Here is a 55,861-nt window from a genome sequence, read left to right as displayed (position 1 = left end):
TTACCAGATCGCGCAATAACAGCAAATTCGGCAGCGCCACGTCGATATGACGCCAGAACGCCTCGTTCGGGTTGGTGTCGTTGACGAAGCACATCATGCCGGCTTCCTGATTCGGGCCATGAATCGGCAACGTTACGCCGGCGCGTAGCCCGTGCGAGCGCGCTTCCTCAAACATGGCCTGCTGCGCGTCGGTCTCGAAGATATCCGGCGACCAGATCAGCGGTGTGGAGCGCGTCATGGAATGCGCGACCGTCGGGTCGATATGAACCATGCCCTGTTCGTCATAGGTGCGGCGCCAGGCCGGCGCGTACGTGCTGCGGATGTACGCGTCTTCAAGCCGGATAGTCGGACGCGGCAGCATGGCGATCAAAAGCTTGTCGAAGCCCCACGTCTCGGCAAGGCCCGTGATTGCACCGAACCATTCCGCTTCGTCGGCGGCGTTCAGTAGCGGTGCCATCTGCTCGATAAAATGTAGCGACAATTTTGGCTCTCTCAGACTCGCAAGCAGCCCGCTGCAGTTAATTGCAGTAGGGCATGGCCTGCGGTTGTTGTTATCTTCACAATCTATCACCAAAAATTATTTTGCAAAGCCGGGTGAGATTCTCGAAGGAAACATCATTTCCGTGATTCTGCGAAGCGGCGAATGAACGGCTCTGTCTATCTGAATCTCTGGCCCAATCGGCATTCATGGATCATTTGAGCGGGAGATTCTCGCGTTAGTCGCCATTTTGATGCATGGCATTGGCAGCATAACTGCGAATGCCGTTCTAATCGGCCATTTTTTGCCGAAATTTAAGGCAAAAGCACGCTAAATGCCAAATACATCCCATTTTTAAGGACCCGTGCGTGCCGCGATGCCCCGGTGTTTTGCGCGCCAGTCGCTATTGTCATACAAAATAGGTGGATTGCTGCTCCTAATCTTCTTCGTCGTTTCCCTGGTGTTCGGCGCGGCGCCGCGAGTATCAGGTTGTTTGACAACATTGCGAGCCCGGTGCTACCTTGAATCTGCCAATTCGCGCGCACGCGCAATTTCCGCCTTTGGGCCCGACTACGGAAAAATGCAGGGCCCGGCGCGGGCTCTTAGATTCACTCGTTACACCGCCGCATTACACCGTCGCATCAAGCGCTCAAACCGCCCTCACTCACACCCCCATCCACGCACCAGCATGACCGACATCAGCCGACGCTATCCCGATCCCTCCATTCGCGTGCTCGATCCGCGCTTCAAGGCGCTGACGCTGGCGTCCGCTTCCGTCGAGTGTCTGTATCAGGGCGCGCGCTGGTCGGAGGGACCGGTCTGGTTCGGCGACGGCCGCTATCTGCTGTGGAGCGACATTCCGAACGACCGCATTCTGCGCTGGGATGAAACGAGCGGCGCGGTCAGCACGTTCCGGCAGTCGTCGAACAACGCGAACGGCCATACGCGCGACCGCCAGGGGCGCCTCGTCAGTTGCGAGCATCTGACGCGCCGGGTCACGCGCACCGAATACGACGGTTCGATTACCGTGCTCGCGGACCGTTATCGCGGCAAGCGCTTCAATTCGCCGAACGATGTGGTCGTGAAATCGGACGGCTCGATCTGGTTCAGCGACCCGACCTTCGGTATCGACGGTTTTTATGAGGGTGAGCGTCAGGAGTCGGAGTTGCCGGCGTGTGTGTATCGCATCGACGGTCAATCGGGCGAGGTGAGCGTGGTCGCGGACGACGTGCTAGGCCCCAATGGCCTCGCGTTTTCGCCGGACGAGTCGGTGCTGTACATCGTCGAGTCGCGTGGCGAGCCGCGCAAGATTCGCGCATTCGACGTCGCCGCCCATGGCGCGTCGCTGTCGAATAACCGTGTGCTGATCGACGCCGGTCCCGGCACGCCGGACGGCTTTCGCGTCGACGTTCACGGCAATCTGTGGTGCGGCTGGGGGATGGGCAGTGACGAACTCGACGGCGTGCGCATCTTCACGCCGCAAGGCGAAGCGATCGGCCACATTGCGTTGCCGGAGCGTTGCGCGAACGTGTGCTTCGGCGGACGGCATCGCAACCGGCTGTTCATGGCGGCGAGCCACGGCTTGTATTCGGTCTACGTGAATACGCAGGGCGTGCCGGGCGGTTGAAAATCTCACGCGGCCAACCGCCGCAAAGCAACGCTGCGTTTCGCTAACGTGCCGCGTCGCGATGCGGCGTGACCGCATCGCCGCTGTCTCAGCTTTCTCCGCCGATCAGGATCAGTAACCGACGCGATACACGCGGCCCGTCTCCGCGCCTTCCACACTGCGCACATAAGCGAGCGCCGCGCGCTGTGCGGTCACCGGCTCGAAGCCGCGGAAGAAGGGCGCGTAAGCGTCGAGCGCTTCGGTCAGCACCGTCGGACTCACCACGTTGATACGGATGCCGCGCGGCAACTCGATCGCCGCGCCGCGCACGAAACCTTCGAGCGCCAGGTTGACGGTCGTCGCGCTCGCCCCGAGACGAATCGGTTCGTCGGCGAGGATGCCGCTCGTCAGCGTGAACGAACCGCCGTCGTTCATGTAATGCTGTGCGGCCAGCACCACGTTGACCTGGCCCATCAGCTTGTCCCGCAGGCCGACCCAGAACTGTTCGACGCTCATATCCGGCAGCGGCCCGAAATGCACCTTGCCGGTTGCGGTGACCACGCCGTCCACTTTGCCGATCTCGCGGAATAGCTGCTCGACGCTCGCTGGGTCGGTAATGTCGGCACGATACTGGCCGCGTGTTGCGCCGACTTCGATCACTTCATTGCGCGCCTTCAGTTCCGCGCTGACTGCCTGGCCGAGCGTACCGGTGGCGCCGATCACGACGATCTTTTTCATCTGCTGTTCCGTTGAGTGTTGATGTGCGCTTGATTGTGCCGAGGTTCGGCAAGGCGAAAAAGGCGCCACGGCGCGCAGGTCCTGCAACCTGGAGTTTCTAATCGCTGCGGTGCAATAGGCGCCGAGCGCAAGGCAAGGTCTAGAGCAAAACGCACACCGTTATTCAAACGGTGCGCGGGTTAACACATACGGTTTAATCGGGCCGCGCGCGCCGATTCAAACAGACGTAAAACATGCGCGAAATGCGAATGCTTATTTCACCCGATGTAATTCGATCACGCGCGCAGGCCGCAGATGATTGAGCGCGTAGTGAATGCGGCCGCGATCCTGGCGGCTGCCGATGGGGCGCGGATCGTCGAACTGATGATCGGCGGAATAGCCCTCTTGCGGCGCGACCATGCCGCGATCGATCACGGTGTAACCGGGTTCGAGCGCCAGCAGCAGATGATTGCCGCCGACCCGGCTGTCGAAACCGGCCATGCCGTCGAGCGCTTCCGGCACGCTGTTGACGAGCGTCGCGTTGGAGGTGGTGATCTCGTCGGGCGCGATCGGGCTGTGGCCCGCGATACGCGCGGCTTCGAGGTTCTTGCCGTCGGTGTCGACGGTGCTGTCGTGCGTGCGGTCGTTGTGCAATTCGGTCGTGACCGGACCGCTCGTACGCGGTTGCGCGCTGGTGTCTGCTGGCTTGTTGATATCGCTGTTCATCATGCATTCTCCTTGGAAGAGGACATGGGTGAAGTGCAGCAAAACCCGTTCCGCCTGGCACAAAACGTTGACGCGCGTGACTTGCACGGCGCTTGCGCCGCCTTACATACGGCGCGCATTTCGCCTGGCGATTACGTCCAGAATTCTTTTCATTTTTTTAATGGACGCGTATTTTCTACAGAGTATGATCTTACTCCGACGAGCGCAGCGCGGTTAAATCGACGACATTCGTCCTGCCATTTCATCGTGGCCGGTAACACGCCGCTAACAGGCAACCGTGCGCTACTGAAAACATTTATGGGGCCGTCAGGGCGGGTGACACATGCACTTCGATGCTGCATTCACACATCGCGGCTATTTGCTAAATTGCGCGCCTGCGCGCGCGGGCGATGGCTCCTGGCAACCCTATGTGGTCATCTCACGCTCGAGCGACGGCGAACTGGTCGCCAACCGTTTTTTCCCCACCGACTTGCGCTTTCCCGATGAAGGCGCCGCCATCGCGCATGCACGCGACTGGGCTGTGCGCTGGATCGACGCGAGCAGCGTGACCATCTGAATCCGACACGTCGCGCACCACGCACTACTCACCGCCACGCGTGCGAGCCGCATCCAGCAGAGCATCCAGCAGAGAAGAGCCCGAGCCGGCGCTGCGCGAGCCGCGGCAAAACGCGGTAATCTCTCACGACAATCACTCTGAACCGCGCCCGCGCGCGGCGCTGTCTTTATGCCTAATGTGCCTGCCCATAGCTGGGGTCTCGAACAGATCGTCGCGGACCTGCGCGCGTCGCGCGAAGAATTGCATCGCACACGGCATCCGCTCGGTATTCGCGAACTGCCGTCGCGCGACGCCGTGATCAACATCGTTGCCGGCCTGCGCGCGGCGTTGTTTCCCACGCACTACGGCGCGCCCGATCTGACGGATGAAACCGTCGACTACTACGTCGGCCACACGCTCGAAAGTACGCTGCGCCTGCTCGCGGAACAGATCCGCCGCGCGCTGCGTTTTCTGCCCGAGTTCGGCGCGACGCCGGACGCCGAACTGAAGGCGCGCGCGTTCAACGTGGCGCGCGAATTCGGCACGCAGTTGCCGGCCATTCGCGCGCTGCTGGTCAGCGACATTCAGGCGGCCTTTACCGGCGACCCGGCCGCGCAGCACATTACCGAAATTCTGCTCTGCTATCCCGGCGTGTGGGCCATGACGCATCATCGGCTCGCGCATGCGCTGCATCGGCTCGGCGTGCCGTTGCTGGCACGCTTTATCAACGAGATCGCGCATTCGGCAACCGGGATCGACATTCACCCTGGCGCGACCATCGGGCCGAGTTTCTTTATCGACCACGGCACGGGTGTCGTGATCGGCGAGACCGCGATCATCGGCGAACGCGTGCGGGTGTATCAGGCGGTCACGCTCGGCGCGAAGAGCTTCGCGGCGGATCTCGACGGCACGCTGATCAAGGGCAATGCGCGTCATCCGATCGTCGAGGACGACGTGGTGATCTACGCCGGCGCGACGATACTCGGGCGCGTCACGATCGGACGCGGCTCGGTGATCGGCGGCAATGTGTGGCTCACGCATAGCGTGCCGCCGGGCAGCAGCGTGTCGCAAGGCAAGATCCGCGAAGGCGAGCGCGGCGACGAGGGGCGCGGGTAATGCGCGGGTCTTGCAGTGAACGTGAGCTTCAGCTTCAGCGCCAGCGTCGGCTCCAGCTTCATCAGCTTCAGCTTCGGCGCCTGTCGTTGCCGAGCTGCTGCTGAGGCCGCCGATCATGTCACGCGGTCGCGTCCACATGCCTCGTTGTGCGCTGGCCGGCGTCGAAGCGACGGTGGCCGAAACCGCGCACGCGTTTCCGCGTCACTCGCATGATCGCTTTGGCGTCGGCGTGATTGTCAGCGGCGGGCATCGGTCGGCGAGCGGACGCGGCGTCGTCGAGGCGCGCGCGAACGACGCGATCATGGTCAATCCCGGCGAAGTCCACGACGGCAGTCCGCTCGACGAACGCGGCCGCGCGTGGCGCATGCTGTATTTCGAACCGTCGATGCTGACCGGCGTCGCCCGTGAACTCAACGGCATGGCGGCGCGCGAGATCGAGCTGACCCAGCCGGTCGCGCGCGATCCTCTGCTGAAGCGTCGGTTCGACAGGCTGTTCGCGGTCTCGGTAGAGACGCACGTCGTGCTCGACGATCTGATACGAGAGGAGGCGTTGCTCGACCTGCTCGGACATCTGGTCCGCGCTCATGCGACGCAACCGGCGCGCGTGTCGTTGGCGAACGCGTTGGGACCGATTGCGCGCGCGAAAGCACGCATCGACGACGATCCTTCCGCGTCGGTCACGCTAGCCGATCTCGCTGCCGATACCGGCCTGAGCCGCTTCCAGTTACTGCGTGGTTTCGCGCACGAAATGGGGCTGCCGCCGCACGCTTACCGGATGCAGCGGCGCGTGGCACTCGCGAGACAGTGGATCGCGCGAGGCGCGACGCTCGCGGATGCGGCGGCCGCCGCGGGCTTCGCCGATCAGAGTCACATGACGCGGGCGTTCGTGCGCTTGCTGGGCGTGACGCCCGCGAGCTACGCCGCCGCGATCCGCTGATCCGCTGATCCGCCGGGCTTCACCCAGTCATTACCCCGCTCGCAAATATCGCAGCATCGTCAACCCATGCACGCCATGCAGCCAGACATGCTGGCCGACGAACCACGCTGCGCCCCACGAAGCCGCTACCACGATCAGATCGCAATGTCCGCTGTTCCACAGATTCAACGAATGCCGCCTGGCGATCCACGGCACGCCGAGCGGATTCGGCCAATCGGCGAGCAGGTGCATCAGACCGCCGCACGCGAAGCCGAACGCCGGCGCGGCATAGACCGAATGGCCGAGCCAGTGATACGACGCCGCGAGCAACGCGAGCCAGCCCACGCCCCAATGCGTCAGCGTGCGATGCGTAATCCACAGACGACGCGCGCGCGACCACCACGCCACTTCGAGCCAGTCCGGCGCGGTACTGCCTGCCACGCCCGCGATAAAGCTCAGCAACACGCCGAGATGAAATGAACCGCCGCCGCCGACACGCGCGACCACCGCCGCCGCGATGACGCCGGCCGCAAACCCGGTTGCGTGATGTGCTTTGCTGGATGCCATCGAAACTCGCGCCGTCTGGAAGAACAAAGGGCGGCTATGTTCGCAGAAGCGCGGATAAAAAAATAGCCGATCCGCGAGTTAAAAAAATCGCGGTTCGGCGTGGCCTTCAATCTGCAAACAGGCGACGCGAATCTCAGGTCGCGCAGCGTGCGATGTCGAAGCGCATTTCGGGTTCAGGCGGATCGTCCGGCGCGTTCGCCGGATGCATCACCTTGATGACCGAGCCGGCGTTGTACGGCGTCAACGTTACGAAATACGAGTTGTTCGAATCGGAGCCGACGGCGATCTCGGTCGCACCGCCAACATTCGACATGCGCACGCGCGACAAGTGGCTTTCGAGGCAATCGGCGATGTAGGCGGGAGCGCGTTGCGACGACACGTACATCATTGGCTGGGAGGCGTCGCGGAGGGGACCGCTGGAGGAACCGCAGGCAGTGAGGCAAGCCGTCACGACAATAACGGGGACAACGGGGACAAGCAGGAAAAGTCTTTTCATGATCCGGTCGTCGGCGTCCCCGGTCAGGCACGGGAACTTGGGGCGCGGGCGAAGCGCGACGCAATGCAACGCGTGCGTCATGCTTCGCGACGAAGCCGCCGTTCAACCGCAACGACGTTGCGGCAGGCAAGGCAGCCGGGCTCAGTATACCCACCGCATGGCGACGCCGTCACTATCTGCCTGCGTCATACGCCGATCCGTAAGACCTATGAAAAAACCCGCGCGCGATCGTGTCGCGCGCGGGTTCGGCTGCAAAGCGGATCGATGCATCCGCTCCACAAAGTACCGCTGAAGAAACTTAGAAGCGGTGACGCAGACCGACGGCCGCGGCCACCTGGTTGCCGGTCGACGACGGCGCCAGCGTGTTGATCGACGCGACGTTCGCGCCGAAGTTGCCGAGCTCGCCCGACGCATGCTGGTACACGCCTTCGACGTACACGTCGGTGCGCTTGCTCAGCGAGTAGTCGCCTTGCAGCGAGACCGTGTGCCACTTCGGATCGCCGGAGCCGTTCGAGCCCGACATCTTGCCGTCGGTGAACGTGTACGACGCCGCGAGGCTCAAGGCCGGCGTCAGCGCGTATTTGCCGTTCAGCTCGTAGTTGTCGAGATGCAGGTTGGTGCCCGAGACGCCCGGCAACGTCACGCCGCCGACGTCCACACCGGTGATGCCGTCCAGTTGCGTGTGCGTGTACACGAAGCCGGCCGTTGCCGGGCCGTACGTGTAGTTGATGCCCGCGCCGAAGGTGCGCTGCAGGTTCGCCGCGACAGCGGCGGTGCCGTCGCCTTGCGACACGGCGCCGCCCAGGTTCGAGCTGCCCGACTGGTTCAGTTGCAGGTAAGCCGCCGCGACGCTCAACGGACCGTTGTCGTACGAAGCACCGGCGCTCCACGCGCGGTTGTTCGAGAACTGGCCGGCCGAGTTGCTGAAGCCATACAAGCCGCCGAACTTCAGGCCCGCGTAATTCGCGCTCGTGTACTTCACGGCGTTCTTGATCGAGAACGAGTTGTCCAGATTGTCGTTGTCGAACGGGTGAGCCGCGAGGTTGTTGCCGTAACCCGCGCCGGCTTCCGACAGCGGCCCGAGATAGTCGACCACGGAGTCGTATTGACGACCGAGCGTCAGCGCACCGTACTGATCGCTCTTCAAACCGACGAAGGCCTGACGATTGAACATCGTGCTGCTTTCCGTGTCCTGGCCGTTGTTCAGATTGAAGCCGTTTTCCAACGTGAAGATGGCGTGCAGACCGCCGCCGAGATCTTCGCTGCCGCGCAGGCCGAAGTACGTGTTCGACACCGAACCGCTGCCTTGCTGCCAGTTGTTGTGGCCGCCCTGGTTGTTCGAGTAGACGAGGCCGGCGTCCAGCGTGCCGTACAACGTGACGCTGCTTTGTGCGTGAGCGCTGATGGCGAACGCGCCCATGAGACCTGCTGCGATGAGGGTTTTTTTCATGTTTAGATAACTCCGGGACAGTGCATAGAGAATCGCATTCCAGTGCTGACCGCTGATTGCGCCGGCTGCCTGACGATCCGCAGCGAAGTGTATTCCTGCTATTCCGATCTTTAATCGCATATGACACAACAATGAATTTTCAAATTCGTAATGGCGGATTGAAATCAGGTAAGTGATGGTAAATAAAGAGGAATTGTTTAGCGCGGATAATTCGTGAATGCCTTGTCAATGCCGCGACGTTGCTCAATCGCGACGCCGCCCGCCATACGTTACGGGGAAAGGATCCGCAAGGGATTGACGCTAGCCCATGGATTCATTGCGTTTTCTGCAACGCACTCTTCCTGTTGAGATGATCTATCTTGTGGAATTACACCTCTACAATTGAGTCACCCTTTGACCAAGGGTGTCTTTTTCATCTTTTATACGCGGCCCACGGGCCGCGTTTTTTTATAAACTTTTTATAATAGATTTATAAGTTCCCGCGAATAAGGAAGCGGAATATTTCGAGTGACTCCAGGCTTATGCCGGCTTGTCCGTTCGTCAGAGGGCCACATTGGGCGCGAGCCGGGCAGGTAGAATCGTGTGCTTCAGATGTGTTTCCGCCCCGCGAACGTGAGTAAACCTGTAATGACCGATACACCCCTTCCATCGTCCGACAACGCTGCCGATATCACGACGGAAGGCTCGTCCGAACTGGACGAGACCGTGCACGAAGCACGTTTGTGGCGCGACGACGGCTGGACCGCGCGCGTCATCAAGAACGAAGACGACGAAGGCTGGGCCGTCGCCATGATCAAAGACGGCGAAGCGGAACCGGCGCTCGTCGGGCCGTGGACCATGGGCCGCAACAAGAAAGATCCGAAGCCGCTCGACACCTCGGCGTTCAATACGCTGGTGAAGACCGCGTCGGAAGTGCTGCGCCGCCACGAACAACAGCTGCGCGCGCAACTTCATAAAGAAGTGCGCGTGTCGAGCGCCGACGGCAACGACGAACTCGACATTACGCTAGACATCGTTCCCGACGAAATCGAGCCGTATGCGCTGCTGACCGCGCTCGACCCGTTCGGCGAACAGCTCGCGCAAGTTCAGGTTGCGCCGAACTTCAAGCTCAGCAAGGCGAGCGCGGTTGCGTGGGTCGAAAACGAGTTTCGTCGGCCAGGCTAACGGCAGGGCGGACGGCGCAAGGCGCAGGGTGGTGCGGGTTAGCTAACAGAAAGCTAAATTAAATATTACCAATAGCTGTCAATATACTTTCACATTCACTTCATAGAATCCTCGCGTCATAGCGGCGCGAGCGTGAGCCATGCGGTTTTGGGTCTGAGTGCGTGCCGACTGTGCATTCACCCACGCTACCTGAACCCTGGATCACAACAACATGGCAGAGCCGTTCGACCTTTCCCGCCGCAAGGCCCTGAAACTTCTGGCCGGCGCGCCGATGCTGCCGTTAGGCGGCCTCGCCACGGCGTCGATGCTGACCGCCTGCGGCGGCGGCAACGATCTGGCGGGCCCGGCGGCCACGCCCGTCGCGAATTTCACGTCGGCTTCGTTTGCCAGCATGCCGGCGCCGTCGCTGGCCAATCCGGCGCTGATGGCGACTACGACGGTCGGTTCCAGTCTGACCGTGTCGTATTCCGATGGCTCCAAACGGGCCTACAAGCTCGCCTATCAGCCGTTCTTCATGACCGGCGACATGGTGCCGGACGGCAAGGGCGGCACCGTGCTGGCGGGCGGTTACTTCGACATCAACAATCAGCCGATCTACGACAACACGGTGCCCGCGCAACGGCGCCAGTTTTTCTCGGATTCGCCGGACGGCACCTCGCTGCTGAAGATCGACGGCGCGAAGGTGGCCGGCGTCAAGGGCAACACGGTGTTCGCCGTGGTCCAGTTCGAATACACGACGCGCTCGCAGTCCGGTGCGGATATGTATGGCCGTCTGCCTTCGCCGATCGCCGTGCTCACGCTGGACCAGGATCCGGCTACCGGCAAGCTGACGCTCGTCAAGTACCACAACGTCGACACGTCGCCCGCGAATGGACTGTGGATCACGTGCGGCGCTAGCCTGTCGCCGTGGAATACGCATCTGTCCAGCGAGGAATACGAGCCGGACGCGTTCACGACCAGCACGAGCAATCTCGCGCAATACAAGGCGTACAACGAGAATCTGTACGGCAACACGAACATCGCCTTCAACCCGTACCTTTATGGGCATCTGCCGGAAATCACGGTCAAGGCGGACGGCACGGGCAGCGTCAGGAAACACTACTGTCTCGGGCGTATTTCGCATGAACTCGTGCAGGTCATGCCGGACAACCGCACGGTGCTGATGGGCGACGACGCGACCAACAGCGGCCTCTTCATGTTCGTGGCGGACGTCGAGAAGGATCTGTCGGCCGGCACGTTGTACGTCGCGAAAGTGGGCGCGGGCTTCTCGGTCGACCCGGCCGCGGCGGGCGCCGACCTGTCGTGGATCAAGCTGGGCCACGCGACGAGCGCGGAAGTCGAAGCCATGGCGAAATCGAACCGTCCGCAGGACGTAATCGACGTCAAATGGACCGATCCGGCCGACGCCAGCTACAAGAAGATTTTCGCCAGCGGCGCCGCGCAATGGGTTCGGGTCGTGCCGGGCAAGGAAAGGGTCGCGGCCTTCCTCGAAACCCATCGTTACGCGTTCCTGGCGGGCGGCAGCATGGGCTTCACCAAGATGGAAGGCACGACCGTCAACATTAAAGACAAGATCGCGTACTCGGCGTTGCAGAACATTGTCGATTCGATGGTGAAGGGCAACACGGCGAAGGGCTGGAATGCGGAGAGCAACATTTCCGTCGATGCCGCGATCAACGCCGGCGGTGTGCTTCAGCACAAGCTCGCGGGCGGCCAGAAGGACAACGGCGGCGCGGCGATCAACAGCGAGTGGGTGCCGGTGCACACCAGCGCGCTGCTGGTCGGCAAGGACATCACCGCCGACGCGCTCGGCAACAAGGCCGATCCGGAGCGGGTCGCGAATCCGGACAATCTGAAGTTCTCGGAGAAGCTGCGCACGCTGTTTATCGGCGAGGACAGCGGGTATCACGTGAACAATTTCCTGTGGGCGTACAACGTCGACACGAAACAGCTCACGCGTTTGCTGTCGACGCCGGCTGGCGCCGAATCGACCGGCTTGCACGCGGTCGACGAGCTCAACGGCTGGACTTACATCATGAGTAACTTCCAGCACGCCGGCGACTGGGGCAGCCAGCATACGCAGGCGTTGCGGGACACGCTCGAGCCGCTGGTGCGCGCGAACTATAAGGACCGGTTCGGCGCCTCGGTGGGGTATTTGACGGCGGATCCGGCGGCGGTGAAGCTTTAAGGGGAGTGGCTCGGCGTAGGGCCCGCTGCCTGCCCTAAGCCATCCGGCCGAGGAGTCAGCGAGGGGGATTCTCGCGATAATTTGCGGTTTCCCCCTTGGCCGGCCTATGAAGTGGATCTCGATTTTGCGACAAGGTTATATCGACGTGGCACGCGTTCGATATGACCTGTCGCATCTTGTCGCCAGCGCCTTCGCGCTGGATGTACCCGCTTCGGCGAAATTTCCCGCCGCCACGGCGAGGGTCCATGTCGAATATACGTCGCATTGCGTGTCGTTCGGCCCACGAGCGGAGGCGGCGCTCGATTTCGACGTGCTCGGCCGCGAGCGGAGGATAGTCGACCATCGGAATGTTGCGCGGGCATTCTGCGCGGACCGGCATCGCTGGTCGTGCCGGTTACCTGGAATCGTCGCCCAGCTTGGCGAGCGACGCTGCTATTTCACCGGGCACTCGAACTGGCTGGTCATCGAAGACATCACCGAACGCGGCGATCCCGTCGAATATGAGGTGTTCTTCCGCCTGCGGCGAGCCGGGGCGAGCGTATTGCGGCTTGTGATTGAAAGCGCCTACGTGCGCGACATCGCTAACCGAAAGCCGGGCGTTCCGCGCAATCGGCGAAGCATCGTGAGATTTCGTGTCATGGCGGCGAAAATTTTGAGGGGCGAACCCATTCGCGATCCGAGCCTCAATCGCCACTAGTGCGATTTCCGTGCGCCAAAAATAGGTGAGGCCCCACGTGGGGGCCTCATAACTTCGCGGGTGCGCTTGATCGGTGTGAACCGACGGTAACCAGCACGGCTGGACCCTGGCGAACCAGGAGGCAGATAGACGCCCTTGCGGGCCCCGAAAAATCCATCTGCAAAGATTATAACCCGTGAATCCCCGCGTATCTATCTACCTATTGTCCAACCCTGCTAGCGCCACACTGCCGGGCCGCCTCAGCTCCGTTTGCAGAAAATCGCCGTGATCAGCGGCGCCACGCGATGCACGATCGCCGTGCTGCCCGCGGCCGTAATCGCGCTCTGGACTTTGGATTGGCTACCGAATACCACCACGCCGTAGGCGGAGCGGGCGAGCGGCTCGCCGTCGCCGACGCGGAACATTGGGTCGTCTTTTTCGTAGCCGACCACCGCGAAAATACGGAACCCGTAAGCGGTCAGATCGGCGCCGGAGGTCGGCGAAAAGGCGTTGATCGAATTGCTCTCCACGCGTGTGGGCTTCGGATCGATCAACTGTTGTTGCGCGAGATCGGCAATGAACTGATGGCCGCTTTCATTGCACGCGAGCGGCGCGTCGAGGGCGACGGCATGGCTGGTAAGAGGTAGCGTGGCGGCCAGCGCAAGCCCTACGGAGGAAAAAAAGCGTTTCATAAAGGTGAACGGCAACCGGGGTTCGATGTAGTGTTGTTCGCAACGGGTGGCGTCGTCGCGTCAGGCACGAAAAGATGTTGCGCATCGAAGGGATCCCGCATGACCGGCGCAACTGGATTCGCACTTTATATCGATTCAGCAGATTCTGCTCATCCGCTAACCTATCGCGGTAATGAACCCACCTCAAAGAAACGGCCGGGAAGAAAGCAATCTTTCTCGATCCCGTATATATTTCCGGGTTATGAATTCGCGACCCCAAACTCCAATTAACGTTCCGCCGCCCAGAACATGGGACGCGCGGCTCGCCCGCCGACTCGTGACTCCGCTTGTGAACACCTGGGTCACGCCGAACCACCTCACCACGCTGCGCCTGCTGATCGGGCTGGCGGGCGCGCTGTGCCTCGCGCATGGCGGTTTCGCGTGGGCCAACGCCGGCGCCTTCCTGATCGTGCTGTCGAACTTCGTCGACCATACGGACGGCGAACTCGCGCGCATCGGCGGGAAGTCGAGCCGAATCGGTCATTTTTACGATCTCGCTTGCGACGCAGCCGTCACCGTCATGCTGTTCATCGGCATGGGAATGGGCGTGGGCGCCGCGCATATCGGCAGCCTGAAGGTCGAGCCGGGCTGGCTCGGCGCGCTGGCCGGCGTGGCCGTCGCGCTGATTTTCTTCCTGCGCATGCGGATCGAGGAAATGGCGGGCAAGGCGGGCACCAAGCAGGCCTCGGTCGGCGGTTTCGAAACTGAAGACGTGCTGTATCTGCTACCTATTGTCACGCTGACAAGCGTCGTCATGCCGTTCGTCGTGGTGGCGTCGATTGGCGCGCCGCTGTTCGCCGCGTGGGTGGTGGTCGACTACGGGCGCGCGTCGCGCCGAGCCGCTGTCGCTGTCGCGCCGGTCGTGACCGCCAGCGCTTCCGAAACCCGTCAGATGTGGGCCAGCGAATGAGTACGCAAGCCAACGACGACGTGATCGCCCCCGTTTCAGCCGAACGCTTGCCAGTTTCGGCGGCCGCGCCGAACGCGGACCGCGCGGTGTCGGGCCGCACGCGTACGTTCGACAACCCGCGTCTGCGCAAGGATTTCGCGGATCAGGGCGCGTTCCTCTATCTGGAGGATTTTCTCGCGCCGGAAGTCACCGCCCAGCTCGTCCACAGCGCGCGCTCGCTGCTCGACGAAGTCAATCGCAACTATCTGCCGGGTCACAAGCAGGGCGGCAGCGTGAGCCGTCATACGATCGACCGCCTCGCGCCGTTCGTCGCCGAGCTGTACCGCTCGAAGGAACTGATCGGCTGGCTCGAGCAACTGAGCGGCGACAAACTGCAGCTTTCGCCCGCCGACGATCCGCACGCGTACGCGTTGTACTACTACACGCGACCGGGCGACCACATCGGCTGGCACTACGATACTTCGTACTATGACGGCCGCCGCTACACCCTGTTGCTCGGCGTGATCGACGAATCGTCGTGCCGACTCGACTACGAGTTGCACACGCGCAATGCGGACGTGCCGGATCAACCGGGCTCGGTGCAGATTCCACCGGGCGGCCTCGTGTTTTTCGATGGCGACAAGCTGCGCCATCGCATCACGCCGGCCGGCGCGAACGAAATGCGCGTATCGCTGACGTTCGAATACGTGACCGACCCGAACATGCGGCCGTGGCGCCGCTTCATCTCGAACATGAAAGACGCGATCGCGTACTTCGGTTTCCGCCAGGTATTCCGTCAGATGACCGCGCGCGGCAAGGATCGGTCGTGAGTCGCGCGGCCCTGATTCTGCTGTCGATCGGGACGGCGCTGTTCGTTGGCTTGCTTGCGTGGCAGGGTTTCGGTTCGGTTGCGTCGACGTTGCTTGCCGCCGGTTGGGGGCTCGCGCTCGTCGCGCTGTTCCACGTCGTGCCGCTCGTGCTCGACGCCGGCGCGATCTCCGTGCTGTTCCGCCGCCGTCACGACGGCGTGCATCACGATCTGTCGCTGCGCGACGCGCTGTTCGGGCGCTGGATCGGCGAGTCGGTGAACAGTCTGCTGCCAGCCGGTCAGATCGGCGGTCCGGTCGTCATGGTCCGGCAACTGTCGCAGCGCGGCATGCGCATGCGCGACGCGGCCGCAGCGATCACCGTCAGCACCACGGCGCAGGCGCTCGCGCAAATCATCTTCGCGCTGGGCGGGCTGCTGCTGTTCGGCGCATACGCCGCGCACGGTGCGTTGCACGATCTGCAAACCGCCACGCTGATCGCTACCGGCGTGCTCGGCGCGATGATCGTCGGTTTCTACTATGCGCAGCGGCGCGGACTATTCGGCCGCCTGCTCGGCGTGGTGTCGAAAGTATTCGGCAAGCGCGACTGGTCTTCGTTGATGACCCGCGCCGAAGCCGTCGACGCCGCCGTGCAAGCCATGTACCGCGAACGCGGCCGGGTGGCGGCGAGCTTCGCGTTGAGCCTCGCCGGCTGGATCGTCGGTACGGTCGAAGTGTGGCTTGCGTTGCGCTTTCTCGGTCATCCGGTCGACTGGGTCGACGCGCTGCTGCTGGAGAGCCTGGGCCAGGCGATTCGCGGCGCAGCGTTTATGATTCCGGGTTCGCTCGGCGTGCAGGAAGGCGGTTATCTTCTGCTCGCGCCGCTGGTCGGTTTGCCGCCGGAAGCCGCGCTGGCGTTGTCGCTGGCCAAGCGCGCGCGCGAAATCCTGTTAGGCTTGCCGGGCTTGCTGGTTTTGCACTTCAGCGAACGAAGCTGGCAACGGCGGCGCGCCACAGGGCGCGTGTCGGTTGTCGATTAAACTCCGTATTTTTTCAAAGGACCGCGCATGCGTGCCATCATCCTCGCAGCGGGCCTCGGCCTGCGTCTCCAGCAACCGCCGCAAGCTCAGTTTCCGAAGTGCCTGTTGCAGTTCGACGGCATGAGCCTGCTCGAGCGGCATCTGCAAATGCTCGAAACCGCCGGCGTGACGGACGTCGTCCTGGCGCTCGGCTTCCAGCCGGAGTCGGTGCAGGGAGAACTGGAACGCATCAACTGGCCGCATAAGGTCGAAACCGTGCTGAACACGCGTTTCGATCTGGGCAGCGTGCTGACGGTGCACACGGTGGCCGATGCGTTGACGCGCGGCGGCGACGTGCTGCTGATGGACGCCGACGTGCTGTACGACGAGCGCATCCTGAACGCGCTGGTGGCGGGCGAGACGGTCAACCGCCTGTTGATCGACCGTGATTTCGAAGCTGGCGACGAACCCGTCAAGCTGTGTCTGAAAGACGGCGTCCCGGTCGAACTGCGCAAGCAGCTCGCCGTGAATCTCGACTACGACACGATCGGCGAGTCGGTCGGCTTCTTCCGCTTCCGCCAGGAAACCGCGCAGCGTTTCGCGGAGATCGTGGCCGGCTACGTCGAGAGCGGCCGCGCTAACCTGCCGCATGAAGAAGCCGTGCGCGATCTGCTGCTGGAACGCACGCAGGTGTTCGACACCGCGGACGTGACCGGCGCACCGTGGATCGAGATCGACTTCCCGAACGACGTTGCGCGCGCGAGCACCGAGATCCTGCCGCAACTGCAACCGCTGGTCAGCGCGTCGCGCTAAGTCTTCTCCCGCGTCTTCGCTGAGCGAAGACGCAACGATCAAAGAGCCGGTTCGATACCGGCTCTTTGCCGTTTACGGCTCGCACAACAACATGTGTTGCCGATGCGATGCCATAATCGACGCTTTACATCGACGGCCTTGCAACCCGTCGCCATGCCAATGCCTCTCGCTTTAGGCACTTTCATTGTTCCGCTGATCGTCGCGTGTGCGATGTTCATGGAAAACGTGGACGGCACGGTCATCGTGACGTCGCTGCCGGTTCTGGCGCGCGATCTCGGCCAGGACCCCATCACCCTCAAGCTGGCCGTCACGGCGTATGTGATCGGTCTCGGCGTGTTCATTCCCATCTGCGGCTGGGTGGCCGACCGCTTCGGTTCTCGCACGGTGTTTCGCACGGCCATCGGCATTTTCATGGCCGGCTCGCTGATGTGCGCGGCCTCCACGTCGCTCGGCATGTTCGTGATTGCGCGCTTCGTGCAAGGCATTGGCGGCGCGATGATGGTGCCGGTGGGACGCATCATCATCTTCCGTTCGGTGCCGAAGTCGGACTTCATCCGCGCGGTCAATTATCTAACGGTGCCGGCGTTGCTCGGACCGGTGGTCGGGCCGCCGCTCGGTGGTTTCATTACGACCTATCTGCATTGGCGTTTGATCTTCTTCGTCAATATTCCCATCGGGCTGCTGGGCATCTGGCTGGCCAACAAACACATCGCCAACGAGCGCGAAGCGCATCCTGGACGGCTCGACTGGACCGGCTTCATCTTGTCCGCGAGCGGCGCGTCGCTCTTCATGCTGGGCCTCTCGCTGGTGGGTGGCGAGTTGGTGTCGAACACGGTATCGGTCAGCATGTGCGTGACCGGCGTGGTGCTGCTGGTGCTGTATTGGCTGTACGCGAGCCGCGTCGAAATGCCCGTGCTCGACTTGCGCCTGCTGCGCATTCCGAGTTTTCACGCGAGCGTGGTGGGCGGCTCGCTCTTCCGGATCGGACTCGGGGCCGTGCCGTTTCTGTTGCCGCTTGCGTTGCAGGAAGGCCTCGGCATGACGGCGTTCAAGTCCGGGTCGATCACCTGCGCGTCCGCCTTCGGATCGATCTTCATGAAGGCGGCGGCGTCGCGCATTCTGGAGCGTTTCGGTTTCCGCACCGTGCTGATGTTCAACGCGGGTTGCGCGGGCCTGGCGATCGCGGTCTACGGCCTGTTCTTTCCGGGCACGCCGCATTGGTTGATCTGGTGTGTCGTGCTGTTCGGCGGCTTCTTTCCGTCGTTGCAATTCACCTCGTTGAACACGCTCGCGTATGCGGATATTCCGAGCCGCGACGTCGGCCGTGCAACGAGTGTTGCGAGTGTGATCCAGCAGATTTCGTTAGGGCTCGGCGTGACGATCGCGGGGATCGTGCTGCAAATTTCGCATAACGTGCAGGGCCATTCGAGCATCGTGTTCTCCGATTTCTGGCCGGCGTTTATCGTGGTCGGACTGTTTTCGTTCATGTCGATTCCGATCACCGCACGCCTGCCGCAAGGCGCCGGCGACGAGATCGCGCGCGGCAGTCGGGGCCGCGCGTAACACTGAATTTTGCGCGTCGCCGCATCCGTACTAAGGATTTTCGCGGCTTCGCAAAGAGGTGGCTTGCATGTTATAAGCCCAAGGCAGCTCTCGTTCTTGTCAGGTGAAAGAGTCGTTTTTGGGGGATAGTCAATGAGGTTGTTTCGCAACGCCAAATCGTCCGCCAGCGGATTCGCGCTGGTCGCACTCATTTCTGTTTCAACCGGGTTTCTCGAGGCCACGCCCGCTGTCGCGAAGACCGCGGCTAAGGGCCAGCCAGCCGTTCTCACGGCCTCCGCCATCGCGGTCGCGGACAAGTACAGCGCCGACGCCGCCGAACAGATCTTCAAGGAAGGCGGCAATGCCGTCGACGCGGCCGTTGCGATCGCCTTCACGCTTGCCGTGACGTATCCGGAAGCGGGCAACATCGGCGGCGGCGGGTTCATGACGCTGTATGTCGACGGCAAGCCGTACTTCCTCGACTATCGCGAACGCGCGCCGCTCGCCGCGACCAAAAACATGTATCTCGACGACAAGGGCGAGGTCATCAAAGGCATGAGCCTGTTCGGCTATCGCGCGGTGGGCGTGCCGGGTACCGTGGACGGCATGTGGCAGGCGCAGCGCCGGTTCGGCAAGCTCAAGTGGAAGCAGGTGCTCGCACCGGCCATTCACTATGCACACGACGGCTTCGAGGTCAGCCAGCAATTGCAGCAACGCCGCGACGATGCCGCGAAAGACTTCGCCGGCAAGACCAACTTCGACACGTACTTCGGCAATCTGAAGGAAGGCGTCAACTTCAAGCAACCGGATCTCGCCGCCGTGCTGCAGCGTATTTCGGATCAAGGCGCGAAAGATTTCTATCAGGGCAAGACGGCCGATCTGATCGCCGCGTCCATGCGCGGCCACGGTCTGATTACCAAGGCCGACCTGCAGCAGTACAAGGCCGTCTGGCGTACACCGATCCAGGCCGACTGGAACGGCTATCGCGTGTACACCGCGCCGCCGCCGAGCTCGGGCGGTATCGGCCTCGTGCAGTTGCTGAAGATGAAGGCCGACATCGCGCCTGATTTCAAGGACGTCACGCTCAATTCGGCGCAATACGTGCATCTGATCGCGGAAATCGAGAAGCGGGTCTTCGCGGACCGCGCGCAGTATCTCGGCGATCCGGACTTCTACAAGGTGCCGATCGCGCAATTGACCGACGACGCGTATCTCGCCAAGCGCGCGGCCGAAGTCAATCCAAACACCCCGTCGGACACGAAGAGCGTGCAACCGGGTCTCGGCACGACCATGCCGGAGAAAGCCGAAACCACGCACTTCTCGGTCATCGACAAGTGGGGTAACGCGGTGTCGAATACGTACACCATCAACGGCTATTTCGGTTCGGGCGTGGTGGCGGATCGCACCGGCATCGTGCTGAACGACGAAATGGACGACTTCTCCGCGAAGCCGGGCGTGGCGAATATGTTCGGCGTGGTGGGCAGCGACGCGAATTCGATCGAACCGAAGAAGCGTCCGCTGTCGTCGATGAGCCCGACCATTCTCACTAAAGACGGCAAGGTCTCACTGGTGATCGGCACGCCGGGCGGGTCGCGCATCTTCACGTCGATCTTCCAGGTGATCAACAACATTTACGACTTCAACATGCCGCTGCAGGACGCGGTGGCGGCGATGCGTTTCCATCATCAACTGTTGCCGCCGAACACGATCTTCTGGGAGCCCTACAAGCCGATCGAGGGTGAACTTGCCCAGCAGATCGAGGCGAAGGGTTATACGCTGAAGGGTCAGGATTTCAGCGGCGACATTCAGGCGATCAAGGTGAATGGCGATACGCCGGAAGCGGCAGCCGATCCGCGCGGCCGTGGTGTGACGCGGGTGATTCCGTAAGTGTCTGAGTGACGCCAGGCGGTGCGGTTTTGTTGATGCACCGCGGGTCGAAGATAGAAGGCCTCGCGCTTAATTGAGCGCGAGGCCTTTTTCGTGCACGCCCGAAACGTAAGCGCGTCGACACAAACTGCAAACCGCAAACTCAACTCGTCTGTTCGACCGGCGTCAACGTCAATTCAAGCCGCTGTGCGCCGCGCAATACCGTCACGTTCACCGGTTTATCGATCCGCGATGCGTCGAGCGCGCGCTGCAGACCATCCACGTCCTGCACGGCGAGTGCGTCGATGGCGACGATCGTGTCGTCGGTACGCAACCCGCCGAGCGAGGCCGGACTGCCTTTGACGATTTCCATCACGTATACGCCGCTTTCCGAGCTCAAGCCGAAATAGCGCTGCACGCGCCGCGCGAGCGGCGTCGTGGTGCCGGCCACGCCGATATACGCACGCCGTACCCGGCCATGCGTGAAGATCTGCATGATGACCCACTTGGCGGTATCGATTGCCGTGGCGAAACAGATGGCCTGCGCGCCGGGAATGATCGCGGTATTCACGCCGATCACCTGGCCGGCCGAATTGATCAGCGGACCGCCGGAATTGCCGGGATTCAGCGCGGCGTCGGTCTGGATCACGTCATAGATCATGCGGCCGGAGTTCGAGCGGAGCGAACGGCCGAGCGCCGACACGACGCCGGTGGTGACGGTTTGTGCGAGCCCGAGCGGATTACCCACCGCGATCGCAATCTGGCCGACGCGCAGCTTTGACGATTCGCCGAGTTCGACATGCGGCAACGGCTCCGGCGAGCCGATCCGCAACACGGCGAGATCGCTGCCTGGATCGTCGCCGACCAGATCGGCATCGAATTTCGCGCCGTCGGCCAGCGTGACCTTGATGTGCGTGGCGCCGTGCACGACGTGGCTATTGGTGAGCAGATAGCCGTCGGGCGTGAACAGAAAGCCTGAGCCGGTACCGCCGCGCGCGCCTCGCTCACGGCCTCGCCCGTGCGCTTGCCCGGATGCCTCGCCGGGCAGCCGGCGTTCGACGGAAATGAAGGCGACCGCCTGCTGCACGCGTTCCAGCGCGCCGATCACGGTGCGGGAATAGGCGTCGAGTAGCGTGTCGTCGGATAAGGGATTGAGTGGATTCGGCCCGGGGGCGTCGGATGCGGCGCGCGACAGGCCATCGATGAAGCGTGGGCGGCTTCCCATGGCGATGCTCCGGATAAACGGGTACGCAGATGCGGGGCATCGCCAAAGTTTTCAAGTCCATGCAGCAGGCGGCGCCGGGCGACGCCGCAAAAGTCGCTATCATGGTTGACGACAAGGTGAGCCAGCCCCGCCTGCCCCGCAATCGTGCGCCTACGTGCCCAAGCGTGCCCCTATGTGCCCACTCGCACCTGCAGGGAGCCGAAATGCGGCCGCGGCGGTAACACGGCTGACACCTCGCGCTTCGATAATCGAACGCGTTCGCGTCGGACTTCTCGCCGCGCGCTTAACCATTTCCGTTGCCAGGAGAGCCGCAATGAAAGAGCAGGATCCGAGACCTGAAGCTGAAATGCTCGCAGAGCGGCAACGCCGTTTCGAGGAAGACCTCATCGACGCTTACGACGAAGAGCTCGAAATGGAAGTCGACGACCGCATTATCGACGGCGCGGAGGGCTTCACGCCTGAGCATCGCGAAGCCCGCAAGATGTACTTCCGCGAGTTGTTCCGTTTGCAGGGCGAGCTCGTCAAACTGCAGGACTGGATCGTGCAGACCGGCCATCGCCTCGTGGTGATTTTCGAAGGACGCGACGCGGCCGGCAAGGGCGGTGCGATCAAACGCATCACGCAGCGCCTCAATCCGCGCGTGTGCCGCGTGGCCGCGTTGCCCGCGCCGAATAACCGCGAACGCACGCAGTGGTATTTCCAGCGTTACGTTTCGCATCTGCCGGCAGGCGGTGAAATGGTGCTGTTCGACCGTAGCTGGTACAACCGTGCGGGTGTCGAGCGCGTGATGAATTTTTGCAGCGACGAAGAATACGAAGAGTTCTTCCGCTCGGTGCCGGAATTCGAAAAGATGCTGGCGCGCAGTGGCGTGCAGATTCTCAAATACTGGTTTTCGATTACCGACGAAGAGCAGGAAATCCGCTTCCAGAACCGCATTCACGATCCGCTGAAGCAGTGGAAACTGAGCCCGATGGATCTGGAAAGCCGCCGTCGCTGGGAGGCGTACACGCAGGCGAAAGAAGTGATGCTGCAGCGCTCGCATATTCCCGAGGCGCCGTGGTGGGTCGTGCAGGCGGTCGACAAGAAGCGCGCGCGCCTGAACTGCATTCATCATTTGCTGAGCCAGATGCCGTATCACGAGGTTGAGCATCCCACGATCGAACTGCCGGCGCGGGTTCATAACGACGAATACAGCCGCCAGCCGGTGCCGACGTCGATGATCGTGCCCGAGCTTTACTAAGCACTAAGCGACCGAGCGCTTCCCGGCGCTCGGCACAACAAAAAAGCGCGGCCTGTGAGCCGCGCTTTTTTCATTCAGACTCGCCGATCCCGCGAACGTCACTGCGGACCGGCGGCTTCTCTTCAAAGACGTTCTTTAGAACACCATCCGGAACACCCAATACAAGCCTCCGGCGAGTGCGATCGACACCGGCAGCGTCAGCACCCACGCGAGGATCAGGCTGCGCACGGTGCCCCATTGCAAACCGGAGCCGTTAGCCGCCATCGTGCCCGCCACACCCGAGGACAACACGTGCGTTGTCGAAACCGGCAGACCGTACATATCGGCCGCACCGATCGTCAGCATCGCGACGACTTCAGCCGACGCCCCCTGTCCATACGTCAGATGCTGCTTGCCGATCTTCTCGCCGACCGTCACGACAATCCGCTTCCAGCCGACCATCGTGCCGAGGCCCAGTGCAATCGCCACCGCGACCTTCACCCACGTCGGAATGAACTTGGTGGCGTGATCGGTTTGCGACTTGAAGTTGTCGATGGCCTTGGCGTCTTCCGGCGCGAACGCCGGTTGTTTCGCCTTCTCCATCAGGCGGATGGCTTCGGAGGCCACATACATGTTGTTGCGCACGTTATCGACGATACCTTGCGGCACCGAGCCCATCGAGCCCGATTGCCCAACCTGTTGACCGATCTGCTCCGTGAGTTGCTGCAATGCCGGCAAGGTAGCCGGCGCCAACTGACGGGTGCGGACATAGGCTTCGACGTCGCCGCGCGGATTGGTGGACGGCGCGGCGCCTTGCGTGTATTTGCCGAGCGTGACCGACGCGTGTTGCGCGACCGCCAGGTACGTTTGCGTTTCCGCCGGCGTGACCGCCTTGTTCAGCGCATACGCGGTCGGCACCGTGCCGATCAGGATCAGCATGATGAGGCCCATGCCCTTCTGACCATCGTTCGAACCATGCGCGAACGACACGCCCGTGCAGGTCAGAATCAGCAGGCTGCGAATCCAGAACGGCGGCGGTTCTTTGCCCTTCGGTTCGGCATACAGCGCGGGAATCCGCACCACGGCTTTCAGAATCAGCAGCAGCAACGCCGACGCGAGAAAGCCCACCAGCGGCGAAAACAGCAGCGACTTGCCGACGCCGAGCGCCTGATTCCAGTCCACGCCGCTCGTGCCGTTCGCGCCGTGCATCAACTGATTCATCAGACCAACGCCGATGATCGAGCCGATTAGCGTGTGCGAGCTCGACGACGGCAGCCCGAAATACCACGTGCCGAGGTTCCAGATGATTGCGGCGATCAGCAGCGCGAAGACCATCGCGAAACCGGCGCTGCTGCCCACCTGCAAGATCAGTTCGACAGGCAGCAGTTGCAGCACGCCGAACGCGACCGCGCCGGTCGAGGTCAGCACGCCGAGGAAATTCCACGTACCCGACCACACCACCGCGAGGTTCGGTGCGAGCGAATGCGTGTAGATCACCGTGGCGACCGCGTTGGCGGTGTCATGGAAACCATTGACGAATTCGAAGCCGAGCGCGATCAGCAGCGCCACGCCGAGGAGCAGATACGGTAGAACCGAACTCTCGCGGACCGGTTGCAGATCGTCCACCAGATGCATGGCGCAGTAAGCAGCGCCGATAGCGATAACCGCGAAGAAGATGAGGAGGCTGAGATTGCGGCCTTTAGCAGCGGTGCCCGGTTGCGGATACGAAAGTTCCGGCATGACTTGTGCCCCAAGAATTGTTTGTCGCGGAACTACCGATCCTGCGGGGCACGTGTGTCGTAATGATGACAACGACATGACACCCCGGCGGGACCAGCGTCGCGCGGGAAGGCACGCGGGTAAAGGCTGCGGGCCGTTTCAATGAACGCTTGACTGAAAGCTGGCGGATATCGATCGTCAGATGTCCGAAAACAACTGCATGTTGTTTGCATGCATGTCACACGGGTGACGGGCGCGGATTTTGTGCATTCGCGCGAGCGGCGACTCGTATGTTGAAGATAGTCGGTGATACGGCGTCGCGCTATCGAACCCGGTAAAAATATCTTCCTGTCTGGAGTCAGGGTCGCGCACTTTCTCCCGAATAGTGCTGCGGCGAAGCCGCGCGCCGAGCCCCGCTGGGCGCTTTTTTTGCTACGCTCCAGAAGGGAACGGGAAAAAGGGGCGCCAATGAACCGCGAGCACCGGAAAATGGACAAGCACGTCGCCGAGAGCAAACCGGGCGGCGCGGAACCTTCGGCGCAGGCCGCGTTCACGGCCTACGCCGAGCCGCTCGTCGACGAAGCGATCGAAGAGGGCAAAGCGGTTCGCGAGGACGCCTCGCCCGAAGCGCTGCACAAGTTTCGCGTGTCGCTGCGGCGTCTGCGTTCTCTTTGGTGGGCCTTCCAGCCCTTGCTGGAGCAAGCCGAGAACACGCGGCAACGCGCGCTATATAAGTACCTGGCCACGGCCGCCGGCAAGACGCGCGACTGGGACATCCTGGGCGAGTTACTGAGCCGCAGGAAAAGCGCCGCGAGCGGCCTCGCGCCCGGGCTTCAGCAAGCACGTGACGACGCCCTGGCCACTAGCCGGGAAACGCTGTCGAATGCGGACGTCAAGCATTTGCTGCGCGAGGCGCTGAGCAGCGCCGCCAAGGAATTGAATACCGCGCCCGAGCGCGTGCCGCTGCAAGAGTTCGCCAATCAACGCGTGGCGGCTTCGGAGCGCGCCTTGAAAAAGCGCATGAAGCGCGCGCGCCGGGCGAAGCGTGCCAACTACACGGCCTTTCACGATGTCAGAAAGGAAGGCAAGAAACTGCGCTATTTGCTGGAGTTTTTCGCGCCGGTCTTGAGCGGCGGCCATAAGCGCACGCTCAAGCGTTTAAAACAGATTCAGAAACGCTTCGGGACGCTAAACGATATCGTCGCCAGCGAAATGCTGCTGCGTGACAACGCCGCATTGCTCGCCGACACGGGCGACACCGACGCGGCGCTTCACTGGCTGAAGAAAGAGCGCAAACGGCGCATGCGCTCGGCCGCCAGTCTGCTGCGCAATCACTGAGGCCAAGCCGCGCGGATCACGTGCTCTGACTGCGGCGCGGCGCGAAGCCGCGCAGCGTGATCGCGCCGCGGCTTTCGTCGTGAATGTCTTGAATGCCGCGAAAGTTGCCGCGCGTGCCGCTGGTTTCGTCGTCGGGCGGCTGCAGCGGTCGTCTGCCGCTGGTCGATTCGTCGGGCGGCCCGAGCGGCTCGACAGGAAAACCGCGCCGTTGCCATGCGTCCAGCCCACCTCTCAACGCGCGAATCCGCGTATAGCCGCCTAGTCGCATGCGCTGCGTGATCTCCACCGCGGTCGCGCTATCCGGGCAAATGCAGTAAATCACCATGTCGTACGCGCGAAGCGCAACGTCGATCTGCTCGGTCGAGTGCGGATCGAGCGCGAGCGCGCCGGGAATCGTGCGCTGCGCGTCGAGCGCGAGGGCTTGCGGACGCGCGTCGAGCACCTTGGGCGGCACGATCCGCCGCCAGCCGCGAGGCGCGTCTTGCGATGCCTCCGCCGATGCCGCCCGCGCGAATCGCCGCCGTTCCCGCCGCCGCTGTTGCATCCGGTAGAGCAGGTAGACGAGCGCGGCGCCCAGCAGAATATCGATCACCGTCCCGCCGCGCGCTTTCACCAGGTCGAGCAGCATGTGCAACTGCCGTTCCGCCGCAGCGCCGCCGAGCAGCCAGAAGTTGGCCCACGCGAGCACGCCCACCAGATCCCAGACGGCGTAAATACGCGTGTCGACGGCTGTCGTGCCCATTAGCGGCGGGGTGATCAGCGCGAGGCCGGGGACGAACTTCGAGATCGACACGAGCGGCACGCCGAAGCGCTCGAACAGCGAGCGCGCTTTGTCGACCTTGGAATCGATCGCGGGCGAGAGTCGGCCGAGCGCGGCCATCAGCTTGCGGCCGTAAAGGCGGCCGGCGGTGAACCACGCGGCGTCGCCGATCAGTGCGCCGAGCACCGCGGCGCACAGGATCGGCCAGAACGACAGCGTGCCGGCGGCGATCGCGGAACCGGCGAAAAGCAACACGGGCACTGCGGGAATCGGCACGCCGAGGCGCGTCAACAGGACGTTGATGAACACGAACGCGCCACCCCAGGTTGCCACCGCCGAAGACGGAAACTCTACCAATTGAGCAGCTCCTGTTATTGCGTTTGGGCCGGCTTGAAGCGGCCTTCGTTAGTGTGCCTGCAAAGTGCGTTCCCGACGGGTGTGATGGCCGACATGCGTGTTTTGCGCGCGCGGCCAACGCGTCCAACCTTGCTGAGCATACTCGATGAGTTCCGCGCCGGGGTTGGCGTCGATCCGCTCGCCAGCACGCTCATCAATCCGCTGCAATTTCGTTCAAGACCGCTCGTCGCCCGCGCGCCTATTCTGCCTGCTCGTTTCAATGCATCCACGAAGAGGACGGCACCATGAATTCGCGGCATCTCGGATACCTGTTTTGCGCACTGGCGATGCTCGGCGTCGGCAGCACGGTGGTAGTCAGCAAATCGATCGCGGCCGGCTTGCCGCCGTTCAGTGCGACCGCGCTGCGCTTCGCGATCGCGTTTCCGCTGTTCTTGCTGGTCATGCGCTGGCGCGGCGTACGCTGGCCGCGTCTGGATCGCCACGACACGTTGCTCGTGATCGCCCAGGCCGGCGCGGGCAGCGTCGGCTATACCGTGCTGCTGATCAGCGGCATGAAACTCGCGTCCGCTGCGGATGCCGGCGTGATTGCCGGCACCTTGCCCGCGGTGTCGGCGGCCGTGGCGATGCTCGCGCTCGGCGAGCGTCCGGCGCCGGCCTTGATCGGCGCGATCCTGCTGGCCACGGCGGGTGTGCTGGTGTGTACCGTCCATCCCGGCGATTTCACCGCGCCGCATGTGGCGAGTTCGCTGATGGGTAATGCGCTGGTGTTCGCGGCGATTGTCTGCGAGGCGCTTTTCATTCTGCTCAACCGCAAGCTGCACCAGCCGGTCGCGCCGCTGCCGCTGTCGGCGTTGATGTGCGGCATCGGTTTCGCGGTCGCGATCGTGCCCGCCTGCTTCGAGCAACCGTGGATGCTGCCGGTCGACGCGCACGCGCTGGCTGGCGTGCTGTACTACGCGCTGGTGCCGACGGTGGCGGGTTTCGTGCTCTGGTATGCGGGCGCCGCGCGGATCAGCGGTGCGGAGGCCGGATTGATGACCGCGCTGGTGCCGGTCAGCGCGGTGGCCCTGGCGGCGCTCGCGTTGCGCGAGCCGGTCAGTGCGGCGCAACTGACCGGCGTTGCGTGCGTGCTCGGCGCGGTGTTGCTTGCCACCCTGGGCCGGATGGGCGCCGCGCGAAGCACGGTGTGACGTACCGCATGAAGCACCGCATGAAGCACCGCATGAAGCACCGCATGAAGCACCGCATGACGTACCGCATGGAGCACGGCATGACCGCGGCCTGAAGCACGACGCGAACCACGGCATGACCGCAGCCGCCCGTTCCCGCTACGTATTACGTATTGGCCACGGCCACCACGCCCGGATTCCCCACGATCGACAGAAACTCGCGACGGGTCGACGGATCGGAGCGGAACGTGCCCAGCATGCGCGACGTGACCATCGTCACGCCGGCCTTGTGGACACCGCGCGTCGACATGCATTGGTGAGCCGCTTCGAGAATCACGCCGACGCCCGCCGGTTGCAGCACTTCGTTCAGCGTGTCGGCGATCTGCACCGTCATCTTTTCCTGAATCTGCAGGCGCTTGGCGAACGCATCGACGAGACGCGCCAGCTTCGAAATGCCGACCACCCGATGCTGGGGCAGATACGCCACATGCGCCCGCCCGATGATCGGCACCATGTGATGCTCGCAATAGCTTTCGAAGCGGATGTCTTTCAACACGATCATCTCGTCGTAGCCGTCCACTTCGGAGAAGGTGCGGGCGAGGATCTCGCGCGGATCGACCTGATAGCCCGCGTAGAACTCCTCATAGGAGCGCACCACGCGCGCCGGCGTGTCGATCAGGCCTTCACGCGCCGGATCGTCGCCGGCCCAACGCAGCAGCACGCGAACGGCCGCTTCGGCTTCTTCGCGGCTCGGGCGGTCCGCGTTCGCCGCGGGTTGGGTTTTTTCTGCCTTGCTGCTGGTCATGCGGTGTTCCTCCGGGAGCGCGCGTTGCCGCTGCTGCTGGCGCGCGGGGTCAATGAGTGCGGCCATTGTTCCATGTTTTATGCCGTTTCGTGCCGATCACCCTGATCGCTGTCGGGGCGCAGGCGATTACTTCGGCCACTCGTCCATGGCGTCATTGAAGAGTTCGGCGACCACGCCGCGCAGCCAGGTCAAGCGCGGATCGTTATGAAACTTGCGATGCCAGTGCTGCCGCAGATCGAAACGCGGCAACGGCAGCGGCGGTTCGACCAGCGTGATCGACGCATGCTCCGACACGTACGCGAAACCGATCGCGTGCGGCACGGTCGCCAGCAGATCGGTACGCGCGAGGATGAACGGCAGGCTCATGAAATGCGGCGTTTCGAGCACGGCGCGCCGCTTGATGCGCTTCTTCTCCAGGAATTGCTCCAGCACTTCCTGGCTGCGTCCTTCGGCACGTACCACGGCGTGGCCCGCCGCCACGAACTGCGCGAGCGTGAGCGGCGCCTTCGTGAGCGGATGGCCGGCGCGCATCAGGCAGATGAAGCGGTGGGTGAAGAGCCGTTGCTGGAAGAAGTTGTTGCCTGCCAGGTCCGGGAAATAGCCGACCGCCAGGTCGACATCGCCCGATTCGAGGCCGCGTTCCACATTCGACGGCGACAGCGTTACCGAGCGCAGATTCGCGAACGGCGCGCGCTCGGCGAAGAGTTGCAGCAGGCGCGGCAGGAAGACGATCTCGCCGACATCGGAAAGCGCGATCGAAAAGGTGTGCGTGCTGGTGTCGGGATCGAAATCCTGGACGTCGAGCATGCCTTTCTCGATTCGCAGCAACGCGTCGCGCGCGGCCGGCAGGATGGCGAGCGCGCGCGGCGTCGGCTCCATGCCTTTGGAGGTGCGCACGAACAGCGGATCGTCGAAGTATTCGCGCAGCCGTCCCAGCGCGGTGCTCACGCGCGGCTGGCTCACGCCGAGCTGCTCGGCCGCGCGGCTGACGTTGCGCGTGTCTTCCATTGCGACTAGAAAGGGGATCAGGTTCAGATCCAGGTTTGTCTCGGACATGCTCGATTGGGCCTGCAGAGGTGCGTGTGTTGGATTATTGGCTTATCGGCATAGAGGGTAGTCTAAAAATCTCGTCTGCGGATAGTGCGGTTGGGTTCGTTGAAGACCACGAACCGTGGGTCAGGGGGAATCCCCTGCCTTGACAATGCGGCCGAAGCGCAACCATAATTGCCATAACGTTCGCTAAACGAATCCATGTTCATATAACGAACAAATCGGCGGTGAATACACCGGCAAGGCGGCAGCCCAGCGGCACGCAGCGCTCCCAAAGGAAATTCGACATGATCAACAAGATTTTCGAGTCACTTGAATCGGCCGTCGCCGATGTCCACGACGGCGCGACCGTCATGATCGGCGGCTTCGGCACGGCCGGCATGCCGTCGGAGCTGATCGACGCGCTGATCGAACAGGGCGCGCGCGAGCTGACCATTGTCAACAACAACGCGGGCAATGGCGACATCGGCCTCGCCGCGTTGCTCAAAGCCAAACGCGTACGCAAGATCATCTGTTCGTTTCCGCGTCAGACCGATTCGTATGTGTTCGACGCGCTGTATCGCGCCGGTGAAATCGAACTCGAACTGGTGCCGCAAGGCAATCTCGCGGAACGGATTCGCGCGGCCGGTGCGGGTATTGGCGGCTTTTTCACGCCGACCGCTTACGGCACCCGGCTTGCCGAAGGCAAGGAAACCCGTCTGATCGACGGCAAGCATTACGTGCTGGAGTCGCCGCTGCATGCGGACTTCGCGCTCATCAAGGCGCACAAGGGCGACCGCTGGGGCAACCTCACCTATCGCAAGACGGCGCGCAATTTCGGCCCGATCATGGCCAGCGCGGCGAAAACCGCGATCGTGCAGGTGTCGCAAGTGGTGCCGCTCGGCGCACTCGATCCGGAAGTGATCGTCACGCCCGGCATCTTCGTGCAACGCGTCATTGAAGTGCCGCAGGCGGCGCATCAAACCGCTGCCGCCACCGCCGCCTGACCCGGAGACCGACATGAAAAAACTGACTCGCGATGAAATGGCCAAGCGCGTTGCGCTGGATATCCCCGAAGGCGCCTATGTGAATCTCGGTATCGGCGTGCCCACGCTGGTGGCCAACCACCTCGCCGCCGACAAGGAAATTTTCCTGCATAGCGAAAACGGCCTGCTCGGCATGGGCCCGGCGCCCGCCAAGGGCGACGAAGACGACGAACTGATCAACGCCGGCAAGCAGCACGTCACGCTGCTTACGGGCGGCGCGTACTTTCACCACGCCGATTCGTTCGCGATGATGCGCGGCGGCCACCTCGACTTCTGCGTGCTCGGCGCGTTCCAGGTGTCGGCCAAGGGCGATCTGGCGAACTGGCACACCGGCGCGCCGGACGCGATTCCGGCCGTGGGCGGCGCGATGGATCTGGCGATCGGCGCAAAGCAGGTGTACGTGATGATGGAGCACCTGACCAAGCAGGGCGAGAGCAAGATCGCCGCCGAATGCACGTACCCGGTTACGGGCATTGCGTGTGTGGACCGTATCTATACGGACCTCGCAATGATCGACGTGACGGATCAAGGCCTCGTGGTGCGCGAGATTTTCTCCGACATCGATTTCGACGCGCTGCACAAGCTGACCGGCGTGCCACTGATCGACGGGACGCAAGCGGCGCAGGCGGGTTAAGCTTCACTCCGATCTCCCTCCGAACCTCGACGCCATCATGCTCGACTCCAGCGCCCGTCTGACCGGCCTTCTCTGCGGCACCCAGCCGATGAACGACCTCTGGGCGCCGCGCGCCACGCTGCAACGCATGCTCGACGTCGAAGCGGCGCTGGCGCGTGCGTCGGCCGCGCATCAGGTGATTCCCGCTACGGCGGTCCCCGCGATCGAAGCCGCCTGCCAGGCCGATCAACTCGACGCCGAGGCCCTCGCGCGCGACGCCGCGCTCGGCGGCAACCTCGCGATTCCGCTCGTCAAGCAACTCACCGCGCGCGTCAAAGCCGCCGACGCCGAAGCGTCGAAATACGTGCATTGGGGCGCAACGAGCCAGGACATTATCGACACGGCGACGGTGCTGCAATTGCGCGACACCTTCGCTTTGCTCGACCAGGGTTTGCAGGCCACGTGCGACGCCGTGGCGACACTCGCGGCCACGCATCGCGCAACACCGATGATCGGCCGCACCTGGTTGCAGCAGGCGCTGCCCATCACGCTCGGCCTGAAATTCGCGCAATGGCTCGACGCGTTGCTGCGGCATCGCGAACGGCTCGATGCCTTGCGTGCTCGCGTGCTCGTGCTGCAATTCGGCGGCGCGGCCGGCACGTTGGCGAGTTTGCGCGACGCCGCGCCGCGCGTCACCCAATCGCTCGCGCAAGAACTCGGCCTCGCCGCGCCCACCTTGCCGTGGCATACGCAGCGCGACCGCATCGCCGAAACGGCGGCGTTCTTCGGCATGTTGATCGGCACGCTCGGCAAGATCGCGCGCGACGTTTCGCTGCAAATGCAAACCGAAATCGATGAACTGGCCGAGCCGGCCGCCGCGGGCAAGGGCGGTTCGTCGACCATGCCGCACAAGCGCAACCCGGTGGGCTGCGCCGCCGTGCTGACGGCCGCGACGCGCGCGCCGGGGCTGGTCGCCACCGTGTTCGCCGGCATGGTCCAGGAACACGAGCGCGCGCTCGGCGGCTGGCAAGCGGAGTGGGACGCGCTGCCGGACCTCGCGCGCCTTGCGGGAGGCGCGCTCGCTAACATCGAACAGATCGCCGCCGGACTGAACGTGAACGTGCCGCGCCTCGCCGCGAATCTCGGTGTCACGCGTGGTCTGATTCTCGGCGAAGCGGTGATGCTCGCGCTCGGCGACAGCATCGGCCGGCTCGACGCGCACCATCTGGTTGAGCGCGCATCGAAGGCCGCGATTCGCGACGGGCAAACGCTGTTCGACGTGCTCGCCGCCGATCCGGCTGTTACCGAACATCTGCCGATCGAGCGGCTGAAGCAGTTGCTCGATCCCGCACACTACGTCGGCCAGGCCCACGCTTATGTGGACGCCGTGCTGGCACTTCACACCACGCGCGCACAGCGCGCCCCATCCAGGGAGTAACGGGCATGCCTTACGCCGCAGTCAACGGCACCGAGCTTCACTATCGAATCGACGGCGACCGTCACGGCAACGCGCCGTGGATCGTGCTGTCGAATTCGCTCGGCAGCGATCTGTCCATGTGGACGCCGCAGGTTGCGGCGCTGTCCCGGCAGTTTCGCGTGCTGCGCTACGACACGCGCGGCCACGGACATTCCGAGGCGCCGAAGGGTCCCTACACGATCGACCAGTTGACCGGCGACGTGCTCGGCCTGATGGACACGCTGAAGATCGCTCGCGCGAATTTTTGCGGACTGTCGATGGGCGGCCTGACCGGCGTCGCGTTGGCCGCGCGTCACGCGGACCGGTTCGAGCGCGTCGTGCTGTGCAATACGGCGGCGCGCATCGGCTCGCCGGAAGTGTGGGTGCCGCGTGCCGCGAGAGCGCGCAGCGAAGGCATGCTCGCCCTCGCCGACGCGGTCTTGCCGCGCTGGTTCACGGCGGAGTACATCGAGCGCGAGCCGGTCGTGCTCGCCATGATCCGCGACGTCTTCGTGCACACCGACAAGGAAGGCTACGCCTCGAATTGCGATGCGATCGACGCCACCGATCTGCGCCCCGAAACCGCCGGCATCAAACTGCCTACGCTGGTGATCAGCGGCACGCACGATCTTGCCGCCACGCCGGCGCAAGGCCGCGAGTTGGCGGCGTCGATTCCGGGCGCGCGTTATGTCGAACTGGACGCCTCGCACATTTCCAACATCGAGCAAGCCGACGCGTTCACGAAGACCGTGCTCGACTTTCTGACGGAGGCGAAATGAACGACGAAGATCGCTACGAAGCGGGACTCGACGTGCGCCGCGCGGTGCTGGGTAGCGCGCACGTCGATCGTTCGCTGGCGAACCGCACGGAGTTGACGGAAGAATTCCAGAACCTGATCACGCGCTACGCGTGGGGCGAAATCTGGACGCGCGAGGGCTTGCCGCGTCACACGCGCAGCCTGCTGACCATCGCGATGATGGTCGCGCTCAATCGCAGCGAAGAGCTGGCGTTGCACCTGCGCGCCGCGAAGAACAATGGCGTGACGCGCGAGCAGATCAAGGAAGTGCTGTTGCAAACCGCGATTTATTGCGGCGTGCCGGCAGCGAACTCGGCGTTCCATCTCGCCGATAAACTGTTCCGCGAAGACGACGCGGCGGCGACTGCGCCTTAACGCGGCACGTTGCCACGCTGTGAAGAAACGAAACGCGCGCCGGTCAAACGGCGTGCGTTTTTTATGCGGCGCCGCGTTCGCGCTCATTCTCCGCAGCGGAAGTGGCCCCCGCTGACGTCGACACCGCTGCCGAAGTTGCCGCGCTCGCCGGCAATTCCAAACGCACCGCGCGCAACACCGTGTCTTTGATAACCTCGCGCCAATGCGCGAGCGCCGCCTTGTCCATGAGCGGTTCGCCGAGAAACGCGCCCAACGTGTACTGGTTGGCGTTATAAAAATAGCCGAGCGACGCGATCATCAGATACACGTCGCGCGCGGCGACGTCGGCGCGAAACACCTGTTGCACCTTACCCGCATCCAGTAACTGTTGCACGACAGAAATCGCATAGCCCGAAATCTCTTTCAGCTTGAGCGACTTCTTCGCATGCTTGCCTTGATGCAGATTCTCGCTCGACAGCAGCGTGACGAACTCGGGATGATCGAGGTAATACTGCCAGACGAATTCCACCATCTGTTCGAGACCATGCACGGGATCGTCCAGATCGAGATGGAGTTGGCTTTCCGCCTCGTTGAACTGCGTGTAGATCGTTTCCAACACTTCGACGAACAGCTGTTCCTTGCTGCCGAAGTAGTAGTAAATCATGCGGTCGTGCGAACGCGCGGCCTTCGAAATACTCTCGATCCGGCCGCTGGCATAGCCTTGCTTCGCGAAGACCTTGATGGCCGCTTTGAGGATCTTGGCGCGCGTATCTTGCGCCTGCTTCGCACGGATACCGGTAGCGCCCGGTTTGCGGGCGGCAGTGGGACTCATGGCAGTCTCGGCTCTCTTTGTTAGCGTCACGTTGAACGGCATGCTACGCCCCGATGTCGCGTTGCACCATTGAAGTGAACGCCGGGAAACACGTTGCGCAGACTAATTTGATCGAGTAGATTTCTAACGAGTTTGGTGTAGCGGATACTACACGAACGGTGAGTGATCGCAACATGGAAAGCGGCGAAGCACACGAAAACGCCTTGAAACAGGGGCTATTCGTCAGCCGGAGCAGGACCGATTGTAATGTCGTCGTATGGAAACCCCGCCATGACAGAACATACGAAGGTCGATTTCGGTGCCGAGCGCGTCGACGGTGAAACCGCGTCGACGCCCGGTCCCACCGTGCTCGAAAAAGCCGCGCCGCGCAGCGAGCGCATGGCGACGAACAAGATCGAGTGCAATGCCTGCCCGGTGCTTTGTCAGATATCCGAGGGCCGCACCGGCGCATGCGATCGGTATGCGAATGCGCAGGGAAGATTGATTCGCGTCGATCCGGTGGTGTTTCTGTCGCGTGCGGATGCCGCCAGTCTCAACGCCAGCGCCGCCAACGCCGCCGATACCACGGTCGAATTTGGTGCAACGTCTTCAACGCAAGATCCGGTGGCCGACCCGTCGTTGTTCGTCACCGGTATCGGCGCATCTTCCACGTATCCCGACTACAAGCCCGCGCCGTTTATCGTCGCGTCGAAACTCGACGACGTCGATATGATCACCGTCGTCACCGAAGGGATTTTCAGCTACTGCAGCTTCAAGGTGAAGATCGACACCGACCGCTTTCTCGGCCCTGAGCAATCGAATGTGCGTTGCCAGGGCGAGATTGTCGGCCACGTCACGACTGCGGAATACGGCTCGCAAATGCTGAGCCTCGGCGGGGTGCATCATCTGACCGGCGGCAGCAAGAAAGAAGGCCGCGTGACCTGCGACATGATGCTCGCGCTCGGCAACAAGCAAGCGGTGGAATTTACGATCGACGGCGGCGCGAGTCTGGTGATTCGCGCGGGCGCCGCGCCGATCGTGGACGGTGTCGAAGAGCAGCGCATGCGAGTGGGTTGCGGTTCGGCCACCATCGGTATTTTCGCGAAACAGTGGTTCGATCACGTCGATGAAGTCGTGGTGGTCGACGATCACATTACCGGCGTGTTGACGGAACATCAGGCGGGCCGCTGTCTCGGCATGGCGCGCTCGGGTCTGAAGATTCGCGGACGTAAATCGACGCCGGGCCGTTATTTTCAGGTGGCGAATCCCGGCACCGGTTGGGGCGGCACCGACATTCACGATCCGCTGGCGATTGTCGAAGGTTTCGACCCGGCTGTCGCGAAGCCGGGCATGCGCCTGCTGATGGTGTCGACGACCGGCGAACACGCGCAGTGGTACGAACTCGATCACGATCTCGTGCCGCGTATCGCAGCCATGCCGGAGGCAGTGCGCCGCACGGTCGAACGGATTGGCGAGAACTGCGAGCCGTCGCTCGCCAGCGTGCTGTTTATCGGCGGCGCGGGCGGCAGTCTGCGCGCGGGCGCGACCGAGAATCCGGTGCTGCTCACGCGCGCGATCAAACGGAAGCTCGTCAACGTGACCTGCGGCGGCGCGCCGGCTTATGTGTGGCCGGGTGGCGGCATCACCGTCATGGTGGATGTCTCGCGTATGCCCGACCATTCGTTCGGCACGGTGCCGACGCCCGCGCTCGTTGCGCCGATTGAGTTCACTATGACGTACGACGCGTATCGCGACCTCGGCGGTCATCTCGACGCGGTGCGTTCGCTGGAGAGTGTGCTGGCGAACGGGCCGGACCATACGGAAGGCGCGCCGCTCGCGCGCCGGACTCTGGCGCGTAATCCCGACAATCCGTGGCCGCCGTCCATGCCGCCGATGCTCGGCTAACCGGCTCACGTGACGAACGAAGAAAGCGACGAAAGCGACCCATGCGACCAGGACGGCGAACGCGATGACCCCCACCCGCACCCCACTCGATGTGACCCGCTGGCACTGGCAGCACGGGCCGATCGATCTGATCCTCGACGCCGACGGCGAACCCGCGGCGCTGCAAGCCGCTTATGACGCGTGTTGGGCGCGCTTTGTCGACGTATTGCCGGAACTGGTGGCTGAACTACCGCTGCTTCGGCAACCGGTGAAGCATCAAGCGTCGTTGAGTGACGATGGTCCGAAAGGCGCCGTTGCTCGCCGCATGTGGTCCGCCTGCCATCCACATCGCGCGCGCTACATCACGCCGATGGCGGCCGTGGCCGGCAGCGTCGCCGACGAATTGATCACCGCATTCGCACGTCAAGGTATCGCCCGCGCCTATATCAACAACGGCGGCGACATCGCGCTGTATTTGACCGACGGACAGCAATACCGCGTAGGCGTGTTCGCGGACATCGCGCAGTTGTCGGACGCAAGACTCTCGAACGATCAGGCACTCGACGCCAACCTGACGCTCGATGCCGCGCATCCGATTCGCGGCATCGCAACCAGCGGATGGCGCGGCCGCAGTTTCAGCCTGGGCATTGCCGACAGCGTGACCGTGCTCGCGCGCGAAGCGGCCACGGCCGACGCCGCCGCAACGATCATCGCCAACGCAGTGAATCTCGACCACGCAGGCATCGTGCGCCGTCCGGCGTCGTCGTTGAAAGACGATAGCGATCTCGGCGACCTGCTCGTTACCGTCGACGTCCCCGCGTTACCGCAACCGTTGATCGATTTCGCGATGGCGCGTGGCGTCGAAACCGCGCGACGTCTGCGCGAACAAGGCTTGATAGAAGGCGCCGCACTGTTCCTGCAAGGACGGGTGCGCGTCGCCGGTATTCACGAGGACACACGTACCGGCGCGTTGCTCACCCAGCGCGCCCAGATGAACCAGGAGGCTCCGTGTTCGAAATACGCCGCGTGCTGACGCACGTCGAAGATATCTTTCACGAATTCGGTCCCGCGCCTGCGCAGCCGCTCAGGCGCGGCGCGATTGCCGCGGTGATGACGAATCCATTCGCCGGCCGCTACGAAGCGACCATCGAGCACGCCATGGAAGCGCTGAAACCGATCGGCTTCGATATGGCGCAGCGGTTGCTGGCGGCGATGGCGGTGCCGCATGCGTCGATTGAAAGCTACGGCAAGGGCGCGATTGTCGGCGCGCGCGGCGAACTCGAGCATGGCGCGCTGTGGCATGTTCCAGGCGGCTATGCGATGCGCGAGCTGCTCGAAAAAAACGGCGTGCCGACTAACGCAATCGTGCCGTCCACCAAGAAAGTCGGCGCGCCGTCCACCGCGCTCGACGTGCCGCTCACGCACGTCAATGCGAGCTATGTGCGTAGTCACTTCGACGCGATCGAAGTGCGCGTGCCCGGCGCGCCCGCCGCCGACGAGCTGGTGTACATCCTCGCGATGAGCACCGGGCAGCGTGTGCATGCGCGCGTCGGCGGTCTTGCGAAAGAGGCGATCGTGGGCAAGGACGGTTTGCGCTGAAGCGACGGCCGGACCGGACGCATCGGCAAGAAAGCAAAGCAGGCATTGAAACTCGGAGAGCGAAATGGCAATCAAGCTTCGCAAGCTGGTCGTGCAGGTGGACGAAACACGCATTGAAATGGGCCAGACGATCGATCCGCCCACGCGCCGCGCGGTCGCCATGGCGGTGATCGACAATCCGTACTCGGGCCGCTACGAGGCGAAACTCGATGCGTTGATCGAAGCCGGCGAAGAACTCGGCGCGTTGCTCGGCAACAAGTGCGTCGAAGCGCTGGGCATCGCACCGGGCGACGCGCAAAGTTACGGCAAAGCCGCGATCGTGGGCGAGGCGGGCGAACTGGAGCACGCCGCGGCGATCCTCCACCCCAAGCTCGGCGCGCCGCTGCGGGTGGCAGTCGAAAAGGGCGCGGCGCTGGTGCCGTCGGCGAAAAAAATGGGTACGCTCGGCACCGCGATCGACGTGCCGCTCGGTCACAAAGACGCCGCCTTCGTGCGCAGCCATTTCGACGCGATCGAAGCGCGCGTGTCGGACGCGCCGCGCGCGCACGAGATCGTCGTGGCCGTCGCGGTGACGGCCTCGGGCCGGCCGCTGCCGCGCATCGGCGGCTTGCAGGCGAGCGAGATCAAGGGCGAAGACGGTTTGCGCTGAGTTAGCATTCGGTTATTTGCCGAGGGTCGCGATGCTTTCGAATTTGCTGGTACAGCTGGTCAATGGACTCGCCGACGCGTCGACGCTGTTTCTGGTCGCCGCCGGTTTGTCGTTGATCTTCGGCGTGACGCGCATCGTCAACTTTGCGCACGGCTCGTTCTATATGTTCGGCATTTATGTCGCGTACAGCATCGCGAGCCGTTTCGGCCATACCACTGGGGGTTTCTGGCTGTCCGTGCTGGCGGCCGCGCTGGTGGTCGCAGTGCTCGGCGCGCTGGTCGAAATGATCGTGCTGCGGCGTATCTATCAGGCGCCTGAACTGTTCCATCTGCTGGCCACCTTCGCGCTGGTGCTGATCTTTCGCGATGCCGCGTTGTGGCTATGGGGACCGGAAGATCTGTTCGGACCGCGTGCGCCGCATCTGGCGGGTGCGGTCGAATTCCTCGGTCATCCGCTGCCGACATACGACATCGCATTGATCGTGATCGGACCCGTGGTGTTGCTGCTGCTTTGGTATGCATTGACGCGCACGCGTTGGGGCACGCTGGTGCGAGCCGCGACGCAGGATCGCGAAATGCTCGGCGCGCTCGGCATCAATCAGGCGTGGCTGTTTACCGGCGTGTTTTTCGTCGGCGCGTTTCTGGCCGGATTGGGCGGCGCGCTGCAAGGGCCGCGCATGTCGGCGAATCTGTCGCTGGATCTGGAGACGATCGGCAACGCGTTCGTCGTGGTGGTGGTCGGCGGCATGGGGTCGATTCCGGGCGCGTTCGTCGCCGCGTTGATCATCGCGGAGATCAAGGCGCTGTGCATTGGCATTGGGCATGTGACGATTTTCGGCGTCGGCGTGTCGTTGAGCCGCTTCACGCTGGTCGCCGAGTTCGTCGTGATGGCGGTGGTGCTGGTGGTGCGTCCGTGGGGCTTGCTGGGTCGCGCAACGGCTGCGGTGCGCGGCATGGCCGCGCCGGAAACACCGCTGCGTCCGGCGGGCAAACGCCTCAAATGGCTGGCCGCGCTTGCGTTGCTGGTTCTCGTGCTGGCGCCGCTCGCCGCGAACGCTTTCCCCTATATGCCGGTGCTGCTGGTCGAGATTCTGATCGCCGTGCTGTTCGCCACGAGCCTGCATTTCATCATGGGCCCCGGCGGCATGCATTCGTTCGGCCACGCCGCTTACTTCGGACTCGGCGCCTACGGCGCAGCGCTATTCCTCAAGGTGCTGAACCTGCCGATGGAAGCCGCGCTGCTGCTCGGCCCGCTGCTCGCGGTGGGCGGCGCGTTGGTGTTCGGCTGGTTCTGCGTGCGGCTCTCCGGCGTCTATCTCGCGATGCTGACGCTCGCGTTCGCGCAGATCGTCTGGTCGGTCGTCTTCCAGTGGGACGATGTGACTGGCGGCAGCAACGGTGTTCTCGGCTTATGGCCGTCGAACTGGTTGTCGTCACCAGTGGCGTTTTACTACCTGACGCTGGTGTGCGCCGTGATCGGCGTGTGGCTGTTGCGCAAGATGCTGTTCTCGCCGCTCGGTTACGCGATGCGCGCGTCGCGCGATTCCGTGCTGCGCGCCGAGGCGATCGGCATCGACGTCAAGCGCGTGCAGTGGGCGGCTTTCGTGATCGCGTCGCTGTTCTGCGGGCTGGCCGGTTCGCTTTATGCCTTCTCCAAAGGGACGATCTCGCCGGAAGTGATCAGCGTGAGCCGCTCGGTGGATGGCCTCGTGATGGTGCTGCTCGGCGGCTTGCAGACGCTGACCGGCCCGATTGTCGGCGCGGCTGTTTTCACGTGGCTGCAGGACACCGTGGCGCGGCAGACCGATTATTGGCAGGCGCTGCTGGGCCTCACGATTCTGCTGCTGGTGATTGCGTTTCCGCAGGGGATCGTCGGCTTTATTCGCGAGCGCTTCGGCGACGACACCGTCGACAACGCCGACAGCCGCGCCGTCGAACCCGCGCAACGCACGGCGGCGATCAAGGAGGGGCTATGAGCTTGCTGCGCGTCTCCGGTCTCTGCAAATCGTTCGGCGGTCTGAAGGCGGTCGACGACGTCTCCTTCGATCTCGAAGCCGGCCAATTGCTGGCCCTGCTCGGCCCGAACGGCGCCGGCAAGTCCACCTGTTTCAACATGGTCAACGGACAGTTGCCGCCTTCGTCCGGATCGATCCGGCTGGACGGTCAGGAACTGGTCGGCATGCGTCCGCGCGACATCTGGCGTCTGGGTGTTGGGCGCACGTTTCAGATCGCCGCGACCTTCAATTCGATGACCGTGCTGGAAAACGTGCAGATGGCGCTGGTCTCGCGCGAGCGCAAGACCTTCGGCCTGTGGAAGCCCGCGAGCGCGCGCTATGCCGACGACGCGCTCGCGCTGCTCGACCAGGTCGGCATGACTGCCGACGCTCAGCGCGCTTGCGGCGTGCTCGCGTATGGCGACGTGAAGCGCGTCGAACTCGCCATTGCGCTCGCCAACCGCCCCAGGTTGCTGCTGATGGACGAACCCACCGCCGGCATGGCGCCGAAGGAGCGCAACGAGTTGATGGCCCTGACCAAGCGTCTCGTCACCGAACACCAAATCGGCGTGCTGTTCACCGAGCACAGCATGGACGTGGTGTTCGCCTACGCCGACCGCATGATCGTGCTCGCGCGCGGCAAGCTGATCGCCGAGGGCGACGCTGAAACGATCCGCAACGACACCCGCGTGCAGGAAGTCTATTTCGGCACCGGCAAAACGTTCCAGCCGCGCGCGCCCTTGCATGAAACGGCGGCCGGCCGGCCGGGACAAGGAGCGCTGCAATGAGCGAGCCGATGCTGAAAGTCACCGGCCTCAACGCGTTCTACGGCCGCGCGCATATTCTGTTCGACGTCGGTATCGAGGTCGGCCGCGGCGAAGTCGTCGCGCTGATGGGTCGCAACGGCGCCGGCAAATCGACCACGATGAAAGCGGTCATGGGTCTGCTGCCGCGCCGTCAGGGCGAGGTCACGTTTCGTGGCCAGAACATCTCCGCGCTGCCGTCGTACAAGATTGCTCGCATGGGCATGGGCTTCGTTCCCGAAGACCGTCGCGTGTTCGCCGATCTGACGGTGATGGAGAACCTGGCCACCGGCCGTCAGCCGCCGCGCGACGGCGCGCCGCAATGGACGCCGGAAAAACTGTTCCGCCTGTTTCCCAATCTCGGCGAAATGCCGCGCCGTCCAGGCGGCCAGATGAGCGGCGGCGAGCAGCAGATGCTGACCGTATCGCGCACGCTGATGGGCAATCCGTATCTGGTCTTGCTCGACGAGCCGTCCGAAGGCGTCGCGCCGGTAATCGTCGAACAGATGGCGAACATGATTCTCGAACTCAAGCGCGAAGGGCTGTCGATTCTGTTGTCCGAACAGAACCTGCATTTCGCCGAGCTGGTCAGCGACCGCGCGTATGTGCTTGAAAAAGGGCAGATCCGGTTTAGCGGCACGATCGGCGAACTCGCGCAGAACGAGACCGTGAGGCGCGCTTACTTGAGCGTGTAATGCATGAGTGTGTGATTCCATCGGCGCGGCGAGTGGCCTGAAAAGCACTTCAGGCACGTTCCCGACGCCCGGCAGTCGTTGCGAAAGGAGAGGCAGATGGCAGCAGAGACGTTGACAGGCTTGTCGGGCAAGGTCGCGGTAACGAACATCGGGCTGCTGCTATCCGGTGACATCGATCAGCCGATTCTCGACGCGGACACGCTGGTGATCGACGACGGCGTGATCGTCGCGATTGGCCGGGAGAAAGACTGCGACCTCGAAGGCGCGCGGACCACGGTCGATTGCAAAGGCACCACGGTCGCGCCGGGCCTGATCGACTCGCACGTGCATCCGGTATTCGGCGACTGGACGCCGCGCCAGAATCAGATGGGTTGGATCGAATCGAATCTGAACGGCGGCGTCACGACCATGATCTCGGCCGGCGAAGTGCATTTGCCCGGCCGCCCGAAGGACATCGTCGGTGTGAAGGCGCTGGCCATTACCGCGCAACGCTCGTTCGAAGGCATGCGCGGCGCGGGTGTCGGCGGCGGCGTGAAGGTCATGGCAGGCGCGCCGGTGATCGAGAAGGGCATGGTCGAGGAAGACTTCAAGGAGCTCTCGGAAGCGGGCGTGAAGCTGCTCGGCGAAGTCGGACTCGGCAGCGTGAAGGGTGGCGAGGAAGCCGCGCAGATGGTGGCGTGGGCGCGCAAATACGGCATTCAAAGCACGATCCATACTGGCGGTCCGTCGATTCCCGGCTCGGGGCTGATCGATCGCGACGTGGTGCTCGCGGCCGACGCCGACGTGATCGGCCACGTCAACGGCGGCCATACGTCGCTGTCTTATCGACACGTGTGCGATTTGTGCGAGCAATCGAGCCGCGCGCTGGAGATCGTCCACAACGGCAACGAACGGATCGCATTGCTGACCGCGCGTCATGCGATCGAATTGAAGTGCCCGCACCGCATTATTCTCGGCACCGATAGTCCGGCCGGTTCCGGCGTGCAACCGCTCGGCATTCTGCGGATGATCGCGCTGATTTCGAGTCTGGCCGACGTGCCCGCGGAAATCGCCTTCTGCTTCGCGACCGGCAACACCGCGCGGCAGCGCAATCTGCGTCAGGGGTTGATCGAAGTGGGCCGCCCCGCCGATCTCGTGTTCATGGACCGCGCGCAACACACGGCCGCCGACACGCTGCTCGAAAGCGTGCAGCTGGGCGATATTCCCGGCGTCGGCATGGTGATGATCGACGGCTTGATCCGTTGCCGGCGCAGCCGCAACACGCCGCCAGCCACTGAAGTACCGGTGGTGCTGTGAGCGCGCGCCGCTCCGCCCGGCCTGCACGGTCATGAACCGCCACGCGCCGCTGACGCTGAACGTGAACGGCGCGACGCATCTCGTCGCCGCGGCGGCGGACACGCCGTTGTTGTACCTGCTGCGCAACGACCTCGCGCTGAACGGGCCGAAATTCGGCTGCGGTCTCGGCGAATGCGGCGCCTGCACGGTCCTGCTCGACGGCGTGCCGACGCGTGCTTGCGTCACTACCGCGAGAGTCGCGTTGGGCCGCGAAATCACCACGCTCGAAGGACTCGGCACACGCACGGCGCTGCATCCCGTGCAGCAGGCGTTTATCGAAGAACAGGCCGCGCAGTGCGGCTATTGCCTGAACGGCATGATCATGACGGCGAAGGCCTTGCTCGATCGCGATCCGCATCCGAGCGTCGAAACGATTCGCCGCGAGCTCTCGCGCAATCTGTGCCGCTGCGGCACGCATGTCGAGATCGTGCGCGCGGTGCAGCGTGCCGCCGAGTTGCTGGCCGCGCAGCCCGCCGCGCAATCGGCGGTGCACGAGGGCGTGCGCGCATGACCGGGCCGGATTTCAGCGTCGATCGACGCGCCGCACCGCCTTCGCGTCAGCAGTTGTATGACGCGCGCAGTGTGCTGATCGTCACGCGGCCGCCGCTGGCGCCGGTGAGGGCGGCCATCGGTCAGCCGGGATCGCGCTCGTCGTTCGTGCCGACCGAGGCGGAGATGTTTCTCGTGGTGCGCGACGACGGCAGCGTCGTCGCGTTCAATGGACACGTGGACCTGGGCACCGGCATCGGCACGGCGCTCGCGCAGATCGTCGCGGAAGAACTGGATGTGCCGCTGACGCGCGTGTCGATCGTGCTCGGTCATACGGGCGAAGCGCCGAATCAGGGGCCGACGATTGCCAGCGCCACGATTCAGATTTCCGCCGTGCCGTTGCGGCACGCGGCGGCGCAGGCGCGGCACTATCTGCTGAAGGAAGCGGCCGAACGCTTGAACATTGATGTGGCGCAGCTCGATGTGCGCGACGGTGTGGTCTTTCAGCGCGGCGACGACGCCAGAGCAAAAGGCTGCGTGAGCTATGCCGACCTGGTCGGCGGAAAACGCGTCGAGCTGCAACTCGCCACCGACGCGCCGTTGAAATCCCCCGACGCCTACAAGATTGTCGGCAAGAGTACACCGCGTGTCGATATTCCCGCGAAGGCGACCGGCGAATTGAGTTTCGTGCATGACGTGCGCCTGCCGGGCATGCTGCACGGTCGCGTGGTGCGCCCGCCCTATGCCGGTATCGCGCAGGGCGACTTCATGGGCAATAGCCTGCTGCAGGTCGACGAGAACTCGCTTAGCGATTTGCCCGGCATCGTCAAGGTGGTGGTGATTCGCGATTTTGTCGGCATCGTGGCGGAGCGCGAGGAAGTCGCGCAGCAAGCGGTGAAGCGGTTCGACGTGCGCTGGAAAGCCGTGGAAGGTTTGCCGCCGCTCGATACCAGCGAGCAGGTGGAAGCCGCGTTGCGCGCGAATCCGGCTAAACGGCGCGATCTGGTGATCGAGGGCGACGTGGACGCCGCGCTCGCGCAAGACCCGGCTCGCGTGCTGGAACGCACGTACGTATGGCCGTTTCAGATGCATGCATCGATTGGTCCGTCGTGCGCGGTGGCTGACTATCGCGAGGGTGCGCTGAAGGTTTGGTCGGGCACGCAGAATCCGCATTCGCTGCGCGCCGATCTTGCGCTGCTGATGGCCATGGACGAAGCGCACATCGAGATCGTGCGAATGGAGGCGGCCGGTTGCTACGGCCGCAATTGCGCGGACGACGTCGCCGCCGACGCCGCGTTGCTCTCGCGCGCCACCGGCAGTCCGGTGCGCGTGCAACTATCGCGCGAAGACGAGCATGCGTGGGAGCCGAAGGGCGCCGCGCAATTGATGGACGTGCGCGGCGCGTTGAACGCGCAAGGCGAATTGGCGGCGTACGACTTCGCGACGCGTTATCCATCGAACGACGCGCCAACTTTGGCGCTGTTGCTAACCGGCACGATCTCCGCGCAGCCGCAGGTGTTCGAAATGGGCGACCGCACGGCCGTGCCGCCGTACGACTATCGCGCCATGCGGATCGTCTGCGACGACATGCCGCCGATCGTGCGGGCGTCGTGGCTACGTGGCGTGTCCGCGTTGCCGAATACGTTCGCGCACGAGTCCTTTATCGACGAACTCGCGGAACAGGCCGGCGTCGATCCGGTCGCGTTTCGATTGCAGCATCTCACCGATCCGCGTGCGATCGATCTGGTCAAAGCCGTGGCTGAGAAAGCGGGCTGGGAACCGCGCAACGCGTCTGAAAACCCGGCTGAAAATGCGGCGACCCAAGAACAAGGCGACATCGCCCGAGGCCGCGGTTTCGCTTACGCCCGCTACGTACACAGCAAATTCCCCGGCTTCGGCGCGGCGTGGTCCGCGTGGGTCGCCGACATCGAAGTGAATCGCAAGAGCGGCGAACTCGCGGTGACGCGCGTGGTGGTCGGCCAGGATACCGGCACGATGGTCAATCCGGACGGCGTGCGTCATCAGATTCACGGCAACGTGATCCAGGCGACCAGCCGCGCGTTGAAAGAACGCGTGACGTTCGGCGGGAACGCGGTGACGAGCCAGGAGTGGGGCGCGTATCCGATCCTCACGTTTCGTGAAGTGCCGGTGATCGACGTGGTGATGATGCCGCGTCACGGCGAGCCGCCGATGGGCGCGGGCGAATCCGCGTCGCTGCCCGGCGCGGCGGCGATTGCCAACGCGTTGTACGACGCGACGGGCGTGCGTTTTCGCCGGCCGCCGTTCACGCCGGAGACGATCCGCGCGGCGCTCGCCGATGCGCAAGCCGAAGACGCCAGGGCACGTAAGAAAAAGCGCTGGCGCCTGGGCTTTCTCGGCGCATTCGCCGCGGGCGCGGTCGGCTGGCTCGGCGCGTTGTCGCTCGCGCCGGCTGCCATTGCACCGATCGCGCCGCCGCTCGCGAGCGCGTTCGCGCCCGAGCTCGTGGCGCGCGGCAAACTGCTTGCCGCGCTCGGCAATTGCGCGGTGTGCCACACCGCGCACAACGGCGTGCCGAACGCCGGCGGCAAACCGCTCGATACGCCGTTCGGCACGGTCTACAGCACCAACCTCACGCCCGACGGTCAGACGGGGATCGGCAACTGGTCGCTGGAGGCGTTTGTCCGCGCGATGCGGCAAGGCATTAGCCGCGATGGTCATCGGCTCTATCCGGTGTTTCCGTACACGTCGTTCCAGAACACCTCCGACGACGATCTCAAAGCGCTCTACGCATATCTGATGGCACAAACGCCAGTCCGCTCGCGTCCGCCGGAAACGAAACTGCCGTATCCGTTTAGCGTGCGTCCGCTGATGAGCGCATGGAACGCGCTGTTTCTCGGTCGCACGACTTACACCGCGAGCGCGACGCAAAGCGCGCAGTGGAATCGCGGCGCTTATCTGGTGAACGGACTCGGCCATTGCAGCGCCTGTCATACGCCGCGCAACGCATTCGGCGCCGAGAAAAGCGGTGCGGCGTTCATGGGCGGCGGCATCGCCGAAGGTTGGGAAGCGCCCGCGCTATCGACGCTCTCCACCGCGCCGGTGCCGTGGGGCGAAGACGAATTGTTCAGCTATCTGCGCTACGGTCACGCGCCGCTGCACGGCGTCGCGGCTGGGCCGATGGCGCCGGTCGTCGGCGATCTGGCGGCGCTGCCGGACAGCGATATTCGCGCGATGGCCACCTATCTGGCGTCGCTCAATCCGTTGGAGCCGAACGCCGATCCGGTCGCGGTGGCGCGTCAATACGAACAGGCCAGTGCGATCACCGGCGCGCCCGTGGGTCTCGGCGCACGGCTTTTCGACGGCGCATGCGCCGCGTGCCATCACACCGGTAGCGGGCCGCAACTGTTCGGCGCGCATCCGTCGCTCGCGCTTAACACGAATCTGCACAGCGCAACGCCTGATAACCTGATTCGCGTGATTCTCGACGGCATCGGCTCGCCTGCACGGCCCGAACTCGGTACGATGCCGGCTTACCGCGACAGTTTCAACGACGCCCAGGTAAGCGAACTCGTGTCTTATCTGCGGCAGCAATTCGCCGGTGGCAAGCCGGCCTGGCAGGACGTGGCGACGAGCGTCGCACGAATTCGCGCGACGCCGCCGGCCGAGTGAACGTTTGCTTGAATGCTTGCTTGAATGTTCGATAACAACGACCCGTATTCCCGCAATCCTTTTGATAACGGAGAAACGCATGACCACGCGCGCAGGATTCCTCTCTCGCCTCATGGTGCCGACGCTGCTGTCGCTCGCCGCGCTGAGCGCGAGCGCCCAGCAGACGATCAAGATCGGTGAAATCAACAGCTACAAGGCGCAACCCGCCTTTCTCGGGCCTTACAAGAACGGCTGGAATCTCGCGCTCGACCAGGTGAATGCGGCGGGCGGCGTGCTCGGCAAACAACTCGAAGTCGTGTCGCGCGACGACAACGGCAACCCGGGCGACACGATTCGCGTGGCGCAGGAATTGATCGCGCGCGAGCAGGTGCAGTTGCTGTTCGGCGGCTTCCTGTCGAACACGGGCCTTGCGTTGACCGACTTCGCGAAGCAGAAGAAGATTTTCTTCCTCGCCGCCGAACCGCTGACGGACAAGATCGTCTGGGCCGACGGCAACAAATACACGTACCGTCTGCGTCCTTCCACGTATATGCAGGTGGCGATGCTGGTGCCGGAAGCGGTCAAGCTGAAGAAGAAGCGCTGGGCGCTGGTGTATCCGAACTACGAGTACGGCCAGTCGGCGGTGGCGACTTTCAAGAAACTGCTGACGGCCGCGCAGCCTGATGTGCAGTTCGTTGTCGAACAGGCCACGCCGCTCGGCAACGTCGACGCGGGCGCGGTCACTCAGGCAATCGCCGATGCGAAGCCGGATGCGATTTTCAACGTGCTGTTCGGCGCCGATCTCGGCAAGTTCGTGCGCGAGGGCAATACGCGCGGACTCTTCAAGGATCGCAGCGTGGTGTCGTTGCTGACGGGCGAACCGGACTATCTGGACCCGTTGGGTGCGGAAGCGCCGACCGGCTGGATCGTGACCGGCTACCCGTGGTATTCGATCGATACGGCGGCCAACAAGAAGTTCGTCGACGCCTATCAGGCCAAGTATCACGACTATCCGCGGTTGGGTTCGGTGGTGGGATATTCGGCGTTGATGTCGATTGCGGACGGCATCAAGAAGGCCGGCTCGGTCGATCCGGATAAGCTCGCCGCCGCGTTCAAGGGACTCGGCGTGGACACGCCGTTCGGGCCGATCACCTACCGCGCGCAGGACAATCAGTCGACCATGGGCGCGTATGTCGGCGTGACGGGCTTGAAGGACGGCAAGGGCGTGATGACGTCGTACCGGTATATCGACGGCGCGAGCGTTCAGCCGTCGGATGCGGAGGTCAAGAAGCTGCGGCCGGCTGACTGAGGTTGAGTGCGGCGGCCGTCATGCGCCGCTACTCTTCGGCGTCGTGCTCGATCACAAAACGTTTCAGATAAGCGAGCACGGCGGCTTCGACCGCGCGATGATCCGCGGTGCTTTTGGAGCCCGCATTCTCTTCATCGCCGAACAGGGTGGACGGCGCGTTATGCACGTCCACCTCCTGTCCCTCGCGAAACACGCGGATCTCGTGAACGTCTTCCGCGTACTCGGCGATCCAATGCACGCCTTCAATATGCGCGCCTGCACGAACGGTCGGTATCTTCATGAGCGTCTCCCGCGGGTCGGACCACGGCGCCAACCCTTGCTGACACCATACGCCGTCCATTCGGCCGGCGCGAGCCCTGGCGGGCAACTTTCATCGAGATTCACGACGATTCAGGGCTGCCGCGCTTGCGGCACGGCCGTTGCTGCATGACAAAGGTCACCATCAACAGGAGGATCGTCATGCCTGAACAGAAAACCCTCAAGCGAGCCGCGGCCGACAAACGCGCCGGCAAGGCGTCGAGTACCCAGGCCGGGGAATTCGTCAAGGAACAGGTCGACAAGGTGCGTGCCGGCCAGCACGGCGTCAGGTCGGCCAGACAGGCGATCGCGATCGGCCTCTCGGAAGCACGCCGTGCCGGCGTCGCCGTGAAATCGCCCAAGAAGGGCACGGCGAGCGCGGCGACGCGCAAGAAAGCCGCGACGGATAACGCCGCCGGTCAGCGCAAGAGCACTGCGAAGACGAGCACGGAGTCGACGGCGAAACGCTCACGCGCGTCTACCGATGCGTTGAAGCGGGAAGGGAGCGCGGGCGCGTCGCGCGCGGCGCTGTCGAAGCAGACGAGGTCGGCGGCGGCCAAACGTCCGGCGGCCAGCCGTTCTGCCGCGGCAAAGAAGGCAGCGGCGACGAAGGGCGCGGCAGGGCGCTCGGCGGCCGCGAAAAAGGCGGCGCATACGAGGGCTTCACGCACGCATCACTGAGTGGGGTTTGATGCCTGGCCTGCCGTTGCGAGGCAGGCGACAAACAAAGGCGGCGCCGAGGACGGCACCGCCTTTCCTGCTTTACTGCACCGTCTTTACTGCACCGTCGCCAGCACGTCGCCCACCGTCTTGAAGATGTGCGCGATCTGCTCTTCGTCGATGATAAGCGGCGGCGAGAACGCCAGGATGTCGCCGGTAAAGCGCACCAGCACGCCCGCTTCGAAGCATTTGACGAACGCCTCGTAAGCCCGCGCGCCCGGCGCGCCGTCGCGCGATTCCAGCTCCACGCCCGCGATCATGCCGAGGTTGCGCACGTCCTTCACATGCTTCGCGCCGCGCAGCGAGTGACCGGCGGCTTCGAAGGTCGGCGCGAGCTTGCCGGCGCGTTCGAACAAGCCTTCGCGGCGATACAGGTCGAGCGTGGCGACGGCCGCAGCGGCCGCAGCCGGGTGAGCCGAATACGTGTAGCCGTGGAACAGTTCGATCGCGCCTTGCGCGCCGCCGTTGACGATCGTGTCGTGGACCGTGCGGCTGGCCGCCACCGCGCCCATGGGAATCGCGGCGTTGTTGATGGCCTTGGCCATCGTGATCATGTCCGGCGTCACACCGAAATACTCGCTGGCCGTCGCCTTGCCGATCCGGCCGAAAGCGGTAATCACTTCGTCGAAAATCAGCAGGATGCCGTGCTTCGTGCAGATCTCGCGCAGCTTCTGCAGATAGCCTTGCGGCGGAATCAGCACGCCCGTGGAACCGGCCACCGGCTCGACGATCACGGCCGCAATGGTCGACGCGTCATGCAGCGTGACGATCCGTTCGAGTTCGTCGGCGAGATGTGCGCCCCACGCCGGCTGGCCCTTCGTGAACGCGTTGTGTTCGAGGTTATGCGTGTGCGGCAGATGATCCACCGCCGGCAGCAGCGCGCCGGAGAAGGTCTTGCGATTCGGCGCGATACCGCCGACCGAAATGCCGCCGAAGCCCACGCCGTGATAGCCGCGCTCGCGGCCGATCAGGCGGGTGCGCTGGCCTTCGCCGCGCGAACGGTGATAGGCGAGGGCGATCTTCAGCGCGGTGTCGACCGACTCGGAACCCGAGTTCGTGAAGAAGATACGGTCGAGGCCTTCCGGCATCAGTTCGGCGACCTTGGTGGCGGCTTCGAACGCGAGCGGGTGGCCCATCTGGAAGGTCGGCGCGAAATCGAGCGTGGAGAGCTGCTCGGTGATCGCGGCCACGATCTCGTCACGGCCATGGCCGGCGTTCACACACCAGAGACCGGCGCAACCGTCGAGCACTTCGCGGCCGTCTGTGGTGCGGTAATACATGCCCTTGGCCGACTCCAGCAGGCGCGGCGCGGCCTTGAACTGGCGGTTGGCGGTGAAGGGCATCCAGAAGGACGACAGGTCGTCGATGACGGGGCGCGAAGTCATGGGTATCTCCTCGAAGTGGGTCCCCAAGGGTCCTTTGGGGCATGGCGAAACTGTAGCGTCCGCGGTTTAATGGCGGCATAAACAGTTGACGCAGTGTGACGCTAACTGTATTGGTAGGTTTGCGCTAACTGTGTCGCTGGATAGGAGCCTTTAACGCGCTTCTATCACCAGGCATTTCATCCCTCTTTCGCCACCTGCCGTGGCGTGCTTTTGCGTCCTGACCATGATCGAACTTCAACTCGAGCGCGACCGGCGCGCCGCGCCCACGCTCGTCGAGCAGGTGGTGCAAGGCTTCACGCGCGCCATCGAGGGGCAATCGCTGCGCGCGGGCGCGCTGCTGCCGTCGGTGCGGCAATTGGCACAGAGCCATGAGCTGAGCACCTTCACAGTCACTGAAGCATACAACCGTCTGGTGTCGATGGGGCTGGTGGTCGCGCGGCGCGGTTCCGGCTACCGGGTGGCGGCGCGCGCGCAGTCCGCGCGAGTCGCCGCGACCGACTGGCAGCCGCCGAGCCTCACCGCGACCTGGCTGCTGTCCGACGTGTTCGCCGACCATTCGGTGCCGATCAAGGCGGGCGGCGGCTGGCTGCCGAACGAGTGGATCAACGAAACCGGTCTGCAGCACGCATTACGCGCGATGAGCCGGGTGCCGGCGGCGCGGCTTGGCGATTACGGGCATCCGTACGGATTCGCGCCGCTGCGCGAGCGGATCGCCGAGCAACTCGACCGGCGCGGTTTGCCGGTGGATGTCTCCAACGTGCTGCTCACGCAGGGTGCGACCCAGGGGCTGGATCTGATCGTGCGCACGTTGCTGCGCGCGGGCGATGCGGTGATCGTCGAGGATCCGGGGTATTGCAATCTGCTGCAGATCCTCAAGCTCGCGGGGCTGGTGGTGCATGGCGTGCCGCGCACGCCGGCGGGCGTCGATACCGACGTGCTCGAAGCGCTGGTCGCGCAGCACAAGCCGAAGGCGATTTTCGTCAACACGACGCTGCAAAATCCGACCGGCGCGACCTTCGGTATGTCGGCCGCGTTCCGTCTGCTGCAAATCGCCGAGCGTCAGCGCATGTGGGTGATCGAAGACGATGTGAGCCGCGAACTGGCGCCGCCCGGCGCGCCGCTTTTCGCGGCGATGGAAGGCTTGCAGCGCGTGCTGTACGTGGGCGGTTTTTCGAAGACGGTGACGCCGGGGCTGCGCTGCGGCTACGTGGTCGCCGAGCGCGCGGTGTTGCGCGAACTGGCGCGCACGAAGATGGCGGTGGGATTGACGTCGTCGGAGGCGATCGAGCGGATCGTCGACAAGGTGCTGCTCGAAGGGCGCTATGCGCGTCACGTGGAGGCGGTGAACGAGCGGCTTAAGCTCGTGCATGCCACGGTTGAGGAACGGCTCGATTCGCTGGGTTTAGAGCTGTTCCACCGGCCGCGTGCCGGCTTGTTTCTGTGGGCGCGTCTGCCGATTGAACCCGAGCGTGCCGGCGAGGTCGCGACGGCGGCGCTGGCGCATGGCATCTGGCTTGCGCCGGGGTCGTACTTCAGACCCGACGATGCACCGAGCGCATGGTTTCGCTTCAACGCGCCGTACTCGACGGATGACGCGTTGTGGCGATTTATCGAACGGGTCGGACGGGGTGCGCTATAGCCGCGCCTACGCTGTTGTCGCTCAACCCGCGTGGCCAAGCAGCTTCAACGCGATCGGATACAACGACAGCACCAGCAGCAGCGCCATCGCCACATTGAAAATACGCAGGCGTTTCGGGTCCGACAACACCTTGCGCATCGCGGTGCCGAAACCTGCCCACAAGCAGATGCACGGAAAACCGATCACGTAGAAGATCGCGGCCATCGCGACGGCATTCATGCTGTAGCTCTCGCTGAGATGAATGGTCGTGGCGGCGGTCAGCACCATCATCCATGCCTTCGGATTGACCCACTGAAACGCAATGGCCTCATGAAATTTCATGGGCCGGCGTTCGCCTTTCTTGAGCTTCAATTCGCCCGACGTGCCGATCTTCCACGCCAGATACAGCAGATACGCGACGCTCGCCACTTCGAGCACCGTGTACAGCACCGGGAAATGGACGAAGGCTTCACCGAGACCAATGCCGACCGACAGCATCAACAGCACGACGCCCAGGCTGATACCGGACAGATGCGGCAACGTGCGGCGAAAACCGAAGTTGACACCCGAGGCGAGCAGCATCGTGTTGTTCGGACCGGGCGTGATGCTGGTGACGAGCGCGAACAGAATGCCGGCTGGCAGGGCGCTGAGGCTGAGGTAAAACATGGCGTGCTCCGGTGTCTGGCAAGAGAACTGGCAATAGGACGTCGAAGCATTCTAACGACGCTTGCCGGTACAGTACCTATACGGTTTGCGAGATGGTGTCCGGTACGGGTGGCGCCTGCTCAGTCGGCCGTTTGAACTCGCGACACGGCGTTTTTCGCGTCTTTCACGTTTCGCGAAAACCCTGAGTGCGCTCACCGACACAGAAAAACAATCGGTCCCCCTGAAAAAAATCAACGCCACTAACATCCGAACTGCATGACCCAGATTGAGCGCATACGTTTCAGATAAGCGCCGATAAAAATCATCACACACGTTGATTCACCACACGCTACGGGACCTCATCATGAGCAAGCTCACGAAACTGATCAAGACCGCCTACAACGCCACCAGGACGCCGGAGTTTCCCGAGGACCACACCTGGAGCCAGGCGTCGATGGCACAGCAACGTGCCATCGGCGAGGCCGAAGCGGAGAAACTGGAGGCCGGTAAAGAAACCGTCGAACGCGACACGGGCACGTTACCGGGTAACGCAGTCGCTTGATCGGAGGCGGGCCATGTTCAAATTCATTGCCCGCGTTTTTCGCAACCGGACCGCAACGATCATGACCACACGCCGCGCCCAATGGGCGGCGGTCAAGGCCGTTGCTGCTCTGTCCGGCGACTCCTCGCTGCTCGCGTCTATTGCGGACGCGGAACAGCGGGCGCACGACGTCATTGCGAATACGTATGGAGTCGAGGCGCTCTCGCAGTTGAGCGACAAACAGTCCGACGAGTTATCCGGCGTGGCGCTGCGGTTCATCGAGGCGTCGGCGGAATACTCGGTGAGTTTCGAGGTGCATCAGGAACTCGCGCGCATTATCTATAGCCCCGCCTGACTGCCTGGGAGAGCGCCATGAAGCGTTCCATGACGCGGGGCAACCGTGCCGGCAACGCGCTTTTCACGGCGTTCGTCGTGACGGTGGCGGTGCTCTCTCATCCCTTCATCCTCGGACGGGACAGGCTGCGCGGCTAGCCACTTTAAATTTCTAGACGACTGGTCTAATTGCGACCATAATCCGTCACCTATGAGAGCTAGCCATCCACACATCCGCCGGCACATCCTCGATGCCGGCCGGGCGCTGATCGCGCGTAAGGGTTTTGTCGGCGTCGGTCTGAACGAGATTCTGACCACGGCCGACATCCCGAAAGGATCGTTCTATCACTACTTCGGTTCGAAGGAAGCGTTCGGCAGCGAGCTGCTGCAACAGTACGTCGCGGATTACGCCGCGCGGCTCGACGCGCTGTTCGGCCAGCCCGGCGTCAACGGTCGCGACAAGCTGCTCAGTTACTGGTCCGCGTGGCAAGAGGAGCAGCTCGATCAGGACGGCGACGAAAAATGTCTGGTGGTGAAGCTGAGCGCGGAAGTCGGCGACCTGTCCGACGAGATGCGTATCGTGCTGCGCGACGGCGTCGACCGTTTGATGATGCGTCTGGCCCGGGTGATCGAAGAGGGTCAGGCCGACGGCTCGCTGTCTCCGGAGATCCACGCCAAAGAGGCGGCCGAACTTCTCTATCACATGTGGCTCGGCGCGGCGCTCGTCACCAAGTTGCGCAAAGACGGCAGCGCGATGGCGCAAGCCATGGCGGTGACGCAAAGCGTGCTGCGCGCACTGTGATTTTGCGGCGTGTCGTGTAACCGACGCACCGCCGACGTATCCCATACACAAACAAGCACCGGCTCCGTGTCATGCGGAGCTTCAATCGTTGCACGTTCAAGGAGATCGACTTTGCGTAGCGTTATCTATTCCGCTT

At 63.5% G+C, this 55,861-nt stretch carries 54 protein-coding genes (2 of these 54 running past the window's edge); 38 read left to right on the top strand and 16 right to left on the bottom strand.

Annotated features, from left to right (window positions below; translation table 11 throughout):
* On the bottom strand, positions 1–457 hold the 5' portion of the coding sequence (locus tag GGD40_RS25685) for a helix-turn-helix transcriptional regulator (RefSeq protein WP_179711921.1). Its footprint begins 248 nt before the window's first position; the window shows 457 of its 705 coding nt (coding positions 1–457); it begins with the start codon at positions 455–457; its stop codon lies off the left edge, out of view.
* Between the two features lie 709 nt (positions 458–1,166).
* Between GGD40_RS25685 and GGD40_RS25680 the strand changes: the two genes are divergently transcribed.
* Positions 1,167–2,105, top strand: a complete 939-nt coding sequence (locus GGD40_RS25680) for an SMP-30/gluconolactonase/LRE family protein (RefSeq protein WP_179745534.1) — start codon at positions 1,167–1,169, stop codon at positions 2,103–2,105.
* A 111-nt stretch (positions 2,106–2,216) separates the two neighbouring features.
* Here GGD40_RS25680 and GGD40_RS25675 read toward each other — a convergent pair whose 3' ends face one another.
* Together GGD40_RS25675 and GGD40_RS25670 are read right to left on the bottom strand one after the other, a co-directional pair.
* On the bottom strand, positions 2,217–2,822 hold the full coding sequence (locus tag GGD40_RS25675) for a short chain dehydrogenase (protein ID WP_179745533.1): 606 nt from the start codon (positions 2,820–2,822) through the stop codon (positions 2,217–2,219).
* Positions 2,823–3,074: 252 nt separating this feature from the next.
* Entirely contained in the window at positions 3,075–3,527 is a 453-nt protein-coding gene (locus tag GGD40_RS25670) for a DUF3005 domain-containing protein (protein ID WP_179713951.1), read from the bottom strand.
* Between the two features lie 322 nt (positions 3,528–3,849).
* On the opposite strand from GGD40_RS25670, the gene GGD40_RS25665 reads away from it, so the two are divergent.
* The 3 genes from GGD40_RS25665 (at position 3,850) to GGD40_RS25655 (ending at position 6,115) form a co-directional block, all read left to right on the top strand.
* On the top strand, positions 3,850–4,083 hold the full coding sequence (locus GGD40_RS25665; RefSeq protein WP_035559531.1) for a hypothetical protein: 234 nt from the start codon (positions 3,850–3,852) through the stop codon (positions 4,081–4,083).
* Positions 4,084–4,251: 168 nt separating this feature from the next.
* Entirely contained in the window at positions 4,252–5,178 is a 927-nt protein-coding gene (epsC, locus tag GGD40_RS25660) for a serine O-acetyltransferase EpsC (RefSeq protein ID WP_179711927.1), read from the top strand.
* A 115-nt stretch (positions 5,179–5,293) separates the two neighbouring features.
* A complete protein-coding gene (locus GGD40_RS25655) occupies positions 5,294–6,115 on the top strand; it encodes an AraC family transcriptional regulator (RefSeq protein WP_179745532.1) in 822 nt (273 codons plus the stop codon).
* A gap of 30 nt (positions 6,116–6,145) precedes the next feature.
* On the opposite strand, the gene GGD40_RS25650 is transcribed toward GGD40_RS25655, so the two are convergent.
* From GGD40_RS25650 to GGD40_RS25640, 3 genes are all read right to left on the bottom strand, one after another.
* Positions 6,146–6,661 (bottom strand): metal-dependent hydrolase, encoded by a 516-nt coding sequence (locus GGD40_RS25650; protein WP_179745531.1) that lies wholly within the window; start codon positions 6,659–6,661, stop codon positions 6,146–6,148.
* Positions 6,662–6,794: 133 nt separating this feature from the next.
* Positions 6,795–7,238, bottom strand: a complete 444-nt coding sequence (locus tag GGD40_RS25645; protein WP_257030576.1) for a hypothetical protein — start codon at positions 7,236–7,238, stop codon at positions 6,795–6,797.
* A gap of 217 nt (positions 7,239–7,455) precedes the next feature.
* A complete protein-coding gene (locus tag GGD40_RS25640) occupies positions 7,456–8,607 on the bottom strand; it encodes a porin (RefSeq protein WP_179745530.1) in 1,152 nt (383 codons plus the stop codon).
* A 627-nt stretch (positions 8,608–9,234) separates the two neighbouring features.
* Between GGD40_RS25640 and GGD40_RS25635 the strand changes: the two genes are divergently transcribed.
* The 3 genes from GGD40_RS25635 (at position 9,235) to GGD40_RS25625 (ending at position 12,656) form a co-directional block, all read left to right on the top strand.
* Positions 9,235–9,771: a hypothetical protein gene (locus tag GGD40_RS25635; RefSeq protein WP_179745529.1), complete on the top strand. Its 537-nt coding sequence runs from the start codon at positions 9,235–9,237 to the stop codon at positions 9,769–9,771.
* Between the two features lie 211 nt (positions 9,772–9,982).
* Positions 9,983–11,959, top strand: coding sequence for a PhoX family protein (locus GGD40_RS25630; protein ID WP_179745528.1), 1,977 nt, complete (start codon positions 9,983–9,985; stop codon positions 11,957–11,959).
* 106 nt (positions 11,960–12,065) lie between these two features.
* Positions 12,066–12,656, top strand: a complete 591-nt coding sequence (locus GGD40_RS25625; protein ID WP_179745527.1) for a hypothetical protein — start codon at positions 12,066–12,068, stop codon at positions 12,654–12,656.
* A gap of 239 nt (positions 12,657–12,895) precedes the next feature.
* Here the strand turns inward: GGD40_RS25625 and GGD40_RS25620 are convergent, their stop codons facing one another.
* Positions 12,896–13,327 (bottom strand): hypothetical protein, encoded by a 432-nt coding sequence (locus GGD40_RS25620; protein ID WP_179745526.1) that lies wholly within the window; start codon positions 13,325–13,327, stop codon positions 12,896–12,898.
* Positions 13,328–13,568: 241 nt separating this feature from the next.
* On the opposite strand from GGD40_RS25620, the gene GGD40_RS25615 reads away from it, so the two are divergent.
* The 6 genes from GGD40_RS25615 to ggt all read left to right on the top strand — a co-directional run bounded on the left by GGD40_RS25615 (position 13,569) and on the right by ggt (position 20,322).
* Complete coding sequence (locus GGD40_RS25615; protein WP_179745525.1) at positions 13,569–14,276, top strand: CDP-alcohol phosphatidyltransferase family protein; 708 nt, start codon at positions 13,569–13,571, stop codon at positions 14,274–14,276.
* On the top strand, positions 14,273–15,085 hold the full coding sequence (locus GGD40_RS25610) for a HalD/BesD family halogenase (protein ID WP_179745524.1): 813 nt from the start codon (positions 14,273–14,275) through the stop codon (positions 15,083–15,085). Before GGD40_RS25615 ends, GGD40_RS25610 begins: the two co-directional genes overlap by 4 nt.
* Complete coding sequence (locus tag GGD40_RS25605; protein ID WP_179745523.1) at positions 15,082–16,101, top strand: lysylphosphatidylglycerol synthase domain-containing protein; 1,020 nt, start codon at positions 15,082–15,084, stop codon at positions 16,099–16,101. Before GGD40_RS25610 ends, GGD40_RS25605 begins: the two co-directional genes overlap by 4 nt.
* Positions 16,102–16,128: 27 nt before the next feature.
* A complete protein-coding gene (locus GGD40_RS25600; protein ID WP_035559502.1) occupies positions 16,129–16,893 on the top strand; it encodes a phosphocholine cytidylyltransferase family protein in 765 nt (254 codons plus the stop codon).
* A 159-nt stretch (positions 16,894–17,052) separates the two neighbouring features.
* On the top strand, positions 17,053–18,456 hold the full coding sequence (locus tag GGD40_RS25595; RefSeq protein ID WP_179747049.1) for an MFS transporter: 1,404 nt from the start codon (positions 17,053–17,055) through the stop codon (positions 18,454–18,456).
* Between the two features lie 132 nt (positions 18,457–18,588).
* Complete coding sequence (gene ggt, locus GGD40_RS25590) at positions 18,589–20,322, top strand: gamma-glutamyltransferase (RefSeq protein WP_179745522.1); 1,734 nt, start codon at positions 18,589–18,591, stop codon at positions 20,320–20,322.
* A 142-nt stretch (positions 20,323–20,464) separates the two neighbouring features.
* Here ggt and GGD40_RS25585 read toward each other — a convergent pair whose 3' ends face one another.
* Positions 20,465–21,526, bottom strand: coding sequence for a S1C family serine protease (locus tag GGD40_RS25585; protein WP_179745521.1), 1,062 nt, complete (start codon positions 21,524–21,526; stop codon positions 20,465–20,467).
* Positions 21,527–21,839: 313 nt separating this feature from the next.
* On the opposite strand from GGD40_RS25585, the gene ppk2 reads away from it, so the two are divergent.
* The gene (gene ppk2, locus GGD40_RS25580) at positions 21,840–22,766 is read left to right on the top strand and encodes a polyphosphate kinase 2 (RefSeq protein WP_179711947.1); all 927 of its coding nucleotides are present in this window, start codon (positions 21,840–21,842) and stop codon (positions 22,764–22,766) included.
* A gap of 135 nt (positions 22,767–22,901) precedes the next feature.
* Here the strand turns inward: ppk2 and GGD40_RS25575 are convergent, their stop codons facing one another.
* Positions 22,902–24,485 (bottom strand): inorganic phosphate transporter, encoded by a 1,584-nt coding sequence (locus GGD40_RS25575; RefSeq protein WP_179745520.1) that lies wholly within the window; start codon positions 24,483–24,485, stop codon positions 22,902–22,904.
* A 447-nt stretch (positions 24,486–24,932) separates the two neighbouring features.
* Here GGD40_RS25575 and GGD40_RS25570 point away from each other — a divergent pair, with 447 nt between their 5' ends.
* Positions 24,933–25,802, top strand: a complete 870-nt coding sequence (locus GGD40_RS25570) for a CHAD domain-containing protein (RefSeq protein ID WP_179747048.1) — start codon at positions 24,933–24,935, stop codon at positions 25,800–25,802.
* A gap of 16 nt (positions 25,803–25,818) precedes the next feature.
* Here GGD40_RS25570 and GGD40_RS25565 read toward each other — a convergent pair whose 3' ends face one another.
* Complete coding sequence (locus GGD40_RS25565; protein WP_179745519.1) at positions 25,819–26,919, bottom strand: VTT domain-containing protein; 1,101 nt, start codon at positions 26,917–26,919, stop codon at positions 25,819–25,821.
* Positions 26,920–27,203: 284 nt separating this feature from the next.
* Between GGD40_RS25565 and GGD40_RS25560 the strand changes: the two genes are divergently transcribed.
* The gene (locus tag GGD40_RS25560; protein ID WP_179745518.1) at positions 27,204–28,109 is read left to right on the top strand and encodes a DMT family transporter; all 906 of its coding nucleotides are present in this window, start codon (positions 27,204–27,206) and stop codon (positions 28,107–28,109) included.
* Positions 28,110–28,254: 145 nt separating this feature from the next.
* Here the strand turns inward: GGD40_RS25560 and folE are convergent, their stop codons facing one another.
* Positions 28,255–28,893, bottom strand: coding sequence for a GTP cyclohydrolase I FolE (gene folE / locus GGD40_RS25555; RefSeq protein ID WP_035563780.1), 639 nt, complete (start codon positions 28,891–28,893; stop codon positions 28,255–28,257).
* 126 nt (positions 28,894–29,019) lie between these two features.
* Positions 29,020–29,949 (bottom strand): LysR family transcriptional regulator, encoded by a 930-nt coding sequence (locus tag GGD40_RS25550; RefSeq protein WP_179745517.1) that lies wholly within the window; start codon positions 29,947–29,949, stop codon positions 29,020–29,022.
* A 281-nt stretch (positions 29,950–30,230) separates the two neighbouring features.
* On the opposite strand from GGD40_RS25550, the gene GGD40_RS25545 reads away from it, so the two are divergent.
* The 5 genes from GGD40_RS25545 to pcaC are packed head-to-tail and all read left to right on the top strand — an operon-like array spanning position 30,231 to position 34,208.
* The gene (locus tag GGD40_RS25545; RefSeq protein WP_179745516.1) at positions 30,231–30,929 is read left to right on the top strand and encodes a 3-oxoacid CoA-transferase subunit A; all 699 of its coding nucleotides are present in this window, start codon (positions 30,231–30,233) and stop codon (positions 30,927–30,929) included.
* Positions 30,930–30,942: 13 nt separating this feature from the next.
* Entirely contained in the window at positions 30,943–31,602 is a 660-nt protein-coding gene (locus GGD40_RS25540) for a 3-oxoacid CoA-transferase subunit B (RefSeq protein WP_179745515.1), read from the top strand.
* Positions 31,603–31,639: 37 nt separating this feature from the next.
* Positions 31,640–33,019 carry a 3-carboxy-cis,cis-muconate cycloisomerase gene (locus GGD40_RS25535; RefSeq protein ID WP_179745514.1) on the top strand — a complete coding sequence of 460 codons (1,380 nt, stop codon included), beginning with the start codon at positions 31,640–31,642 and terminating at the stop codon, positions 33,017–33,019.
* 5 nt (positions 33,020–33,024) lie between these two features.
* A complete protein-coding gene (gene pcaD, locus GGD40_RS25530; protein WP_179745513.1) occupies positions 33,025–33,816 on the top strand; it encodes a 3-oxoadipate enol-lactonase in 792 nt (263 codons plus the stop codon).
* On the top strand, positions 33,813–34,208 hold the full coding sequence (gene pcaC / locus GGD40_RS25525) for a 4-carboxymuconolactone decarboxylase (RefSeq protein WP_179711965.1): 396 nt from the start codon (positions 33,813–33,815) through the stop codon (positions 34,206–34,208). Before pcaD ends, pcaC begins: the two co-directional genes overlap by 4 nt.
* A 61-nt stretch (positions 34,209–34,269) precedes the next feature.
* Here pcaC and GGD40_RS25520 read toward each other — a convergent pair whose 3' ends face one another.
* Positions 34,270–35,019, bottom strand: coding sequence for a TetR family transcriptional regulator (locus GGD40_RS25520; protein ID WP_179745512.1), 750 nt, complete (start codon positions 35,017–35,019; stop codon positions 34,270–34,272).
* 270 nt (positions 35,020–35,289) lie between these two features.
* Here GGD40_RS25520 and GGD40_RS25515 point away from each other — a divergent pair, with 270 nt between their 5' ends.
* The 11 genes from GGD40_RS25515 (at position 35,290) to GGD40_RS25465 (ending at position 49,384) form a co-directional block, all read left to right on the top strand.
* On the top strand, positions 35,290–36,903 hold the full coding sequence (locus GGD40_RS25515; RefSeq protein ID WP_179745511.1) for a 6-hydroxynicotinate reductase: 1,614 nt from the start codon (positions 35,290–35,292) through the stop codon (positions 36,901–36,903).
* A gap of 64 nt (positions 36,904–36,967) precedes the next feature.
* Positions 36,968–37,915 carry a UPF0280 family protein gene (locus GGD40_RS25510; protein WP_179745510.1) on the top strand — a complete coding sequence of 316 codons (948 nt, stop codon included), beginning with the start codon at positions 36,968–36,970 and terminating at the stop codon, positions 37,913–37,915.
* Positions 37,891–38,481, top strand: a complete 591-nt coding sequence (locus GGD40_RS25505) for an amino acid synthesis family protein (protein WP_179745509.1) — start codon at positions 37,891–37,893, stop codon at positions 38,479–38,481. Before GGD40_RS25510 ends, GGD40_RS25505 begins: the two co-directional genes overlap by 25 nt.
* A 64-nt stretch (positions 38,482–38,545) precedes the next feature.
* Positions 38,546–39,130: an amino acid synthesis family protein gene (locus GGD40_RS25500; protein WP_179745508.1), complete on the top strand. Its 585-nt coding sequence runs from the start codon at positions 38,546–38,548 to the stop codon at positions 39,128–39,130.
* Positions 39,131–39,161: 31 nt separating this feature from the next.
* Positions 39,162–41,105: an ABC transporter permease gene (locus GGD40_RS25495; RefSeq protein WP_179745507.1), complete on the top strand. Its 1,944-nt coding sequence runs from the start codon at positions 39,162–39,164 to the stop codon at positions 41,103–41,105.
* Positions 41,102–41,911: an ABC transporter ATP-binding protein gene (locus GGD40_RS25490; RefSeq protein WP_179745506.1), complete on the top strand. Its 810-nt coding sequence runs from the start codon at positions 41,102–41,104 to the stop codon at positions 41,909–41,911. Before GGD40_RS25495 ends, GGD40_RS25490 begins: the two co-directional genes overlap by 4 nt.
* The gene (locus GGD40_RS25485; protein ID WP_179711979.1) at positions 41,908–42,621 is read left to right on the top strand and encodes an ABC transporter ATP-binding protein; all 714 of its coding nucleotides are present in this window, start codon (positions 41,908–41,910) and stop codon (positions 42,619–42,621) included. Before GGD40_RS25490 ends, GGD40_RS25485 begins: the two co-directional genes overlap by 4 nt.
* 96 nt (positions 42,622–42,717) lie before the next feature.
* Positions 42,718–43,917 carry an amidohydrolase family protein gene (locus tag GGD40_RS25480; protein WP_179711988.1) on the top strand — a complete coding sequence of 400 codons (1,200 nt, stop codon included), beginning with the start codon at positions 42,718–42,720 and terminating at the stop codon, positions 43,915–43,917.
* Between the two features lie 31 nt (positions 43,918–43,948).
* Entirely contained in the window at positions 43,949–44,467 is a 519-nt protein-coding gene (locus GGD40_RS25475) for a (2Fe-2S)-binding protein (RefSeq protein ID WP_179745505.1), read from the top strand.
* Positions 44,464–48,096, top strand: coding sequence for a molybdopterin cofactor-binding domain-containing protein (locus GGD40_RS25470; RefSeq protein WP_179745504.1), 3,633 nt, complete (start codon positions 44,464–44,466; stop codon positions 48,094–48,096). The genes GGD40_RS25475 and GGD40_RS25470 overlap by 4 nt, the downstream gene beginning before the upstream one ends.
* 79 nt (positions 48,097–48,175) lie before the next feature.
* Positions 48,176–49,384: an ABC transporter substrate-binding protein gene (locus GGD40_RS25465; protein ID WP_179745503.1), complete on the top strand. Its 1,209-nt coding sequence runs from the start codon at positions 48,176–48,178 to the stop codon at positions 49,382–49,384.
* 28 nt (positions 49,385–49,412) lie between these two features.
* Here GGD40_RS25465 and GGD40_RS25460 read toward each other — a convergent pair whose 3' ends face one another.
* Positions 49,413–49,664 (bottom strand): hypothetical protein, encoded by a 252-nt coding sequence (locus GGD40_RS25460; RefSeq protein ID WP_007178046.1) that lies wholly within the window; start codon positions 49,662–49,664, stop codon positions 49,413–49,415.
* Between the two features lie 179 nt (positions 49,665–49,843).
* On the opposite strand from GGD40_RS25460, the gene GGD40_RS25455 reads away from it, so the two are divergent.
* A complete protein-coding gene (locus GGD40_RS25455) occupies positions 49,844–50,362 on the top strand; it encodes a DUF6496 domain-containing protein (RefSeq protein ID WP_179711996.1) in 519 nt (172 codons plus the stop codon).
* Between the two features lie 95 nt (positions 50,363–50,457).
* Here the strand turns inward: GGD40_RS25455 and GGD40_RS25450 are convergent, their stop codons facing one another.
* A complete protein-coding gene (locus GGD40_RS25450; protein WP_179745502.1) occupies positions 50,458–51,786 on the bottom strand; it encodes an aspartate aminotransferase family protein in 1,329 nt (442 codons plus the stop codon).
* Between the two features lie 223 nt (positions 51,787–52,009).
* Between GGD40_RS25450 and GGD40_RS25445 the strand changes: the two genes are divergently transcribed.
* Positions 52,010–53,425: an aminotransferase-like domain-containing protein gene (locus GGD40_RS25445; RefSeq protein ID WP_179745501.1), complete on the top strand. Its 1,416-nt coding sequence runs from the start codon at positions 52,010–52,012 to the stop codon at positions 53,423–53,425.
* Positions 53,426–53,446: 21 nt separating this feature from the next.
* Here GGD40_RS25445 and GGD40_RS25440 read toward each other — a convergent pair whose 3' ends face one another.
* Positions 53,447–54,070 carry a LysE family translocator gene (locus GGD40_RS25440; RefSeq protein ID WP_035559424.1) on the bottom strand — a complete coding sequence of 208 codons (624 nt, stop codon included), beginning with the start codon at positions 54,068–54,070 and terminating at the stop codon, positions 53,447–53,449.
* 343 nt (positions 54,071–54,413) lie between these two features.
* Between GGD40_RS25440 and GGD40_RS25435 the strand changes: the two genes are divergently transcribed.
* The 4 genes from GGD40_RS25435 to GGD40_RS25420 form a co-directional block, all read left to right on the top strand.
* A complete protein-coding gene (locus GGD40_RS25435; RefSeq protein WP_134964141.1) occupies positions 54,414–54,611 on the top strand; it encodes a hypothetical protein in 198 nt (65 codons plus the stop codon).
* A 13-nt stretch (positions 54,612–54,624) separates the two neighbouring features.
* Positions 54,625–54,945 (top strand): hypothetical protein, encoded by a 321-nt coding sequence (locus GGD40_RS25430; protein WP_179745500.1) that lies wholly within the window; start codon positions 54,625–54,627, stop codon positions 54,943–54,945.
* A 189-nt stretch (positions 54,946–55,134) separates the two neighbouring features.
* Entirely contained in the window at positions 55,135–55,725 is a 591-nt protein-coding gene (locus GGD40_RS25425) for a TetR/AcrR family transcriptional regulator (protein WP_179712003.1), read from the top strand.
* A 111-nt stretch (positions 55,726–55,836) separates the two neighbouring features.
* Positions 55,837–55,861, top strand: the beginning of a protein-coding gene (locus GGD40_RS25420) for a zinc-binding dehydrogenase (RefSeq protein ID WP_179712005.1). The gene runs 956 nt beyond the window's last position; the window shows 25 of its 981 coding nt (coding positions 1–25); it begins with the start codon at positions 55,837–55,839; its stop codon lies beyond the right edge, outside the window.

The sequence above is a fragment of the Paraburkholderia bryophila genome, from assembly GCF_013409255.1.
Taxonomy (GTDB): Bacteria; Pseudomonadota; Gammaproteobacteria; order Burkholderiales; family Burkholderiaceae; genus Paraburkholderia.
The sequence above is the reverse complement of the archived record's forward strand: the minus strand, read 5'-3'. Positions and strand labels throughout refer to the sequence as shown.

Excerpts from the sequence above, each read along its gene's own strand:
- GGD40_RS25680 (WP_179745534.1), top strand. The coding sequence starts at position 1,167 with ATGACCGACATCAGCCGACGCTATCCCGATCCCTCCATTCGCGTGCTC.
- GGD40_RS25675 (WP_179745533.1), bottom strand. The coding sequence starts at position 2,822 with ATGAAAAAGATCGTCGTGATCGGCGCCACCGGTACGCTCGGCCAGGCA.
- GGD40_RS25670 (WP_179713951.1), bottom strand. The coding sequence starts at position 3,527 with ATGAACAGCGATATCAACAAGCCAGCAGACACCAGCGCGCAACCGCGT.
- GGD40_RS25665 (WP_035559531.1), top strand. The coding sequence starts at position 3,850 with ATGCACTTCGATGCTGCATTCACACATCGCGGCTATTTGCTAAATTGC.
- epsC (WP_179711927.1), top strand. The coding sequence starts at position 4,252 with ATGCCTAATGTGCCTGCCCATAGCTGGGGTCTCGAACAGATCGTCGCG.
- GGD40_RS25655 (WP_179745532.1), top strand. The coding sequence starts at position 5,294 with ATGTCACGCGGTCGCGTCCACATGCCTCGTTGTGCGCTGGCCGGCGTC.
- GGD40_RS25650 (WP_179745531.1), bottom strand. The coding sequence starts at position 6,661 with ATGGCATCCAGCAAAGCACATCACGCAACCGGGTTTGCGGCCGGCGTC.
- GGD40_RS25645 (WP_257030576.1), bottom strand. The coding sequence starts at position 7,238 with ATGACGCACGCGTTGCATTGCGTCGCGCTTCGCCCGCGCCCCAAGTTC.
- GGD40_RS25640 (WP_179745530.1), bottom strand. The coding sequence starts at position 8,607 with ATGAAAAAAACCCTCATCGCAGCAGGTCTCATGGGCGCGTTCGCCATC.
- GGD40_RS25635 (WP_179745529.1), top strand. The coding sequence starts at position 9,235 with ATGACCGATACACCCCTTCCATCGTCCGACAACGCTGCCGATATCACG.
- GGD40_RS25630 (WP_179745528.1), top strand. The coding sequence starts at position 9,983 with ATGGCAGAGCCGTTCGACCTTTCCCGCCGCAAGGCCCTGAAACTTCTG.
- GGD40_RS25625 (WP_179745527.1), top strand. The coding sequence starts at position 12,066 with ATGAAGTGGATCTCGATTTTGCGACAAGGTTATATCGACGTGGCACGC.
- GGD40_RS25620 (WP_179745526.1), bottom strand. The coding sequence starts at position 13,327 with ATGAAACGCTTTTTTTCCTCCGTAGGGCTTGCGCTGGCCGCCACGCTA.
- GGD40_RS25615 (WP_179745525.1), top strand. The coding sequence starts at position 13,569 with ATGAATTCGCGACCCCAAACTCCAATTAACGTTCCGCCGCCCAGAACA.
- GGD40_RS25610 (WP_179745524.1), top strand. The coding sequence starts at position 14,273 with ATGAGTACGCAAGCCAACGACGACGTGATCGCCCCCGTTTCAGCCGAA.
- GGD40_RS25600 (WP_035559502.1), top strand. The coding sequence starts at position 16,129 with ATGCGTGCCATCATCCTCGCAGCGGGCCTCGGCCTGCGTCTCCAGCAA.
- GGD40_RS25595 (WP_179747049.1), top strand. The coding sequence starts at position 17,053 with ATGCCTCTCGCTTTAGGCACTTTCATTGTTCCGCTGATCGTCGCGTGT.
- ggt (WP_179745522.1), top strand. The coding sequence starts at position 18,589 with ATGAGGTTGTTTCGCAACGCCAAATCGTCCGCCAGCGGATTCGCGCTG.
- GGD40_RS25585 (WP_179745521.1), bottom strand. The coding sequence starts at position 21,526 with ATGGGAAGCCGCCCACGCTTCATCGATGGCCTGTCGCGCGCCGCATCC.
- ppk2 (WP_179711947.1), top strand. The coding sequence starts at position 21,840 with ATGAAAGAGCAGGATCCGAGACCTGAAGCTGAAATGCTCGCAGAGCGG.
- GGD40_RS25575 (WP_179745520.1), bottom strand. The coding sequence starts at position 24,485 with ATGCCGGAACTTTCGTATCCGCAACCGGGCACCGCTGCTAAAGGCCGC.
- GGD40_RS25570 (WP_179747048.1), top strand. The coding sequence starts at position 24,933 with ATGAACCGCGAGCACCGGAAAATGGACAAGCACGTCGCCGAGAGCAAA.
- GGD40_RS25560 (WP_179745518.1), top strand. The coding sequence starts at position 27,204 with ATGAATTCGCGGCATCTCGGATACCTGTTTTGCGCACTGGCGATGCTC.
- folE (WP_035563780.1), bottom strand. The coding sequence starts at position 28,893 with ATGACCAGCAGCAAGGCAGAAAAAACCCAACCCGCGGCGAACGCGGAC.
- GGD40_RS25550 (WP_179745517.1), bottom strand. The coding sequence starts at position 29,949 with ATGTCCGAGACAAACCTGGATCTGAACCTGATCCCCTTTCTAGTCGCA.
- GGD40_RS25545 (WP_179745516.1), top strand. The coding sequence starts at position 30,231 with ATGATCAACAAGATTTTCGAGTCACTTGAATCGGCCGTCGCCGATGTC.
- GGD40_RS25540 (WP_179745515.1), top strand. The coding sequence starts at position 30,943 with ATGAAAAAACTGACTCGCGATGAAATGGCCAAGCGCGTTGCGCTGGAT.
- GGD40_RS25535 (WP_179745514.1), top strand. The coding sequence starts at position 31,640 with ATGCTCGACTCCAGCGCCCGTCTGACCGGCCTTCTCTGCGGCACCCAG.
- pcaD (WP_179745513.1), top strand. The coding sequence starts at position 33,025 with ATGCCTTACGCCGCAGTCAACGGCACCGAGCTTCACTATCGAATCGAC.
- pcaC (WP_179711965.1), top strand. The coding sequence starts at position 33,813 with ATGAACGACGAAGATCGCTACGAAGCGGGACTCGACGTGCGCCGCGCG.
- GGD40_RS25520 (WP_179745512.1), bottom strand. The coding sequence starts at position 35,019 with ATGAGTCCCACTGCCGCCCGCAAACCGGGCGCTACCGGTATCCGTGCG.
- GGD40_RS25515 (WP_179745511.1), top strand. The coding sequence starts at position 35,290 with ATGACAGAACATACGAAGGTCGATTTCGGTGCCGAGCGCGTCGACGGT.
- GGD40_RS25510 (WP_179745510.1), top strand. The coding sequence starts at position 36,968 with ATGACCCCCACCCGCACCCCACTCGATGTGACCCGCTGGCACTGGCAG.
- GGD40_RS25500 (WP_179745508.1), top strand. The coding sequence starts at position 38,546 with ATGGCAATCAAGCTTCGCAAGCTGGTCGTGCAGGTGGACGAAACACGC.
- GGD40_RS25495 (WP_179745507.1), top strand. The coding sequence starts at position 39,162 with ATGCTTTCGAATTTGCTGGTACAGCTGGTCAATGGACTCGCCGACGCG.
- GGD40_RS25490 (WP_179745506.1), top strand. The coding sequence starts at position 41,102 with ATGAGCTTGCTGCGCGTCTCCGGTCTCTGCAAATCGTTCGGCGGTCTG.
- GGD40_RS25485 (WP_179711979.1), top strand. The coding sequence starts at position 41,908 with ATGAGCGAGCCGATGCTGAAAGTCACCGGCCTCAACGCGTTCTACGGC.
- GGD40_RS25480 (WP_179711988.1), top strand. The coding sequence starts at position 42,718 with ATGGCAGCAGAGACGTTGACAGGCTTGTCGGGCAAGGTCGCGGTAACG.
- GGD40_RS25475 (WP_179745505.1), top strand. The coding sequence starts at position 43,949 with ATGAACCGCCACGCGCCGCTGACGCTGAACGTGAACGGCGCGACGCAT.
- GGD40_RS25470 (WP_179745504.1), top strand. The coding sequence starts at position 44,464 with ATGACCGGGCCGGATTTCAGCGTCGATCGACGCGCCGCACCGCCTTCG.
- GGD40_RS25465 (WP_179745503.1), top strand. The coding sequence starts at position 48,176 with ATGACCACGCGCGCAGGATTCCTCTCTCGCCTCATGGTGCCGACGCTG.
- GGD40_RS25460 (WP_007178046.1), bottom strand. The coding sequence starts at position 49,664 with ATGAAGATACCGACCGTTCGTGCAGGCGCGCATATTGAAGGCGTGCAT.
- GGD40_RS25455 (WP_179711996.1), top strand. The coding sequence starts at position 49,844 with ATGCCTGAACAGAAAACCCTCAAGCGAGCCGCGGCCGACAAACGCGCC.
- GGD40_RS25450 (WP_179745502.1), bottom strand. The coding sequence starts at position 51,786 with ATGACTTCGCGCCCCGTCATCGACGACCTGTCGTCCTTCTGGATGCCC.
- GGD40_RS25445 (WP_179745501.1), top strand. The coding sequence starts at position 52,010 with ATGATCGAACTTCAACTCGAGCGCGACCGGCGCGCCGCGCCCACGCTC.
- GGD40_RS25440 (WP_035559424.1), bottom strand. The coding sequence starts at position 54,070 with ATGTTTTACCTCAGCCTCAGCGCCCTGCCAGCCGGCATTCTGTTCGCG.
- GGD40_RS25435 (WP_134964141.1), top strand. The coding sequence starts at position 54,414 with ATGAGCAAGCTCACGAAACTGATCAAGACCGCCTACAACGCCACCAGG.
- GGD40_RS25430 (WP_179745500.1), top strand. The coding sequence starts at position 54,625 with ATGTTCAAATTCATTGCCCGCGTTTTTCGCAACCGGACCGCAACGATC.
- GGD40_RS25425 (WP_179712003.1), top strand. The coding sequence starts at position 55,135 with ATGAGAGCTAGCCATCCACACATCCGCCGGCACATCCTCGATGCCGGC.